Origin of the sequence: Pseudomonas sp. RC4D1 (assembly GCF_018390395.1) — a bacterium.
GTDB lineage: Bacteria > Pseudomonadota > Gammaproteobacteria > Pseudomonadales > Pseudomonadaceae > Aquipseudomonas > Aquipseudomonas danubii.
This window is the reverse complement of the sequence record NZ_JAHBAW010000001.1, coordinates 2,525,001-2,581,016: the sequence shown is the minus strand read 5'-3', so window position 1 is coordinate 2,581,016 and position 56,016 is coordinate 2,525,001. Positions and strand designations below refer to the sequence as shown.

General features: G+C 59.8%; 52 protein-coding genes and 1 pseudogene (2 of these 53 running past the window's edge). 23 read left to right on the top strand and 30 right to left on the bottom strand.

What is annotated here, in order from left to right; genetic code table 11:
- Both KHO49_RS11890 and KHO49_RS11885 read right to left on the bottom strand, forming a co-directional pair.
- A protein-coding gene (locus KHO49_RS11890) for a transporter substrate-binding domain-containing protein (RefSeq protein ID WP_213665050.1) crosses the window boundary here: on the bottom strand, positions 1-1,953 show its 5' portion. It extends 1,695 nt beyond the left edge of the window; 1,953 of the gene's 3,648 nt are visible here — the first part of the coding sequence; the start codon lies at positions 1,951-1,953; the stop codon falls past the left edge of the window.
- Between the two features lie 121 nt (positions 1,954-2,074).
- Positions 2,075-3,250: an EAL domain-containing response regulator gene (locus KHO49_RS11885; RefSeq protein WP_213665049.1), complete on the bottom strand. Its 1,176-nt coding sequence runs from the start codon at positions 3,248-3,250 to the stop codon at positions 2,075-2,077.
- A gap of 329 nt (positions 3,251-3,579) precedes the next feature.
- Here KHO49_RS11885 and KHO49_RS11880 point away from each other — a divergent pair, with 329 nt between their 5' ends.
- Positions 3,580-4,209 carry a response regulator transcription factor gene (locus KHO49_RS11880; RefSeq protein WP_170002366.1) on the top strand — a complete coding sequence of 210 codons (630 nt, stop codon included), beginning with the start codon at positions 3,580-3,582 and terminating at the stop codon, positions 4,207-4,209.
- Between the two features lie 323 nt (positions 4,210-4,532).
- On the opposite strand, the gene KHO49_RS11875 is transcribed toward KHO49_RS11880, so the two are convergent.
- Positions 4,533-5,744 carry a M24 family metallopeptidase gene (locus KHO49_RS11875; protein ID WP_170002368.1) on the bottom strand — a complete coding sequence of 404 codons (1,212 nt, stop codon included), beginning with the start codon at positions 5,742-5,744 and terminating at the stop codon, positions 4,533-4,535.
- Positions 5,745-6,041: 297 nt separating this feature from the next.
- Here KHO49_RS11875 and KHO49_RS11870 point away from each other — a divergent pair, with 297 nt between their 5' ends.
- Positions 6,042-6,800, top strand: coding sequence for a LuxR family transcriptional regulator (locus tag KHO49_RS11870; protein WP_102882242.1), 759 nt, complete (start codon positions 6,042-6,044; stop codon positions 6,798-6,800).
- 89 nt (positions 6,801-6,889) lie between these two features.
- On the top strand, positions 6,890-7,792 hold the full coding sequence (locus tag KHO49_RS11865) for a proline iminopeptidase-family hydrolase (RefSeq protein WP_170002370.1): 903 nt from the start codon (positions 6,890-6,892) through the stop codon (positions 7,790-7,792).
- A gap of 61 nt (positions 7,793-7,853) precedes the next feature.
- Here KHO49_RS11865 and KHO49_RS11860 read toward each other — a convergent pair whose 3' ends face one another.
- The 3 genes from KHO49_RS11860 to KHO49_RS11850 form a co-directional block, all read right to left on the bottom strand.
- Positions 7,854-9,152, bottom strand: coding sequence for an NAD(P)/FAD-dependent oxidoreductase (locus KHO49_RS11860; protein ID WP_102865469.1), 1,299 nt, complete (start codon positions 9,150-9,152; stop codon positions 7,854-7,856).
- Between the two features lie 60 nt (positions 9,153-9,212).
- Complete coding sequence (locus tag KHO49_RS11855; RefSeq protein ID WP_043274580.1) at positions 9,213-9,386, bottom strand: DUF3094 family protein; 174 nt, start codon at positions 9,384-9,386, stop codon at positions 9,213-9,215.
- 188 nt (positions 9,387-9,574) lie between these two features.
- The gene (locus KHO49_RS11850) at positions 9,575-10,204 is read right to left on the bottom strand and encodes a DUF1780 domain-containing protein (RefSeq protein WP_102882240.1); all 630 of its coding nucleotides are present in this window, start codon (positions 10,202-10,204) and stop codon (positions 9,575-9,577) included.
- Positions 10,205-10,349: 145 nt separating this feature from the next.
- On the opposite strand from KHO49_RS11850, the gene KHO49_RS11845 reads away from it, so the two are divergent.
- From KHO49_RS11845 to KHO49_RS11835, 3 genes are all read left to right on the top strand, one after another.
- Positions 10,350-10,817 carry an FAD/FMN-containing dehydrogenase gene (locus KHO49_RS11845; protein WP_102882239.1) on the top strand — a complete coding sequence of 156 codons (468 nt, stop codon included), beginning with the start codon at positions 10,350-10,352 and terminating at the stop codon, positions 10,815-10,817.
- Positions 10,814-11,503 (top strand): energy-coupling factor ABC transporter permease, encoded by a 690-nt coding sequence (locus tag KHO49_RS11840; RefSeq protein WP_102865472.1) that lies wholly within the window; start codon positions 10,814-10,816, stop codon positions 11,501-11,503. The genes KHO49_RS11845 and KHO49_RS11840 overlap by 4 nt, the downstream gene beginning before the upstream one ends.
- Positions 11,504-11,566: 63 nt before the next feature.
- Positions 11,567-11,782, top strand: coding sequence for a hypothetical protein (locus KHO49_RS11835; RefSeq protein ID WP_102865473.1), 216 nt, complete (start codon positions 11,567-11,569; stop codon positions 11,780-11,782).
- Between the two features lie 19 nt (positions 11,783-11,801).
- Here KHO49_RS11835 and yacG read toward each other — a convergent pair whose 3' ends face one another.
- Genes yacG through KHO49_RS11815 form a run of 4 tightly spaced genes read right to left on the bottom strand, consistent with a single transcriptional unit; the run spans position 11,802 to position 14,714 of the window.
- Positions 11,802-12,005, bottom strand: coding sequence for a DNA gyrase inhibitor YacG (gene yacG / locus KHO49_RS11830; protein ID WP_102865474.1), 204 nt, complete (start codon positions 12,003-12,005; stop codon positions 11,802-11,804).
- Complete coding sequence (gene coaE / locus KHO49_RS11825; RefSeq protein ID WP_102865475.1) at positions 12,002-12,625, bottom strand: dephospho-CoA kinase; 624 nt, start codon at positions 12,623-12,625, stop codon at positions 12,002-12,004. Before coaE ends, yacG begins: the two co-directional genes overlap by 4 nt.
- Positions 12,622-13,494: a prepilin peptidase gene (locus tag KHO49_RS11820; RefSeq protein WP_213665048.1), complete on the bottom strand. Its 873-nt coding sequence runs from the start codon at positions 13,492-13,494 to the stop codon at positions 12,622-12,624. Before KHO49_RS11820 ends, coaE begins: the two co-directional genes overlap by 4 nt.
- 2 nt (positions 13,495-13,496) lie before the next feature.
- Entirely contained in the window at positions 13,497-14,714 is a 1,218-nt protein-coding gene (locus KHO49_RS11815; protein ID WP_102882236.1) for a type II secretion system F family protein, read from the bottom strand.
- A 225-nt stretch (positions 14,715-14,939) separates the two neighbouring features.
- Between KHO49_RS11815 and KHO49_RS11810 the strand changes: the two genes are divergently transcribed.
- Together KHO49_RS11810 and KHO49_RS11805 are read left to right on the top strand one after the other, a co-directional pair.
- Positions 14,940-15,356 carry a pilin gene (locus KHO49_RS11810; RefSeq protein ID WP_102882235.1) on the top strand — a complete coding sequence of 139 codons (417 nt, stop codon included), beginning with the start codon at positions 14,940-14,942 and terminating at the stop codon, positions 15,354-15,356.
- A gap of 239 nt (positions 15,357-15,595) precedes the next feature.
- The gene (locus KHO49_RS11805) at positions 15,596-15,952 is read left to right on the top strand and encodes a BON domain-containing protein (protein WP_102865479.1); all 357 of its coding nucleotides are present in this window, start codon (positions 15,596-15,598) and stop codon (positions 15,950-15,952) included.
- A gap of 185 nt (positions 15,953-16,137) precedes the next feature.
- Here the strand turns inward: KHO49_RS11805 and KHO49_RS11800 are convergent, their stop codons facing one another.
- From KHO49_RS11800 to dksA, 15 genes and pseudogenes are all read right to left on the bottom strand, one after another.
- Entirely contained in the window at positions 16,138-19,056 is a 2,919-nt protein-coding gene (locus tag KHO49_RS11800) for a DUF748 domain-containing protein (RefSeq protein WP_110597070.1), read from the bottom strand.
- 104 nt (positions 19,057-19,160) lie between these two features.
- Positions 19,161-20,177: a class I SAM-dependent rRNA methyltransferase gene (locus tag KHO49_RS11795; RefSeq protein ID WP_213665047.1), complete on the bottom strand. Its 1,017-nt coding sequence runs from the start codon at positions 20,175-20,177 to the stop codon at positions 19,161-19,163.
- Positions 20,178-20,310: 133 nt separating this feature from the next.
- Positions 20,311-20,424 (bottom strand): annotated as a pseudogene (locus KHO49_RS31035) (thiolase family protein); the annotation flags it as partial.
- Between the two features lie 41 nt (positions 20,425-20,465).
- Entirely contained in the window at positions 20,466-21,332 is an 867-nt protein-coding gene (locus KHO49_RS11790) for an oxygenase MpaB family protein (protein ID WP_213665046.1), read from the bottom strand.
- A gap of 51 nt (positions 21,333-21,383) precedes the next feature.
- Positions 21,384-23,321 carry an acetate--CoA ligase gene (gene acs / locus KHO49_RS11785; protein WP_110652093.1) on the bottom strand — a complete coding sequence of 646 codons (1,938 nt, stop codon included), beginning with the start codon at positions 23,319-23,321 and terminating at the stop codon, positions 21,384-21,386.
- 127 nt (positions 23,322-23,448) lie between these two features.
- Positions 23,449-25,113, bottom strand: coding sequence for a glucose-6-phosphate isomerase (pgi, locus tag KHO49_RS11780; protein WP_102882229.1), 1,665 nt, complete (start codon positions 25,111-25,113; stop codon positions 23,449-23,451).
- 471 nt (positions 25,114-25,584) lie between these two features.
- A complete protein-coding gene (panC, locus tag KHO49_RS11775; RefSeq protein WP_102865485.1) occupies positions 25,585-26,445 on the bottom strand; it encodes a pantoate--beta-alanine ligase in 861 nt (286 codons plus the stop codon).
- Positions 26,442-27,242 (bottom strand): 3-methyl-2-oxobutanoate hydroxymethyltransferase, encoded by an 801-nt coding sequence (gene panB, locus KHO49_RS11770; protein WP_102882227.1) that lies wholly within the window; start codon positions 27,240-27,242, stop codon positions 26,442-26,444. Before panB ends, panC begins: the two co-directional genes overlap by 4 nt.
- Before the next feature lie 395 nt (positions 27,243-27,637).
- Positions 27,638-28,117: a 2-amino-4-hydroxy-6-hydroxymethyldihydropteridine diphosphokinase gene (gene folK / locus KHO49_RS11765; RefSeq protein ID WP_213665045.1), complete on the bottom strand. Its 480-nt coding sequence runs from the start codon at positions 28,115-28,117 to the stop codon at positions 27,638-27,640.
- Between the two features lie 3 nt (positions 28,118-28,120).
- Complete coding sequence (locus KHO49_RS11760) at positions 28,121-29,518, bottom strand: polynucleotide adenylyltransferase PcnB (RefSeq protein ID WP_110597066.1); 1,398 nt, start codon at positions 29,516-29,518, stop codon at positions 28,121-28,123.
- 746 nt (positions 29,519-30,264) lie between these two features.
- Positions 30,265-31,692 carry a sigma-54-dependent transcriptional regulator gene (locus KHO49_RS11755; protein ID WP_102882225.1) on the bottom strand — a complete coding sequence of 476 codons (1,428 nt, stop codon included), beginning with the start codon at positions 31,690-31,692 and terminating at the stop codon, positions 30,265-30,267.
- A gap of 22 nt (positions 31,693-31,714) precedes the next feature.
- Entirely contained in the window at positions 31,715-34,669 is a 2,955-nt protein-coding gene (locus KHO49_RS11750; RefSeq protein ID WP_213665044.1) for a sensor histidine kinase, read from the bottom strand.
- Positions 34,653-34,829, bottom strand: a complete 177-nt coding sequence (locus KHO49_RS11745) for a hypothetical protein (RefSeq protein WP_003176118.1) — start codon at positions 34,827-34,829, stop codon at positions 34,653-34,655. Before KHO49_RS11745 ends, KHO49_RS11750 begins: the two co-directional genes overlap by 17 nt.
- A gap of 77 nt (positions 34,830-34,906) precedes the next feature.
- Positions 34,907-35,803, bottom strand: a complete 897-nt coding sequence (gluQRS, locus tag KHO49_RS11740; RefSeq protein ID WP_213665043.1) for a tRNA glutamyl-Q(34) synthetase GluQRS — start codon at positions 35,801-35,803, stop codon at positions 34,907-34,909.
- A 140-nt stretch (positions 35,804-35,943) separates the two neighbouring features.
- On the bottom strand, positions 35,944-36,384 hold the full coding sequence (dksA, locus tag KHO49_RS11735; RefSeq protein ID WP_011063504.1) for an RNA polymerase-binding protein DksA: 441 nt from the start codon (positions 36,382-36,384) through the stop codon (positions 35,944-35,946).
- Between the two features lie 339 nt (positions 36,385-36,723).
- Here dksA and KHO49_RS11730 point away from each other — a divergent pair, with 339 nt between their 5' ends.
- Complete coding sequence (locus KHO49_RS11730) at positions 36,724-37,896, top strand: pyridoxal phosphate-dependent aminotransferase (protein WP_102865492.1); 1,173 nt, start codon at positions 36,724-36,726, stop codon at positions 37,894-37,896.
- On the top strand, positions 37,896-38,603 hold the full coding sequence (gene sfsA, locus KHO49_RS11725; RefSeq protein ID WP_110652097.1) for a DNA/RNA nuclease SfsA: 708 nt from the start codon (positions 37,896-37,898) through the stop codon (positions 38,601-38,603). Before KHO49_RS11730 ends, sfsA begins: the two co-directional genes overlap by 1 nt.
- 2 nt (positions 38,604-38,605) lie before the next feature.
- Here sfsA and KHO49_RS11720 read toward each other — a convergent pair whose 3' ends face one another.
- Positions 38,606-38,923, bottom strand: a complete 318-nt coding sequence (locus KHO49_RS11720) for a Rieske (2Fe-2S) protein (RefSeq protein WP_123390457.1) — start codon at positions 38,921-38,923, stop codon at positions 38,606-38,608.
- A gap of 218 nt (positions 38,924-39,141) precedes the next feature.
- Between KHO49_RS11720 and KHO49_RS11715 the strand changes: the two genes are divergently transcribed.
- Genes KHO49_RS11715 through KHO49_RS11700 form a run of 4 tightly spaced genes read left to right on the top strand, consistent with a single transcriptional unit; the run spans position 39,142 to position 42,703 of the window.
- Positions 39,142-40,017 carry a heme/hemin ABC transporter substrate-binding protein gene (locus KHO49_RS11715; protein WP_213665042.1) on the top strand — a complete coding sequence of 292 codons (876 nt, stop codon included), beginning with the start codon at positions 39,142-39,144 and terminating at the stop codon, positions 40,015-40,017.
- A complete protein-coding gene (locus KHO49_RS11710) occupies positions 40,014-41,051 on the top strand; it encodes a FecCD family ABC transporter permease (protein ID WP_213665041.1) in 1,038 nt (345 codons plus the stop codon). The genes KHO49_RS11715 and KHO49_RS11710 overlap by 4 nt, the downstream gene beginning before the upstream one ends.
- The gene (locus KHO49_RS11705; protein ID WP_213665040.1) at positions 41,051-41,818 is read left to right on the top strand and encodes a heme ABC transporter ATP-binding protein; all 768 of its coding nucleotides are present in this window, start codon (positions 41,051-41,053) and stop codon (positions 41,816-41,818) included. The genes KHO49_RS11710 and KHO49_RS11705 overlap by 1 nt, the downstream gene beginning before the upstream one ends.
- Before the next feature lie 21 nt (positions 41,819-41,839).
- A complete protein-coding gene (locus KHO49_RS11700) occupies positions 41,840-42,703 on the top strand; it encodes a ChaN family lipoprotein (protein WP_213665039.1) in 864 nt (287 codons plus the stop codon).
- A gap of 227 nt (positions 42,704-42,930) precedes the next feature.
- Here KHO49_RS11700 and KHO49_RS11695 read toward each other — a convergent pair whose 3' ends face one another.
- The 4 genes from KHO49_RS11695 to KHO49_RS11680 all read right to left on the bottom strand — a co-directional run bounded on the left by KHO49_RS11695 (position 42,931) and on the right by KHO49_RS11680 (position 46,223).
- A complete protein-coding gene (locus tag KHO49_RS11695) occupies positions 42,931-43,737 on the bottom strand; it encodes a Crp/Fnr family transcriptional regulator (protein WP_102882220.1) in 807 nt (268 codons plus the stop codon).
- Between the two features lie 13 nt (positions 43,738-43,750).
- The gene (locus KHO49_RS11690; RefSeq protein ID WP_011063495.1) at positions 43,751-44,023 is read right to left on the bottom strand and encodes a TfoX/Sxy family protein; all 273 of its coding nucleotides are present in this window, start codon (positions 44,021-44,023) and stop codon (positions 43,751-43,753) included.
- 206 nt (positions 44,024-44,229) lie between these two features.
- Complete coding sequence (locus tag KHO49_RS11685) at positions 44,230-44,574, bottom strand: pentapeptide repeat-containing protein (RefSeq protein ID WP_102882219.1); 345 nt, start codon at positions 44,572-44,574, stop codon at positions 44,230-44,232.
- Positions 44,575-44,666: 92 nt separating this feature from the next.
- On the bottom strand, positions 44,667-46,223 hold the full coding sequence (locus KHO49_RS11680) for a bifunctional aminoglycoside phosphotransferase/ATP-binding protein (RefSeq protein ID WP_110597060.1): 1,557 nt from the start codon (positions 46,221-46,223) through the stop codon (positions 44,667-44,669).
- Between the two features lie 116 nt (positions 46,224-46,339).
- Between KHO49_RS11680 and mrcB the strand changes: the two genes are divergently transcribed.
- The 9 genes from mrcB to msrQ form a co-directional block, all read left to right on the top strand.
- The gene (mrcB, locus tag KHO49_RS11675) at positions 46,340-48,661 is read left to right on the top strand and encodes a penicillin-binding protein 1B (RefSeq protein ID WP_110597059.1); all 2,322 of its coding nucleotides are present in this window, start codon (positions 46,340-46,342) and stop codon (positions 48,659-48,661) included.
- 16 nt (positions 48,662-48,677) lie between these two features.
- The gene (locus KHO49_RS11670; protein ID WP_110652102.1) at positions 48,678-49,424 is read left to right on the top strand and encodes a tetratricopeptide repeat protein; all 747 of its coding nucleotides are present in this window, start codon (positions 48,678-48,680) and stop codon (positions 49,422-49,424) included.
- Positions 49,424-49,759 (top strand): YqcC family protein, encoded by a 336-nt coding sequence (locus KHO49_RS11665; RefSeq protein ID WP_102882215.1) that lies wholly within the window; start codon positions 49,424-49,426, stop codon positions 49,757-49,759. Before KHO49_RS11670 ends, KHO49_RS11665 begins: the two co-directional genes overlap by 1 nt.
- A gap of 549 nt (positions 49,760-50,308) precedes the next feature.
- Positions 50,309-52,033, top strand: coding sequence for an acetolactate synthase 3 large subunit (locus tag KHO49_RS11660; RefSeq protein ID WP_213665038.1), 1,725 nt, complete (start codon positions 50,309-50,311; stop codon positions 52,031-52,033).
- Positions 52,034-52,035: 2 nt separating this feature from the next.
- Entirely contained in the window at positions 52,036-52,527 is a 492-nt protein-coding gene (ilvN, locus tag KHO49_RS11655; protein ID WP_016964842.1) for an acetolactate synthase small subunit, read from the top strand.
- Between the two features lie 45 nt (positions 52,528-52,572).
- On the top strand, positions 52,573-53,589 hold the full coding sequence (ilvC, locus tag KHO49_RS11650; protein WP_007959661.1) for a ketol-acid reductoisomerase: 1,017 nt from the start codon (positions 52,573-52,575) through the stop codon (positions 53,587-53,589).
- Positions 53,590-53,737: 148 nt separating this feature from the next.
- Positions 53,738-54,595, top strand: a complete 858-nt coding sequence (gene pssA / locus KHO49_RS11645) for a CDP-diacylglycerol--serine O-phosphatidyltransferase (protein WP_102865505.1) — start codon at positions 53,738-53,740, stop codon at positions 54,593-54,595.
- A gap of 63 nt (positions 54,596-54,658) precedes the next feature.
- Positions 54,659-55,672, top strand: coding sequence for a protein-methionine-sulfoxide reductase catalytic subunit MsrP (gene msrP / locus KHO49_RS11640; RefSeq protein ID WP_213665037.1), 1,014 nt, complete (start codon positions 54,659-54,661; stop codon positions 55,670-55,672).
- Positions 55,672-56,016, top strand: partial view of a protein-methionine-sulfoxide reductase heme-binding subunit MsrQ gene (gene msrQ / locus KHO49_RS11635; RefSeq protein ID WP_213665036.1) — the 5' portion only. The gene runs 276 nt beyond the window's last position; the window shows 345 of its 621 coding nt (coding positions 1-345); it begins with the start codon at positions 55,672-55,674; its stop codon lies off the right edge, out of view. Before msrP ends, msrQ begins: the two co-directional genes overlap by 1 nt.

Below are 56,016 nucleotides of genomic sequence, written 5' to 3'. Positions count from 1 at the left end.
CAATTGCACGGCATATACCGAGGTAATGGTCTTGCCGTCATTGATCGCTTGCAGGTAGTTCTGGTGCAGGTCGGGTCCTGCCGCAAAGTGCTCATCAGGCAGTTCCTGCACGGTCTTGTCCAAGACGTCCTCGGCACTCAGACCGACGCTCTGCAGATAGCTGCGGTTGCAGGACAGCATGTTGCCCTCAATGTCCCGGAGATAGAGGGCCGGAGGCATGTTCTCTGCCAGGGTCTCGATAAAGCGCAATTGTTCATTGAGCGTTTTCTCGGCCTTGACCCGGCGTTGCAGATAGAAGACCCAGAGCAGCGACAGCAGGAGCAGCAACGAAGCGCCAGCTATGATTTCGGCGATCATCAACGCGTAATCGCGCCAGGTTTCGCTGCTCATGCCCGGCGGTGAGCGCCAGTGGTTGGCGATGGCGTTCAAATCGTCCGTCGGGAGGCTGATCAGGGCTTTGTCGAGGATGGATTGCAGTTCCGAATCGCTTCGCCTCAGGGCAAAGCTGGCGGTTGCCTGCCGGGTGTGAATCAGATCGGCAACAGCCAGGCGATTCTGGAACAGGCGGACAATGTAGTAACGCGAGGCCGGCAATGACACCACCGCGGCATCGGCGCCGCCGGTATAGACCATGTTCATGGCGTCCAGCGAGGTGCCGACTTCAATGACTTTGGCTTTCGGGTAGCGCTCGCGCACATGCTGCAGTGTCACGTGTCCGGAAGGGATGGCCAGGCGCTTGTTTGCCAGGTCTCCAGGCCGCTGTGCCATGCCTTTCTTGTCGGTCTGGGTCACGAGGACGAAGGGGCTGGTCAGGAAGGAGCGAGTGAAGCGCAGGTTGTCTTCGCGTTGTTCACTGGCAGTCATGATGGCCAGGTCGGCCTCTGATCGGCGCAAGGCTTCAATCTGTTCCGGGTAGCCGCCGTTGCGAGCGGTGACCTGGAAGTCGAGTCCGGTGCGCTGTGATAGCACGTCCAGCAGTTCAGCGGTGACACCCGAGAAAACGCCATTGGCGTCGAAGAAGGCAATGGGCGCCAGATCGTCATTGATCACCAGGCGTATGACTGGGTTGCGGGCTATCCAGCGCGACTCTTCCGGCGTCAGTGCCATCCTTTGGTCCGACGCAATGAAGCCGCTACCCACCCAGCGCCGACTCAGATTGAGGAGTTTTTCCTTACCGATCGCGTCGATGCTCTGGTTGATAATCCGCAGCAGGCGCTGGTTATCCTCTTGGAGCGCATAACCGTAGCCGCCTTGGGAAAAGTCGGCGAAGCGCTCGAACTTGAGAAAGCCGTAGTAGGAACGATTGATGCGGAAGTAGGCGCTCAGAACATCGTCCACGTACATGTCGGTATGGCCAAAGGCTGCCGCGGCTATGGCCTCGTCATGGGTGGGATAGACCACCAAGTGGGCCAAGGGAAAGCGCGACTGCAGTTGCGCGCTGTGTTCCTGGGCCACAGAAACTCGTAATCCGGCCAGGTTGGAGGGCGATTTGCGCAATTCATCCTTGCGTTTGAACAGTGCCAGCCGGGCTTCGGCGAAGGGGCGAGTAAACCTGACGGCCTCGGCAGGCTGCTCGGAGCTGTAGCTGCCTAGCAAGTCGATATTGGCAGCCTGTAAGGCTTGCATGGCCTCTGCCCGGGTGGCAAAGGACACGATCTTGATGCGAACCCCGAGTATCTGCCCAATCAGAGCGCTGACGTCAGCGGTAATGCCCTCGTAGTGATTGTCGTTGTAGCTGACATTGAAGGGGGACGATTCTGTAGCCACGGCACCGATTTTCAGTTCCGACCTGTGGCGCAGCCAACGCCAGTCTTCATCGTCAAGGGCAAGGTCGTGGTGATCGAGGCGTGCCGTGCTGTACAGCGTATTGGGCAAACTCGGAAGCTGGGCCGCTGCCGGTTGAACAGCCAATATCGCCAAGCAGATAAAAAGCCAGAAAAGTCGTGAATGCATGATCGCTTCAGATAGTGGGGGGCCAGATGGCTCGATCAACGAGTCACAACGCAATGAGCGCCGGGCGGGCGGTACAGAACCTGAGCAACGGGTCGCCTCTTTGATCGGCTCTCCCAAGGGACTAACGAATGCAGTAGGCAATGAAATGGCTTTCCGGCATCGGGCGTGCAAACACGAAGCCCTGGGCTATGTCGCATCCCAGTTCCAGTAGGCGTTCCTGCTGCTCGCGGGTTTCCACTCCTTCGATAATCAGCGACATACCCAATGAACGGGCGAGCGCCACCGTGTAGCTAATGATGGCGCTGCTTCTGGGGTGATGCCCCATCTTGCGCACGAAAGTGCCGTCGAGCTTGATCTGACTGAAGGGCAACTCGCAGAGGCGATCCAGGGAGGAGTAGCCCGCACCGAAGTCATCCATGGCCAAGCCGCAGCCCATTACCCGCAGGCGTACCAGATTTTCCAGGCTACTGGCGGGAGCGCTGATCAGACTGGTTTCGGTGATTTCAAAGGTGATGCTGCTGGATGGAACCTGAAACAGCACGAGCAGGGTGGCAATGGATTCGGTCAGGGTCTGGGACGCCAGCTGTGATGGGTGCAGATTGAACGAGAAACTCAGGGGGATGCCTTTTTGCGCCAGTTTGCGGCGCAAGGCCAGGCCCTGGTCGAACAGTTGCCAGAACAGGCGGTCCAGCAAGCTGTGGTGTTCCATGATGTGCAGGAAGTGCGAAGGCGGCAGTACTCCCAGCTGTGGATGATTCCAGCGGGCTAGCGCTTCCGCCCCTTGGAGCGACGCGTTGTCGAGTGCCACCTTGGGTTGGTAGTAGGGTTCGAATTCGCCGTTGTCCAGGCCGCGAATCACGTCCGCCAGGGTGGGTAGTTCGGACTTTTTCAGAGCAGTGACCAGACCGTGGCGCTGGTTCTGATAACGAGTCAGCAGGGTGGTCAGGCGCTCCAGATTGAAGGGCTTGCCCAGATCACCCAGGAAGTTCAAGCCCAGGCGCCTGATCATCGAGACGGTAGTTTGGCGCAGAATCGGCTCGATCTGGCTGCACAGGATCACGGAGTGCAGTTTGCCGCTTTGGCTGGCGTGGCGTAGGAAGGCCAAACCGTCCATTCCGGGCATTTTCAGGTCACAGATGGCAATGTCCATCCTTTCGCAGTGCTCCAGCAGTGCCAGGGCTTCACTACCGCTGGCCGCTTCATGCACCTGCCCAGGCATCACTTTTTTCAATGCAGTGACGGTAACCAGGCGTTGCAGCGGTTCATCTTCCAGGACCAGAACGTTCAAATTTTGCATTGCCGGCTCATGTCATTATTTGCCGGTCATAGTGCTAAGGCTCTAGAGTTGCAACCATTAGGCAAATCCTTATGTGCGGTAGGAAATTTCTCATTGAAAAATCAGACTGTCTGATTCCTTAAGGAGGCGTCATTAACCCCTTGTATCCTCTGTTATTTGCCAGGAATCTGAAATTTCTGGACGACATCAAGGTGCTGTGCACGAAATTTCTACATGACATCAGCGTCTTTATACGGATACGTAAGTTGCAGCATATAGGGTGCGGTTACGTATATTTTCCGGTCGGTCCGGCTCAACCGAAGGCCGGGTTTTTAAGGTGAAGTGACAATATGCACAGCGTATTGATAGTTGACGATCATCCTGTTGTTCGGCTCGCCGTTAAGGTCTTGCTGGAAAAGAACAACATGCGGGTGGTGGCCGAAACAGACAATGGATTGGATGCGCTGGAGTTGGTGCGCGAGCATGGGCCGGATGTGGTAATCCTCGATATCGGTATTCCCAAGCTGGATGGCCTCAAGGTGCTTTCACGTATCAAGGCTCTGGGCTTGCCCACTGAAGTGCTGGTGCTGACCTCGCAGTCGATTGAAAGCTTCTGCAGACGCTGTATTCAGCTGGGAGCTCGGGGTTTCGTCAACAAGGAGGAGGATCTGGGCAATCTGGTGGTGGCTCTGAATGCAGTGTTGGCCGGCTACACTTTTTATCCGTCGATGGCTTTGGATGTTTCCATGCCCACGGCGGAACAACAGTCCGAGGCCGAGCAGATAGGCCTGCTGACTGATCGGGAAATGATCGTGTTGCAGTATCTAGCACAGGGACATTCCAACAAGGCCATTGGTGAAAAACTGTTCTTGAGCAACAAGACAGTCAGCACCTACAAGACCCGACTGTTGCAGAAACTGGGGTTGGGGTCGCAAGTAAGCCTGGCGGAGTTTGCCAAGCGCAATGCTTTGATTCCATAAAGTGAACATGGTCGGTTACTTGTAATGTCGAGTTTTCACTTAGTTGTGTCTGGATCGCTACCGAACGATGGGGCATGCCGTGTTTGCTCGTTGTGCATGACTTCGAAAGTATCCGGGCAGACGCCTGAGTGAAATGCATGGCATCTGTTTCTATTGGGTTTCAGGGCTCATCCTGGATAAGCCCTGAAAGCTCTTGTTGCTTAAGCTTTTTCTCGTTGGGTTTCAGAGGTAATCGCTGCAATCTTCACGGCTTGTTGGCTTTGTAGATGCCTGTTGATCAAGAGCGCGTTGAGCATCCCGGTCGAGTGGTCCTGATTGTTTCTTCAGCGGTCGATGATGTTGTGCTGTGGTCCGTAGGGCAGCCGGGTGATGTTTTCCGCGCCTTGGGAGTGGACGATCAGAATGTCGTGCTCACGATAACCACCGGCACCTGGACTGCCTTCGGGTAGCCTGATCATCGGCTCCATGGACACCACCATGCCGGGCTCCAGCACAGTGTCTACGTCCTCGCGAAACTCCAGCCCGGTCTCGCGCCCGTAGTAGTGATTGAGGATGCCGAACGAGTGGCCGTAGCCGAAGGTCCGGTATTGCAGCAAGTCGTGTTCCAGGTAGATTTCGTTCAACTGTCGGGCAATGTCGCTGCAGCGGGCTCCGGGCTTGATCAGTTGCAATCCGGCCTCATGCACCTTGAGGTTGATTTCCCACAGCCGCAGATAAGCGTCGGGACAATGCCCAAGGAACAGTGTGCGCTCCAGCGCGGTGTAGTAACCGGCGATCATCGGGAAACAGTTGAGGCTGAGTATCTCTCCCGGGCTGATGCGCCGCGAGGTCAGCGGATTGTGTGCGCCGTCGGTATTGATCCCTGATTGAAACCAGGTCCAGGTGTCCATCAATTCGGCTGCGGGAAAGGTCCGGGCGATTTCCCGCACCATGGCCTGTGTGGCGTGCAGGGCCACATCGTATTCCGATACCTGATCCTGCAGGGCATCGATGGCGGCGGCCCCGCCGATGTCGGCGATGCGTGCACCCTGGCGGATCAGTGCCTGTTCTTCGACTGACTTGAGCATGCGCATGCTCATGCACGGGGCAGCGATATCCAGGAGTTGCGCCCGAGGATAGAGCTCGGCGAAGGCCTGGTGGCTGGGCAGGGTCAGTTGATCGAACTCCAGGCCCAGCCGTGCTGCCTGCGGCAAGGCCTGTTTGACCGCGACGAAGAAGTTGCCCCGGTGCCAGTCGGTGTACACCACCTGATCATCGCAGACCGCCCGACGCCCGGGCTGCCCGCCGTCGATATTGGCGCTGATCAGCACGCTACGTTCCCGGGTCACCACCAGGGCGTACTGACGGCCGAAAGAGCAATACAGGAAGTCGGCGTAGTAGTTGATGTTGTGGTAGGAGGTGAACAGCGCCGCGTCGATATCCTGCTGGGCCATGTAGGCTCGCAGCGTGCTCAGGCGCTGGGCGTATTCTTCAAGGGAGAAGGTTGAAGGGACTTTTTCACCGTTGTGGATCTGAAGGGTCTTGGGCATCTGCATGGCACGGGTCCTTGTCTGCAATGAGCGATGCGCGGCGCCACACTCGGGTGGGCCATGAAGCGGCATTGCAGCAGACTGGGGAGGTGTGGGCATGCGTGATACCGACCTTGATGTGGTTGTCAGCGCGGCGGTTCAAAGGGGCAGGAGAGGTTGAAACATGGGCTTCTTTCATGAAGTGCACCGCTAAACCGGGTAGCACAACCTAGTAGTTCTTATAGGTTTTGCCTGGTCGGCTCCTATCGAGCGTGGCATTCTAGGCCCTGCTGTTAAGGATCAGACAGTAAGGAGACTGAACGGATGCAAAGCAGGCTCGCGGAAGTTAACTCTCGTCTTTTGCTCGGAAACACATTGCATGAGCGGATGGCGGGGACCATGGAAGTGGCCTCGGGGTTGGGGTTCGATGCCCTGGTTTACGACTACAGTCCGGTGCCTTTTGATCAGCAGGGCGAACTGATCATTCCCAGTGCAATGGTCTGCAATACCCCAAAGGACTGGCTGGAGCTCTGGTGCGACGAGGGGTATTACCATATCGACCCGGTCCAGCAGGTGGCGCTGGACAGCATTTCTCCCTTTATCTGGTCCTACAGACCCGAAGCGGAAACCGTCTTGCGCCAGGCTATGGGGCAGCAGCACGCGCCGGTATCGAGTTACCTGCAGCATCATCAAATGTCCCATGGCATGACTGTTCCCATTCACTTGCCTGGTGGTGGTTTCGCCAGCCTGACCGGTTTGCGCTCGGGCAGTACCCAGGTGGCCTTGCATGATCTGCAACAGGTCTTGAGGGATTTCACGCTTCTTTCTCATGCTCTGCAGGAACACCTCTACCCACCGCTCAGTAAAAGCATTCGCAGCTATCCGGTTCAACTGACCAAGCGCGAGCGCGAGTGCCTGAAATGGGCGGCCGAGGGCATGACCTCTGGTGAAATTGCTGAACGCCTGCAGCGTTCCGTGGCCACCATCAACCTGCATCTGACCTCGGCGATGCACAAGTTGGGCGCCAAGAATCGGGTTCAGGCTGTGGTTCGAGCCGTTCACTATCGCTTGCTGGAAAACTAAAGCGAGCACAACCGGCCCGGTCTTATCGCTGATACGGGGGGCGAGGCCGAAAATGACACAGGGTGATCGTCATCAGGGAGTGATGCGCAATGAAAGCAAGTAAACCACCACAGGAAGGTTATGCCTCCTTTGGCTCCTGGCAGACCTGGTATCGGGTGACGGGGGATCTGCAGAATGGTCTGACGCCCCTGGTGATATTGCACGGCGGCCCGGGCTGCACTTATGACACTGTTGATGCCTTCAGGGATGTGGCGGCCAGTGGCCGGGCGATCGTTCAGTTCGATCATCTCGGCAGTGGATTTTCCACTCGCCTGGAGGACAAGCCTTCTTCATTCTGGAGCGTCGAGCTGTATCTGGAAGAGCTGAACAATCTTCTGGATCACCTGCGCATCAGTGAGGACTACGCCTTGCTCGGACATTCCTGGGGTGGGGCGCTGGCCAGCGAGCATGCCGTCTTGACCCCTGCGGGCCTGCGGGCCCTGATCATCGCCAATGCCCCGGCCGACATGCTGACCTGGCAGGCTGAAACCCTGGGTTTGCGTGAGGCCTTGCCAGAGGGGGTCTTGCAGACGCTGATCGGCCACGAGCAGGCTGGAACCCTCCATAGCGCCGAATATGTGCAGGCGTCGCAAGTGTATTTTGAACGGCACGTGTGCCGGCTTCGGCCTTGGCCGGAAGAGGTGGTACGCATTTTTTCCAGGGGATGTTGCGCTACCACGATGGAAAGTGTGCCGCAGCGGGCTAGGAATTTCCCTCTCCTGAGCAACCTGCAGGACTGGAGCGTTGTCGAGCGCCTGCCGCGAATCAAGGTGCCGAGCCTGCTGATCTCAGGGCGTTACGACGAAGCAACCCCTGTAGTGGTCAAACCCTATCTGGACAACGTTCCGAACATTCGCTGGGCACTGTTCGAGAACTCCAGCCACATGCCCCATATCGAGGAGCGGGTTGCCTGTATGGGAACGGTGGTGAGCTTTCTGGATGAGTGTCTGTAGCACACGCTTCGCCCGCCCGTGCACCCCACTACCTTGCGTAGCGGGGCGTACTTTCAGGCGCTTAGTGCAACTTCAAGCGTGGGTCGGTGCCTCGTCCAATCCGGCTGCCGAGCATCAGCATCGCCGTGCGGAACACTCCGTACAGGGCCATTTGGTGCATGCGATACAGCGAGATGTAGAACATCCTGGCCAGCCAGCCTTCGAGCATCACGCTGCCGGTGAGATTGCCCATCAGGTTGCCCACCGCCGAGAAGCGCGAGAGCGAGATCAGCGAACCGTAGTCGGTGTACTTGTAGGTCGGTAGGTCTTTGCCTTCGATACGCAGTTTCAGCGATTTGGCCAGCAGTGAGGCTTGTTGGTGCGCAGCCTGGGCCCGTGGCGGTACGTTGCGGTCGCTGCCCGGTTGAGGGCAGGCGGCGCAGTCGCCGAAGGCAAAGATGTTCTCGTCACGGGTGGTCTGCAGGGTTGGCAGCACCTGGAGCTGATTGATGCGGTTGGTTTCCAGGCCGTCGATGTCCTTGAGGAAACCCGGCGCGCGGATGCCGGCAGCCCACACCTTGAGGCTGGCGGGAATGGTCTGGCCATCAGCGGTGATCAGACTGTCGGCGGTCACCTCACTGACTGAAGCGTTGGTCAGCACTTTGACCCCGAGTTTCTCCAGGGTCTTGTGCACCGGCCCGCTGATGCGCTCAGGCAGGGCCGGCAGCACCCGTGGCCCGGCTTCGATCAGGGTGATGTGCATGTTTTCCGGGAGGATCCGATCCAGGCCGTAGGCGGCCAGTTCATGGGCGGCGTTGTGCAGTTCCGCTGCCAGTTCCACACCGGTGGCACCGGCGCCGACGATGGCCACGCTGATCTGTTCCACGGCATCTGTCTGCCCGGCGTGGGCCCGCAGGTAGTGATTGAGCAGTTGCTGGTGGAAGCGTTCGGCCTGTTTGCGGGTGTCGAGGAACAGGCAATGCTGGGCGGCGCCCTGGGTGCCGAAGTCGTTGGTGGTACTGCCCACGGCGATCACCAGGGTGTCGTAGCCCAGTTCACGGGCCGGCAACAGTTCTGTGCCTTCCTCGTCATAGGTGGCAGCCAACTGGATCTTTTTCTGTTGACGATCGAGCCCGCTCATACGGCCCAGCTGGAACTCGAAGTGGTTCCATTTTGCTTGGGCAACGTAGTTGAGTTCGTCTTCGGAGGAGTTCAGTGAGCCGGCGGCCACTTCGTGCAGCAGGGGTTTCCATATATGGGTCAGGTTGGCGTCCACCAGCATCACACTGGCGGTGCCGCGCTTGCCCAGGGTCTTACCCAGGCGGGTCGCCAACTCCAGGCCGCCGGCGCCGCCGCCAACGATGACAATACGATGAGTCATGGGGATATCTCGCAAGGCTAAAAGAAATCGGTGCAGTCAACCGAGCGAGCGCGATGCAGCTCATAGCGTCAGGTAACTGATAAAACGGCTCAACAGGCCCAGGGCGACCGTCACCACGACCACCACCACAAGGAGCATCCACGGCCGAAAGGGCCGGCGCTCGACTCGGTGCTGGGGCAGTTGCAGGTATTCTTCGACATGGCGTTGGTCGTCGGGGTTCAGGCGGCTGCTCATAAAGGGCCTCGTCAGGTAGACGTCGCAACACAGGGGAATGTTACAGCGCGATGCAATCGAGCATTTACCGAGCATAGCCGCTGCGCGTGGGGGCTCGATGACGAAGTCCCGGCGTTGGCAGGCAAGAGCGCTTTTTTACCATTGCCCGGGATATTGCGCCATGCCCAGGCGAGGCGGATTGACGGACTTTACAAACTGATGCCGACGTCGAAAACGATACTGCGGCCCAGGTTGCTACGCAGGAACTCCGGCGCATCCGGATGGGCGAACAGCACCCGGGCGAAGGTCGGTCCCACCAGGGACAGCGAGCGCCAGCCCTGGCGCAGGTATTCGGTGGGGGGCGGGAAGTGGCTGTTCAGATCCAGCACTTCACGTTTCAGGGCGGCGAAGGCGATGATGTCCAGCTCCCCGAGGTTCATCCCACGCTCCTTGTAGTTGTGGGCCTTCTTGCGCAGGGTCGGCCCGAGGCGCAGCAACAGTTCGTTAGCCGGGATGCGCTTGGGCTTGGCTTCGCGTCGTACCAGTTGGCTCAGGGAAAATGCGCTGCGCCGGCGTTGCAGTTCGTCGCGCCATTCATCATTGAGTCGGCGGCCTTCATCAAGGACGAAGAACACCTCGAAACTGGCCTCGCGAAACAGCACATCCGGCGGTTCCTGCCCGGCGGCGCTGAATTCGTCGTTGCGATAGGGAATATTCAGGCCTTGCAGCAGGCGCTGGCAGACCCAACGCTCACGCTCCCATTTGCGGGCATTGGACAGAAACGCGTTGGCTTGTTCGGCCTGAATGGTGAGCAGGCGCAAAAAATCTGAGTCATCCATATCCCCAAGCTTAGCGCTCAAATATGACCTTAAAAACCACGTTTCTCGAAAAACCTCTGCACCCGGTGCCTGGCGGTGCTTGCTCGAGCCTGCCCAGGGGCGGTGTAGACTGTTTCCCGTCCTACCCCTCGATAAGGAGTGTGCAGTGAAACGCTGGTCAATTCTGTTGCTGGGCCTGTTGCCCCTGTGGGCCCAGGCCCTTGAAATCGGTGAGCGTCTGGCACCCTGGACCTTGCTGGATCAGTTCGATCAAGCCTACAGCCTCGATTCACAGGCGCAGATCCTGCTGGTGGCGCGCGGTATGGACGCGGCCAAGGTGGTGAACGGGGCGCTCAAGGACAAGCCCAAGGATTATCTGCAGGCGCGTCACGGGGTGTTTGTCGCGGATATCCAGCGCATGCCGGCGCTGATCGCCAAGATGTTCGCAGTTCCGGCCATGCGTGATTATCCCTACCGGGTGATGCTCGACCGCGAAGGGCGTGTGGCCTCTCGTTACCCTGCCGCCGAGGACAAGGTCTTGTGGCTGCAGTTGCAGGACGGCCAATTGGTGTCTCGGCAGGAATTCACCACCGTCGAGCAACTGAAGACTGCGCTGGAGAAAGCCCGGCCATGATCAGCGCGGCGCTGCTGTCACCGGCAAGCCTGAGCATCGGCTGGCTGCTGTATGTGCCGGTTCTGATCTGGGCGGTGTGGCGGGCGCCCTGGGTCGAGCTGTTCACCGACAGTCGCCGTCAGCATCTACTGTTCGGAACGGTGTTTGCGTTGTTTCTGCTGTGGTTGGTGCGCCGGGATTTCGATACTGGAGTGTCTTATCACTTCATCGGCATGACGGCGGTGACCTTACTGCTGGATTGGCCACTGGCGATTGTCGGTGGCCTGATTGCGCAGCTGGGCTTGCTGGCACTGGGGCGACAGGAGCTGGCGGCAATGGGGGTCAATGGCGCCTTGCTGATCCTGTTGCCGGTGGCGGTAACCGAGGCCTGTGCCGGTCTGGTGGAGCGGGCTCAACCGCGCAATCCCTTCGTCTATATCTTCTGCTCCGGATTCTTCGCCGCGGCCCTGTCGGCGCTGTTGTGCCTGCTTTGTGGCCTGGGGCTCTTGTGGCTTGATGGGCGTTTCGCCATGCCCGAATGGCTGGAGGATTTTGTCGGCTACCTGTGGCTGATCATCTTTCCCGAGGCATTTATCAACGGCATGGTGATCAGCGCCCTGGTGGTGTTCTGCCCGGAATGGCTGGAAACCTTCAATCGCACCCGCTACCTCAGTGCGCCCTGGAAGGATGAGGACCCGCGCCCTTGATCCATATCAACTCCGAGCCTGGGGCCGCGCTGCATGCTCGGCAAAAATCTCAGGAGTGCGGTCATGAGCGTCTATCAGTGGGCCCGGCAAGAAGTGCGCGACAGTCTGCACAGTGCCCAGCAGGAAGGGTTTGAACCGGGTTTGAGCCTGCGGGCGCTGCTCAGCGCGGTGGTGCAGCAGAGCAAGGGCGTACGTAGCATCGAGGATCTGGCTGACGAGTTGCAGTTCCTCGCGGAGAACCTCGACGACGATCAGGACTACAGCTTCATGCGGCCCTGATCGGCGTCGGTTCGAGCACTCAGTGAGCGCGGGGCGGCAGTTCTTCCGAGAACAGTTCGTCCTCGGCATCCGGGCTCACTGGAATCTTGTGTTCCTCGGCGGCCCAGGCCCCCAGGTCGATCAATTTGCAACGGTCGGAACAGAACGGCCGGTTGGTGTTGGTCGCGGTCCATTCCACGGGGGCGCCACAGGTTGGGCATTCGACGGTCAGGGGTTGGCTCATGACTGGCCTCCACGCAAAGTTAGGTAAAAGTGATGCAGGCGTTCGACCTCGCTGCGCAACCAGGCGTGATCGCGGTCGTTGACCAGCACATCGTCGGCGTGACGCAGGCGCTCCTCGCGGCTGGCCTGGGCCTGGAGAATCGCCTGGACCTGCTGTTCGCTGATCTGGTCGCGCTGCAAGGTGCGTTCGATCTGCAATTGTTGCGGCACATCGATCACCAGAATCCGTTGGGTCATCCGGAACTGGCCTGACTCGATCAGCAGTGGCGACACCAGGATCGCGTAAGGCGATTCTGCACGGGCCAGATGGCTGACGATCTCCTCGGCAATCAGCGGGTGCAATAGCGCCTCCAGCCAGCGACGCTGTTCGGGGACTTCGAAGATCAGCTTGCGCAGTGCCGCGCGATCCAGTTGGCCGTCGGCCTGCAGCACGCTGTCACCAAAGTGCTGGGCAATCTGTTCCAAGGCCGGGCGGCCCGGTTCCACCACCCAGCGAGCGGCGTGATCGGCATCGATCACATGCACTCCCAGGTCGATGAAGTGCTGGGCGGCAGCGCTTTTGCCGCTGCCGATGCCGCCGGTGAGGCCGAGGGTCCAGGGTGTGTTTACGGAGCGAGTCATTGGAAACCGACAAACTGCAAATAGAAGTCGGTTATTTGACCACCCCAGAGCAAGGCAATCCAGCCGGCAATGGCCAGAAAGGGGCCGAAGGGGATGGGCGTCGAAGTCTTGGCCCGGTTCAGGCGCAACAGGACAGTGCCGAGAATCGCTCCCACCAGGGAAGACAGGAGCAATGTCAGCGGCAGGATCTGCCAGCCGCCCCAGGCGCCAAGCATCGCCAACAGCTTGAAGTCGCCGTGGCCCATGCCGTCCTTGCCGGTCAGCAATTTGAACAGCCAGAACACCGACCACAGGCACAGATAGCCGAGTACCGCGCCCCACAGGGCATCCTCCAGGCTCGCCAGCAGCCCGAAGCTGTTGGCAATCAGTCCCAGCCACAGCAGTGGCAACACCAGAACGTCCGGCAGCAGTTGGTGATCGGCGTCGATCAGGCTCATGGCCAGCAGCCCCCAACTGAGGATCAGCAGCAGGCCCGCGGGCCAGCCGAAACCGAAGTGCCAGGCGACGTACGCCGAGATCAGCCCGCAAGCCAGTTCGGTTAGTGGGTAGCGCGGGCTGATGGCGGTCCTGCAGTGGGCGCAACGGCCCCGCAGCCACAGATAGCTGAGCAGGGGAATGTTTTGCCAGGGGCGGATCGGTTGTGCGCAATGGGGGCATTGGGAGTGGGGCAGCAGCAGGTTGTAGGGCGCCGCTACAGGCTCCGGGGGCAGTCCCAGCACTTCGTGGGCTTGAGCCCGCCAATCGCGTTCAAGCATTTTCGGCAGGCGCCACACCAGCACGTTCAGAAAGCTGCCTACGAGCAGCCCCAGTACCAGGGCCGCAGTCACGAAGGCCAGGGGGTAAAGGGTCATGGCTTCAGTCAAGGACATGTTCAGATCGCTGTGCCGAGTTGAAAGATGGGCAGGTACATGGCAACCACCAGGGCGCCGACGATACTGCCCAGGATGACCATGATCAACGGCTCCATGAGGCTGGTCAGGCTGTCGACCAGGTGGTCCACCTCGACCTCATAATGCGCTGCGACTTTTTCCAGCAGATGATCCAGCATTCCGGATTCTTCACCGATGGCGGTCATCTGGATCGCCATAGTAGGGAAGACGCCGCTGGCGCGCATGGCAAAGTTCAGTTGCATGCCACTGGCCACCTGTTGGCGGATGCGTTCCACCGCTTGCCTGAAGACCTTGTTGCCGCTGGCTCCGGCCACTGAATCCAGGGCCTGGACCAGAGGCACGCCAGCCGCGAAGGTGGTGGCCAGCGTACGGGCGTAGCGGGCCACTGCGGCCTTGTACAGCAGCGGGCCGGCCAAGGGCAGGCGTAGCAGTCCCTGATCCACACTGTCCCGCAGGCGCTCCGAGCGCCGATAAGCCTGCCTGATCCCTACCCCCATCAGCAGGCCGGCGCTGAGCAACCATCCGCCGTGGTTCTGGATGACATGGGAAAGGGTGATGACCCATTGGGTCAGTAGCGGCAATTGGGCGTTGAACCCGGCGAACAGGCTCTGGAATTGGGGAACCACCTTGATCAGCAGGATGCTGCTGACCAGGACGGCCACGCCGATCACCGCCACTGGATAGACCATGGCCTTTTTTACCCGGGCCTTGAGGTTCTCGCTTTTTTCCCTATGGGTGGCGACCCGTTCCAGCAGGGTATCCAGGGCGCCGGACTGTTCGCCGGCCTCCACCAGATTGCAGTACAGCTCGTCAAAGTGGCGCGGATGTCGGCGCAGCGCCGTGGCCAGGCTGGAGCCAGCCTCGATGTCGCGTTTGAGGCTGGCCAGCAGTTGGCGCATCAATGGCTGGACGAAGCTCTCGGCAATGATTTCGAAGGCTTGCAGCAGTGGCACTCCGGCCTGCATCAGGGTTGCCAGTTGCCGGGTGAACAGGGCGATCTCCCGTGCCTTGATTCGTTGGCCCGATCGGAGCCAGGCCCTGGGCTTGCGGCGTACCCGGGTTGGAGTGATGCCTTGCCTGCGCAGCTGAGCTCGGATCAGCGCCGGGTTTGCAGCGCTCAGCTCGCCGGCCAACTTGTGGCCCTGGCCGTCGGTGCCTTGCCAGAGATAGACGCTGGCCACAGGTGCTTTTACCGCCATGGTTCAATCCTTGATGCAGGGGTGAGCTTCTTGAAGCCTAGCCGCCGGGCACCTGACGCATAGGGGCGCTAGATGACGAAATTTGTCAGTTTGTGCAACTCCTCGTACTCAAGGCCATGGGCTATCATCGCTGCAGGCCTTGAATTCCGTGGGGTTAACCTTGGCACAGGGCGTGCTTCAAGCCTTGCTGATTACCCACGGAGCATTCTTGCCAGGAGGCAACTCATGAAACATCAATCCGCTTTTACCCTGATCGAATTGCTGGTGGTGGTGGCCATCATCGGCATTCTCGCCACAGTGGCGATGCCGCTGTATTCCAAGTACCAGGTGCGGGCCAAGATGATGGCCGCGTTGGCCGAGGCGTCGGCGCTGAAGGTCAATATTGAGGACCTGCTTAATCAGGGAATCGACCCGACTCTGGCCCTCGCCGGTGGCACGCCCTTGACGTTGAACTGCCGAATGAGCGCCGAGGGCACTGCCGCCACCGGTGAAGGCAGTATCGGCTGTACCCTCCTCAATGCTCCGGGGGCGGTGTTGAACAAGACTCTGGTACTGAGCCGTTCGCCAGCTTCGGGATGGACGTGCAACACCACAGTGGAGGCCGACTATGCGCCCAAGGGCTGTGCCGCGCACGACACCTGAGTCCTGGCAGGCTGTTGGGGGTGGGCTTGATGAGCTGCGTCGAAAAAAGCCGCAACTTGCATGCAGATTGTTGGGTGGTCATGCATTTTGCATGATGCTGATTCTTCGCGTTATCTATAACTTATTGTTTTTTATGGGTTTTTTATGTGGTCTGGACTTGGCACAGCACCTGCAATATCCCTCATAACCCTGTTGCCAGGACACGGCGCAGGCTTTCTAAAAGAACAGGAGTTACTCGTATGAAGAAGTTCGCTATCGCTGCTGCAACTGCTACCGCTCTGACCCTGACCATGTCCAACGCAGCATTTGCGCAGACCACTCAAAGCACCCAGTCGCCTATGGTCGTGGCTGCCGGTGAAGTGACCAAGGCCAAAGAGGCCACCTCCGATACCTGGATCACCACCAAAGTGAAAAGCGATCTGGTAACCGAGAAAGGCATTCCTGGCACCGACATCAAGGTTGAAACCAACAAGGGCGTCGTCTCGCTGTCGTCCACTGTTGCCATTACCGAGGCGCAGAAAGCTACAGCCGTGGCAATCACCAAGAAAATCAAAGGCGTTCAAGCGGTCTCTGCCGACGGCCTGAAAGCCGAGTAAGACCCCAAGCTTCTCGCCTGGACAGGGAGAGGGGGCGGTAGACGAGCCAAGCGATACGTCTGCCGCTTCTTTCAAAGGTTCATGCGGAAGATCACAAGGATGTGATCATTACAGGCCCCGGCACTTTGTGTCGGGGCCTGTTCTATTGGGCGGGGAAGTGGCGCTGCTTGAGGCCGGCGCGGGCCTTACTCGCTGTCCAGGTGCAGCGGAGTGATCACCTTGCCGTCGCTTTCGGCCTGGCCGAGGTTGGCATCGATGAAGTAGACCCGGTCATCGGCCAATTGGCCCTTGTCCACCAGGAAGTCCTTGATGCTGCTGGCCCGTTCCTGGCCCAGTTGGCGCAGCAACACGTCGCTGCCGCTCCAGAACTTGATCAGCCCCTCACGCAGTTTGGCACTGCGCTCGTCGCGGCTGAGCTGGGTCCATTCGGCCGGAGGTTGCTGTTTCAGGCGGGTGCGGTAGATGCCTTCCAGCAATGGCGCTTTCTCGCCCTCGGGAACCTGCAGCAAGGACGCCTGGGCCGGCACCTTGTCGCCGCGCCGTTGCAGGATTTTGTAGTAGTTGTACTGGTACTCGCGCTCCAGACGCTGTTCGGCGATCAGCGGACCATCGCTGCTCTGGGCGCTGGTGCCTTCGATCTCCAGGCGCAAGGTCGGACGCTCCTTGAGGGCCTTGGCCAGGGTGGTGAGGGCTGACTCGGACTCTTTGCTCAGTTCGCTGGAGCCAGGAGCGAAAGACACACTGCTCAGGTCTTCAGAGTCGCCGCCGGTGACCAGGCCGCCAATGAACTTGAAGGGGGCCTGGGCTGCTCGCAGCACCAGGTTGCGCAGGGTCTGCCAGACGATTGGCATCACGCTGAACTGTGGGTTGTTGAGGTCGCCGGAAATTGGCAACTCGATGGAAATCTTGCCGTCGGTGTCTTTCAGCAGGGCTACGGCCAGGCGAATCGGCAGGTCCACGGCGTCTGGGCTGTCGACCTTTTCACCCAGTTGCAGTTGTTCGACCACCAGTTTGTTCTCGGCCTTGAGCTGGCCCTTGGTGATCATGTAGTGCAAGTCGAGGTTGAGTCGGCCCTTGCGAATACGAAAACCGGCGAACTTTCCGGAATAGGGCGTCAGGGTGGTCAACTCCACTCGCTTGAAGCTGGTGGCGATGTCCAGTGCGGCCATTGGATCGAAGGGGTTGACGCTGCCCTTGATGGTCACTGGAGCGTAACGGTCGACCTTGCCCTTGACGTCCACCTCCGCCGGCTTGGCCTGGCGGCTGTCGATGGTGCCGATATGCCCGTTGAGTTGCTGGACTGCCGTGGCGAAGTTTGGTGTCAGGCTCAGGTCGGCGAAGTTGGCCGAACCATCGTTGATGGCGATTTTACCAATGTGAATACCCAGTGGCTTGCTGGAACTTGGGGCGGGCTTGCCCGAGGATTTGCTGCTGCCGCCTGCGGGTTGTGGAATCAGCAGGTCGTCGATATTGGTGGTGCGGTCATCGTTGATGATGAAGCGCGCATAAGGCTGCATCAGGTTGACCTGGCTGATGGTCAGGCTGTCACCGTGCTGATAGTTCAGGCCCTCCACCACCACTTGTTTCCACTTCACGAAGTCGCGGGTCTTGAGGGTGTCCAGGGTGTGCAACTGATCCACTTCGGCCCGGCCGGTGATGCTGAAGGTCAACGGTTCGACTTTCTTCAGGTCCACTGCCAGGTCGCTGCCGAGCATGCCGCTGCGCAGTTCCAGGCGAATGAACGGGCTGATGTAGGACTGGGCGACCCGCAGGTCGATGTCCTTGGTCTGCACCTTGAGCTTGGCGGTGATGGGGTTGAGATTGACTTCGCCGGTGGCGCTGACCTTGCCTTGTTTACCCAGGCCGGTATCGAGCTTTAGGGTGAAAGGCGACTGGTTGAGGCTGTCGAAGTTTTTCAGATCCAGGTTCAGCGGGCCAACGTCCAGCGCCACGGCCGGTTTGGCTTGGCGGTCGGCCAGGTGCACCTGATAGTTGCGCAGTTCCACATCCTTGAGCAGTACCTGCCAGGGCTTGCTGGGGACTGCGGGTTCCTTGGTGGTATCGGCTGTGGCTGGCTGAGGCTTGGCTGCCGGCTTGGCGGGTTGGCTGGCGAAGAGCTTTTGCCAGTCCAGTTGGCCATCGGCTTCAAGGGCGGCCCAGGTCTCCAGTTTCTGGCTGCGGATCTTGCCGACTATGACGTGCTGCTTGGCCAGGTCCACCGTCGCTTCGCTGATGTCCAGGCGCTCCAGGCGCGCCAGCGGGCGACCGTCCGGGGCTTTGATGGCGAATGGCGCAACGCTGATGGAGGTGTTGTCCAGCAGCAGTTCGGTTTCCTTGGTCAGGCTGAATTTATAGTGGGTGCTGAGGTTGACCACGCCGTCTTCCAGCACCAGCGGCACGGCGTCACGTACATAGGGCCACCAGGCTTTCATCTTGCCGTCGGTGACTTTCAAGGTGCCTTCGGAAGCCAGCGGGGTCACGCTGAAGTTGCCGCTCCAGTCGATCTGTCCGCCTTCCGGGCCGGTGGCCACCAGGGTCATGTCGGCGCTGTCATCCGGCAGGGTGCTGAGGTTCTTCAGTTCAAAGTCGAGCTTGTTGTAGAGAAACTCGATGGGCTCGCTGGGGCGCAGGTCCTTGAAGTGCAGATAGCCGCCCGCCAGCTTGATGCGCTCAATGCGAACGGGAAACGGCTTGGCGTCGGGATCGCTCGGGGTCGGTTCGCTGGCAGGCAGCTTGAACAGGGCCAGGAGGTTGAGCTTGCCTTCCTTGTCGAAGAGGATCTCGGTCTTGGGCTGGTCCAGTTCGACGTCCGCCAGATGCAGAGCGCGTTTCCACAGACTGTCCAATTGCAGATTGGCGTAGAGGCGCTGGAAGGCAATCTGTTCCTTGCCCGGTTCGCCGACGCTCAGGCCCCAGAGGGTCAGTTCCAGGCTGAAGGGGTTGAGTTCGATACGCTGGATATGGGCCGGGGTCGTGGCGTAGTTGGCCAGTTGCTGGTTGGCCACCCGCAAGGCGATGCCCGGCAAAATCAGAAAGCCCAGCAGACTGTAAAGGGCGAGAGCGGTCAACAAGGCGCAGAGAGCGCGAATCAATCCTTTGGTCATGCGAGGCTTCATCTATCTGGATCGGAAGTGCCTTGGAGTATGGCACGCGTTTACGGTTCCGAAACCATCACAGTCTTCAGGATTGTTCAGATTTTTGCCCCTGATCAAAGTTGCAGGATCAGTGTTTTCAGCGGCGGTTGTCCGTCCTGGGAAGGGAAGTCCGCAGCAGGGGCAAGGACCTGGCAATCGCGTACTGGCCGCCCGGCTTTCTCGGCGCAGCGCAGCACTTGTTCTCGCCATTCCTGCAACGACACCTTGGCCAGGTTGTTACAGCAGATCAGCACACCCTCTTCGGCAGTGGCCAGCAGCGCCGGCTTCAGCAGGCTCTGATAATCGCGCAGCAGGTCGACGGTGCCGAAGGCACTCTTGGCCCAGGCCGGAGGGTCCAGCAAGACCAGATCGTATTGGCGTTGTTCAAGACGTGGGTAGCTGGGGAGCTTCTGTCCGCGTCGCTGACTGATGGGCAGGCCCGCCAGTTGGCGGATTGCTGGGAAGTAGTCCGACTGCACGAACTGCATGCCGGGTAGCTGCGGGTTGAGCTGGCCGTTTTCCCGGCCTACCGCCAGGTTGCCTTCGGCGAAGTCCAGGTTGAGGACCTCCCGGGCGCCTCCGGCCGCAGCGCAGAGGCCGACACCGCAGGTATAGGCGAAGAGATTGAGCACGCTTTTCCCGGCGCTGTGCTGCTTGACCCAGCCGCGAGCGTTGCGCAGGTCGAGAAACAGCAACGGGTCCTGCCCGGCATGACGGCCACGGACACGATAATTCAACCCCCATTCATGGCCGACCAGATCCTCCAGGGCACTGTCGTCGGCGCGGTATACCGAGTCTTCACGGTCGATACGCGAGTTGCCGCGTGAGCGATCGTTGTAGACCAGCAGGGTCGACAGGTTCAGCTGTTGATTGATGGTTTCGTGCAATTGCAGCAGGGCATCGCGTTCCAGCGTTTGGTGAAAGCTCTGTACCAGCAACTGCGGCCCATAACGGTCGACGGTCAGGCCACCGGCGCCTTCCTGGCTGCCGTGGAACAGGCGATAGCAGTCGGTGCCTTGCTGGTGCAGTTCGGCGAGCAGGTCTTGACGGTGATCGAGGGCGGCGCGCAGCGCCTGATTCAAGGAAGACATGCAGGGCGCCTTGGAGAAGAGGAATAAGGCGCCGCAGTTTACCAGCCTCCTGCCCGTTGTAGGAGCCAAGTGCTGGCGAAGGCGATCTCTCGGACTCTATGGCCAAGGCCACGCCCTGACTGCCGCCGATGATCACTTTGGCATCGCCGCAGCCAATGGCCTGGGCGCTCAGGTGCAAGACCTTGAGGCCGGAGCCGCAGACTTTGCTCAGGGTCGTGGTGGGTACGGCGTGGTGCTGGCCGGCCAATTGCGAACTGTCTGGGCGTGTTGTGCATGAGCGGTCGTCTTCTACAGACCCATGCGTCGTTTCGCTCGATGCACCGAACTGTCACGCACCGCCCAGCGCAGCATCGGCGTACTGCGTTTGACGCTGGCTCGAATCAGCTGGCGTTGCAGCGGGTTCTGATTGACGTCAAGCATGGCGCTGGCCCAGTCCGGCAGCAGGTCGATACCGGCCTGCATCATCAATGAGCCAAAAGGTTTGGCCAGGCGACTGGGAGCTGGAGCCGCCTGTAGCAGGCGCAGAACCTCGCGACTGCGATCGTCGCACAGCAGTTGCGGACGCATGGCCTGCAGGTAGTCGGCCACCGCCCGCCGCGAGCGGGGCACATCCCGGGCGCCGAGACGTTCGGCGATCAGCGCGATCTCGTTGTAGTAGCGGTCCTGGTCTGCCCCTGACAGGCGAGGGTTGAGGTAACGCAGGTGGGCGGCGAGAAAGTTGCTGACTTCCGCCACATGCACCCAGGTCAGCAGGTCCGGATCGCTGGCGGTGTAAGGACGGCCATCAGGAGCGGTGCCCACGATATGCAGGTGAATAGTGCGTACTTTTTCGATCAGCCATTCGGCGTCCTGACGGGAGCCGAAGGTGGTGCCGGAAATGAACTGGCCGGTGCGGCGCAGGCGGCCGATCATGTCCTGGCGAAAGTTCGAGTGGTCCCAGACCCCGGCCAGGGCCAGGGGGTGCAGGGCTTGCATCAGCAAGGCACTGATGCCGCCGATCAGCATGCTGCTGAAGTCGGCGTGTACCTGCCAACTGACCGAGCCCGGCCCGAACAGGCCGGGGTCGCCCTTGGGATGCTCCAGGTCGAGTTGCCCCAGGGAGAGGCCAGACAAGCTCATGACCTGGCTTTCGATACGGCTGCGAATGAATTCCATGACAGCTCGGTGCGGGTAGTGAAAAAAGGCGCGGCCGTGGCCGCGCCGGTTTCAAGCGTTCAGGCGCTTGTCGATCAGGCCTTCCACCACACTGGGGTCCGCCAGGGTCGAGGTATCCCCCAAGGTCTCCAGTTCGTTGCAGGCGATCTTGCGCAGGATACGCCGCATGATCTTGCCCGAGCGAGTTTTCGGCAGGGCCGGGGCCCACTGGATCAGCTCCGGTTTGGCAAAGCTGCCGATTTCACGGCTGACCAGGGCCAGCAGTTGCTTTTTCAGTTCCTCGTCGGGTTCGATGCCTTGCATGGGCGTGACAAAGGCATAGATCCCCTGGCCCTTGAGGTCGTGGGGGTAACCGACCACGGCGGCCTCGGCGATGTCGTCGTGAAGCACCAGGGCGCTTTCCACTTCGGCGGTGCCGATGCGGTGCCCGGAGACGTTGATCACGTCGTCGATGCGTCCGGTGATCCAGTAGCTGCCGTCCTCGTCCCGGCGCGCGCCGTCACCGGTGAAGTAGTAGCCGGGGTAAGGCGCGAAGTAGGTTTCGATCATGCGCTTGGGGTCGCCGTAGACGCTGCGTATCTGTGCCGGCCAACTGGCCTTGATCGCCAGGATACCGCTGCCGGCACCTTGGATTTCCTTGCCCTGGTCGTCCAGCAACACCGGTTGTACACCGAACATCGGCGTCGAGGCGCAGCCGGGTTTGACCTGCCGGGCGCTGACCAGGGGGCTGAGCATGATGCCGCCGGTCTCGGTCTGCCACCAGGTATCGACAATCGGGCAGCGCTGCTCGCCCACGACATTGAAATACCACTCCCAGGCTTCCGGGTTGATCGGTTCGCCAACACTGCCCAGGAGCCGCAGGCTGCTGCGGGAGGTGCGCTGCACGGGGTCGTTGCCTTCGCGCATCAGGGCCCGCAGGGCGGTCGGGGCGGTGTAGAAGATGTTCACCTGGTGCTTGTCCACCACCTCCCAGAAACGCGAGGTGCTGGGGTAGTTTGGCACGCCTTCGAAGATCAGCGTGGTGGCACCGTTGGCCAGCGGACCGTAGAGAATGTAGCTGTGGCCGGTGACCCAGCCGACGTCGGCGGTGCACCAGAAGACCTCGCCGTCGCGGTAGTCCAGTACGTACTTGAAGGTCATGGCGGCCTGTAGCAGGTAGCCGCCGGTGGTATGCAGAACGCCTTTGGGTTTGCCGGTGCTGCCGGAGGTATAGAGGATGAACAGCGGGTCTTCGGCGTCCATCGGCTCGGGGGCGCACTGGTCGCTGGCCGCGGCTACGGCCTGCTGGTAGTGAATGTCGCGGCCCTCTACCCAGTTCACCGGGTTACGGGTGCGCTCGACCACCACCACGCTGCTGACGTCCGGGCAACTGAGCAGGGCCTTGTCGACGTTGCTCTTGAGGGGAATCTGTTTGCCGCCGCGCACGCCTTCGTCGGCGGTGATCAGGGTGCGGCAGTCAGCGTTGAGAATCCGGTCGCGCAGGGCCTCCGGGGAGAAGCCGCCGAACACCACCGAATGCACGGCACCGATTCGGGTGCAGGCGAGCATGGCGTAGGCCACTTCGGGAATCATCGGCATGTAGATGCACACCCGGTCGCCTTTTTTCACGCCACGGCTTTTCAGCACGTTGGCCAGGCGGCAGACATGCCCGTGAAGTTCTTTGTAGGTGATGCGCTGTGAGTCGGCGGGGTTATCGCCTTCCCAGATGATGGCTGCCTGATCGCCGCGTTTTTCCAGATGACGATCAATGCAGTTGTAGCTGACGTTGAGTTGGCCGCCACGGAACCAGCTGGCCTCGCCGGTGCGCATGTCATGGCTGTGCACGCTGTCCCAGGGGCTGCTCCAGTGCAGGAAACGCTTGGCCTGCTCGGCCCAGAACACATCTGGCTGCTCAATGGATTGGCGGTAGAGGTGGTGGTAGTCGTCCTGACTCATTTGCGCCGCCCGGCGGACGGCATCGGCTTTCGGAAAAGTGCTGATATCGAACATGACGGTTCCTTATTCTTGTTTTGCGACAAGCCATAAGGGTGCGCACAAGTGTCAGGAAGGTTCAAGGGGGGAGGGCCGGGGCCCGGACGGGAGCCGACGTGGCGGCTCCCGGGACAGAGAAGGTTGATCAGCCGCGGTGACGGCCGCGGAAGTAGTTGATCAGGCCTTGGGTCGAAGCATCGTCGGCCAGGGTTTCGTCGCTACCGACCAGACGGTTGTAGACGCCTTTGCCCAGTTCCTTGCCCAGCTCCACGCCCCACTGGTCGAAGGCGTTGATGCCCCAGACCACGCTTTGCACGAAGACCTTGTGTTCGTACAGCGCTACCAGGGCGCCCAGGCGCCGCGGGCTGATGCGTTCCACCACCAGGGTGTTGCTCGGACGGTTGCCGGGAATCACCTTGTGCGGCGCGAGTTTTGCCACATCGGCTTCGCTCATGCCTTTCTCGCGCAGTTCGCTCTCGGCTTCGGCGCGGGTCTTGCCCAGCATCAGCGCCTGGCTCTGGGACAGGCAGTTGGCGTACAGCCACTGGTGGTGGTCAGCCACCGGGTTGAAGCTGACGATCGGCACGATGAAGTCGGCCGGAATCAGCTGGGTGCCCTGGTGCAGCAACTGGTGATAGGCGTGCTGACCGTTGCAGCCTACGCCGCCCCAGATCACCGGGCCGGTATCGGTGGCCACCGGGGTACCGTCCTGGCGCACGCTCTTGCCGTTGGATTCCATGTCCAACTGCTGCAAGTGCTTGGTGATGTTGCGCAGGTAGTGGTCGTACGGCAGGATCGCGTGACTTTGCGCTCCCCAGAAGTTGCCGTACCACACTCCCAGCAGGGCCAGCAGTACCGGCATGTTCTGCTCGAACGGTGCGCTCTGGAAGTGCTGGTCCATGGTGTAGGCACCGGACAGCAGTTCCTTGAAGTTGGACATGCCGATGGCCAGTGCGATCGGCAAGCCGATGGCGGACCACAGCGAGTAGCGTCCACCGACCCAGTCCCACATTGGGAAGATGTTCTCTTCACGAATGCCGAAGGCCACGGCGGCCGCGTTGTTGCTCGATACGGCGATGAAGTGGCGGTGCAATTCGGCTTCGGAGCCGCCCTGGGCCAGGTACCAGGCCCGCGCCGCCTGAGCGTTCTTCAGGGTTTCGAGGGTGTTGAATGACTTGGAAGAAACGATGAATAGCGTGGTTTCTGCACGGATTTTCGCCGAAAGCTCATGGAACTCGCTACCGTCGATATTGGCCAGGTAGTGACAGCGCACGCCTTTCTGGGCATAGGACAACAGCGCCTCGGACACCAGCTCCGGGCCGAGGAACGAGCCACCGATACCGATGTTGACCACGTCGGTGATGGGTTTCTCGGTGTAGCCGCGCCACAGGCCGTCGTGGATGCGCCCGACCAGTTCGGTGATCTGGTTCAGTACCTTGTGTACTTCCGGCATCACGTTGACGCCATTGACCGACAGCTTGTCGCCCACTGGACGGCGTAGTGCAGTGTGCAGCGCCGGACGGCCTTCGGAGGCGTTGACCAGCTCACCAGTCACCATGGACTTGATGGCATCGGCCAGACCGACTTCCTTGGCCAGATTCACCAGCAGATCGCGGGTCTGGCTGGTGATCAGGTTTTTCGAGTAGTCGAGAAACAGTCCGCAGCTGCTCAGGGTAAATTGGTTGAAGCGCTGTGGATCGGTATTGAACGCCTCGCGCATGCTGAAATCCTGCATGGCTTGGCGGTGGTCTTTCAACGCTTGCCAGGCGGGCAGAGCGGTAACGTCGTGAGGAGTGCGGTAGTACGCCATCGCTGCGGTTTTCCTTTTGCTTGAACTGCCTTTTTGGACACTGAGAAGCCCGGAACGTCCTGCGCGGTCTCAAGGACCTCGTTCCTTCAGTCCTGTGCTGATTCGATTAATCACCCAGGGCGATAACAGTAACTCCAGCGTGCTGTTCTGTCTTGGCTTTGTGCGCCTTGTGGCCGGTACTATTTTGTACTGGCGGGGCCAATCAGGGCTGCATGGGGGGCTTTCAGCGGGAATAAACGGGGTTGGAATCGGCTGGCTTCAACGGGGACCCCAAGGTTTCGTGGTTCCGCTCGTTGCCGGGGGCATCTACCGCCTGCGTGGTCTGGCACTGAGCAGATCGCTTTCACCCTGGGCAAGATGGCACGCATGGGAAATTCCTGGGTCGGATCCTCGAACAGGACCTGCAGTATCAGCTGCAGGCCCCAGCCGGCGGCAGTTTGCCCGAAGGTTGGCGTTCGGGCAATCAGGCGTTCATGCCGGCGTGTCGAGGTCCAGATGCAGGTTGTCGATCAAGCGTGTTGCGCCCAGATAAGCCGCCACCAGAATCACCAGGTCACGGTCTTCGGCAGTGGCGGGACGCAGGTTTTTCGCGTGACGGATTTCCAGGTAGTCCCGTCGCAGGCCGGCCGCCTCGAGCTGCTGCTGTTGCTCGGCCAGTAGCCTCGGATAGTCACGCTCGCCATCCCGAATGGCCTGAGCGATTTGGCTCAGACTGCGGTACAGCACTGGGGCGATGGCGCGCTGCTCTGCGCTCAAGTAGCCATTGCGCGAGGACAGGGCCAGGCCGTCGGTGGCCCTCACCGTTGGCTCGCCGATGATCTGGATCGGCATGTTCAGGTCATGCACCAGGGCACGAATGACCGCCAACTGCTGGTAGTCCTTCTGGCCGAACACGGCAAGGTCCGGCTGGACCATGTTGAACAGCTTGCTGACCACCGTGGCCACGCCTTCGAAATGACCGGGGCGGCTGGCGCCGCACAGGCCTTCGGAGAGCTGTGGCACGCTGACCCGGGTCTGTCCAGCCATGCCGTCGGGGTACATCTCTTCGACACTGGGAGCGAACAGCAGATGGCAGCCGGCTTCGAGCAGTTTCTCCTGGTCGGCGGCCAGGGTGCGCGGATATTTGTCGAGGTCTTCGCCGGCGCCGAACTGCAGCGGGTTGACGAAGATACTGGCCACCACGAAATCCACTCGCTGGGCGGCCTTGGCCACCAGGGCGGCGTGACCGCTGTGCAGGTTGCCCATGGTGGGGACGAAGCCGATCCGCTTGCCTTCGCTGCGGGCGCGGGCGACCGCAGCGCGCAACTCGCGCACGGTTTTGACTGTATTCATGCAGAGAACCCGTGTTCGACGCCTGGGAAGGTAACGGCCTTGACCGCTTCGACATAGGCACTCAACGCCGCCTGGATGCTGTCTTTGCCGGCCATGAAGTTCTTCACGAACTTGGGCGAGCGACCGCTCAGGGACAGGCCCAGCATGTCGTGGAGCACCAGCACCTGGCCGTCGGTGGCGCTGCCGGCACCGATGCCGATCACTGGGATCTTCACTGCCTGGGTGATTTCCGCCGCGAGTTCGCTGGGGACGCACTCCAGCAGCAACATGGCGGCACCGGCCTGCTCCAGGGCAATGGCATCGGCCCGCATCTGCCGCGCCTGGTTCTCGTTGCGCCCCTGGACCTTGTAGCCGCCCAGCACATTCACTGTTTGTGGGGTCAGCCCCATGTGTACGCAGACCGGAACGCCGCGTTCGTTCAGCAGGCGAACCGATTCGGCCAGCCAGGCGGCACCTTCGATCTTGACCATGTGCGCCCCGGCCTGCATCAACTGGGCCGAGCTGCTCAGGGCCTGTTCGGGGGTGGCATAGGACATGAAGGGCAGGTCGGCGAGGATCAGCGCGCCGTTGTTGCCGCGTTTGACCGCCGCGACGTGATAGGCCATATCGGCGTTGCTCACGGGCAGTGTGCTGTCGTGCCCTTGCAACACCATGCCCAGGGAGTCGCCTACCAGCAGGACTTCGACGCCGGCTTCACAGCAGGTGTGGGCGAAGGTGGCGTCATAGCAGGTCAGCATGGTGATCTTTTCACCTTTCTGCTTGAGGCTTTGCAGGGTGGTCAGAGTGATGTCTGGCATGAAAAGGGGTCCTCATTTCAGGCGCTTTGGAAACTACTGCGAGTAACGCGCGTGATTCTTCGTTATTCAGGCGCACGGTCTTTTGTCGTGCTTATACAGCCTGGTTCCAAGCGATTTGAAAGCGGTACCGGGATTCGCGCTGGTGGCGTTGGACGCCTTATTCTGTGCCCAGAAGGGGCTGTGTACCAGCGGGTGCCACCGCCGTTGCACAAGCGCCTTGGCCTAGCGTTTCCTGGGGTCGCCGCGAACAAGCCTCGCTTGAATTGCGCCCTTTAACGCCGGGATGGCGGCAACGGGACGCCTATAGTCGTGATGAGGACTCTGGAAGTCAATTAGATGTGTTACCGCCTTGTTACGCCGTGAGTGTTACCGCCGTTACTGATGCGTTTCAGCGGTTATTTCAGCCGTTCCAGGCCGACAAATGGACAGGCGTCGAGCAGCTCCTGCAGGGTACGTCCGTCGGCCAGTCGCAATTCAGCGGGGGCCAGTTCCGCCAGGGGATAGAGGACAAAGGGGCGGGCGTGCATATGGTAATGAGGGACTTTGAGGCGCGGTTCGTCAATCAGACGGTCGCCGAACAGGAGGATGTCCAGGTCCAGGGTGCGGGGGCCCCAGCGCTCATTACGTTCTCGGCCTTGCTGGTTTTCGATGGCCTGCAGTGCATCAAGCAGTGCCAAGGGCTCCAGGTCACTGTCCAGCGCCGCCACGGCATTGGTGTAGCGCGGTTGGCCGGGCAGCAGGGAATCGCTTTGATAGAAGGCCGACACGCCGTGGAAGTGGCTTGCGGGCAACTGCGCCAAGGCCTCGAGTGCGCTGCGCAGTTGCTCTTCAGGGGCAGCCAGATTGCTGCCCATGCCAATGTAGATGCGTTCCATCGATTACTCGCCTGAAGCGCTGGAGCTGCCTGCACGCTTGCGTTTGGCACCGCTGCTGCGCCGACGTTTGCGTGGCGCGCCGCTGGTGTCTTCCTTACCGCTCAGGTCGCGGATCATGTCGCGGCGTTCGGAGTCGTTGGCGTCCTGGTAGTCGGTCCACCATTCACCCAGGCCGTCGGTCTGCTCGCCTGCGCTTTCACGCAGCAGCAGGAAGTCGTAGCCGGCACGGAAGCGCGGGTTGTCCAGCAACTGGTCGGCGCGCTTGCCGCTGCGCCGTGGCAGTCGTTCCTGCATATCCCAAATTTCGCGGATCGGCATGGTGAAGCGCTTGGGAATGGCAATGCGTTGGCACTGTTCGGCGATCAGTTCGTGGGCAGCTTCCTGCATGGCCGGGATTGGCGGCATGCCGCGCTCCTGCAGGCGCAGGACCCGGGCGGGCAGGGCCGGCCAGAGCAGGGCGGCGAACAGGAAGGCCGGAGTCACGGGCTTGTTCTGCTTGATTCGCAAATCAGTGTTGATCAAGGCTTCACTGATCAATGTATGGGTGTAAGTCGGGTTGTATTCCAGGGCTTCGGCGCTGGCCGGGAACAATGGATCGAAGAGTTGCAGGTCCACCAGCATTTCGAAGGTGTCGGCCGCGTAGCCGGAGAGGAACAGCTTGAGCACTTCTTCGAACAGACGTGCGGAAGGGATTTCCCGCAGCATGGGAGCCAGTTCGCGGATCGGCGTTGCGGTGTGTTTTTCGATACCGAAGTTGAGTTTTGCCGCGAATCGCACGGCACGCAGCATCCGCACCGGGTCTTCCTGATAGCGCTGCCGAGGGTCGCCGATGAGGCGGATCAGATTGTTGCGAATGTCGTGTACGCCATTGGCGTAATCGAGGATGCGTTCGCTGACCGGGTCGTAATACAGGGCGTTGATGGTGAAGTCGCGGCGTTGCGCGTCTTCTTCAAGGGTGCCGTAGACGTTATCCCGCAAAATTCGCCCGCTTTCGTTACGGGAGGATTGATTGCTGTCTTCCTCGTCGTCGTTCTGCGGGTGGTTGGCGCGGAAAGTCGCGACCTCGATGATTTCGCGACCGAAGTGGATATGCACCAGTTTGAAACGACGGCCAATGATCCGTGCGTTACGAAACTCGGCCTTGACCTGCTCCGGTGTAGCGCTGGTGGCGACGTCGAAATCCTTGGGGGTGATATTGAGCAGCATGTCGCGCACGCAGCCACCCACCAGATACGCCTGGTAGCCGGCGTTCTGCAGGCGTTCGACGATATTTACCGCATACCGGCTGAACTGGGCACGTTGCAGCGAATGTTGGCTGCTATTGAGCACTTCAGGGGTGCTGCGTTTATGTTGCGTACGACGCAAGGGAGAACGGAATGACTGGAACAGCTTCTTCAGCATGGGATGCACTGTTTGAAGGAATGTTCGGCCAAAACGAAGAATGACCGCATGATGGGCGGGGATTCTAGCATTTAGTCGAAGGATGGTGTAGGAAGCTGCCGCGACTTGTGCAGGCCTGCGCAAAGGTACGATCTAGCAGGGCTGGCGTAGGTTTTGGGGGGGGAAATGCGAATTCTGGAAACCACAAGGGGAGCCGAAGCTCCCCCAGAATAGTTGTGCGTGCTCTATTTTTATTATTGGTTTCGGGCTTCTTGTTTTTGTTAAACGCCCTTGTCACTAAGGTTATCCAGAGTGACCCTCCCAATCGGGAGCCAAGAGCAAACGGATTGCTTTGATCGCTGAGTTGCAATGACCTTTCGATCCAACCAGTTCAGGCTCTGCCTTAGGGCAGTTTTTGTTGTTCTCGGCCTGGTTGTGGGGCATGCCCCAAATACAACGCCTCTCCAAAAGAATCAGTTAGCTGCGCCTCCGCCGTGTTGTTTTTATTATGCGTGAGTCGATTCGTCTTATTTTTATTGTCTTGTGCATTGCTTGTTATTGTTCTTGTACTAAACATATAGCAGGTGCCGTGCCAACTTTTGCGATCCCCAGTAAAACAAGGGGTTAGGCGTGCCTGGTGGTGTTTTTCAGGCCAAAAAAAACCGGGGCTTCGTTACCTTTAGCCCCGGCTTTTGTTACGTCCAATTACACAGGTAACAGTTTTTTTCACAAAGTCGAGCGTTACCCACACTCGGGTCAGCCTGGGTTCAGCTTTCGCTGGCTACCCCGCTTTTGCGCCGCGGGATGCCCAGGCGCTGGCGACGTTCCCAAAGGCATTTGCGGCTGACGCCCAGTTTGCGTGCCAATTCGGTCTCGGTCATGTGGTCCTGGTGTTCGAGGACAAAGTGCTGGAAGTAGTCTTCCAGGGACAGGTCCTCGGTGGGCTCGTGACTGGTGTTGCCCTGTTGCGCTGGCAGGCCGACGAAGTCATCGTCTTCGAGGTCGCTCAGCTCGATATCAATCCCCAGCAGGTCAGCGGAGATTTCCGGGCTTTCGCACAGGATTACCGCGCGCTCTACAGCGTTTTCCAGTTCACGCACGTTTCCTGGCCAGGAATAATGGCGAATAGCCTGTTCGGCGTCGGCGGCGAACTTCAGGTCCGAGCGGCCGATGCGTGCGCTCTGGCGGGCGAGGAAGGCATTGGCGATTTCAATGACGTCGGCGCCGCGCTCGCGCAAGGCGGGCAGTTTCAGAGCAATCACGTGCAGGCGGTAATACAGGTCTTCACGGAACTGGCCGATTTTCGAGAGGCTTTTCAAGTCGCGGTGAGTCGCTGCAATCAGGCGGACATCGACTTTTTGCGACTGCACGGACCCCACGCGACGGATCTCGCCTTCCTGCAGAACCCGCAGCAGGCGCGCCTGGGCCTCCAGTGGCAGCTCCCCGATTTCGTCGAGGAACAGTGTTCCGCCGTCCGCTGCTTCCACCAAGCCTGCACGCCCGGCGCTGGCGCCGGTGAACGCGCCTTTCTCATGGCCGAACAATTCGGACTCGATCAGGGTTTCCGGAATGGCCGCGCAGTTCACCGAGATCATGGGGGCCTTGGCCCGCTTGGAGAGGTTGTGCAGTGCCCGGGCCACCAGCTCCTTGCCGGTACCGGACTCGCCCTGGATCAGGACATTCGAATCTGTTGGCGCCACCTTGCGGATCTTGCTGTACATATCCTGCATGGGCGGGCAGGAACCGATGATGCCGATTTCGCCGTTGTTGTTGCTGGCGCCGGCCTTGTCCGCAACGCTCCCCGTCTTGGTGGCTGGACGATCTGCCGGTGCGTTCTCGGCGCTTTGTCGGTCGCGGAGAATCCGGGCCACGGCCTGGAGCATTTCATCGTGGTCGAACGGTTTGGCGATGTAGTCCACCGCACCCATTTTCATTGAGTCCACAGCCGAGCGCAGGCTGGCGTAACTGGTCATGATCAGTACAGGAGTGCCCTGGCCGAGCTTGATCAGTTCGGTGCCGGGGGCGCCAGGCAAGCGCAGGTCGCTGACAATCAGGTCGAATGTGGGAATGCTGAAGCGTTCCTGGGCTTCCTGCACCGAGCCGGCTTCGCTGACCTGGTACTGGTTGCGTTCCAGCAGGCGGCGAAGGGCGGAGCGGATAATGGTTTCGTCTTCGACGATCAGAATATGCGGCATTGATTCAATTCTCTCGACGGTCTCAGTTCACAGCGGACGTCGCTTCGACATGACGCGGTAAGGTCACCCGAATACGGGTGCCGCGTTGGCTTTGTGGATCGGCCGGGCTGTCGATGGTGATTTGTCCATAATGCTCTTCAACGATGGAATAGACCAGTGCAAGGCCCAGTCCGGTACCTTCCCCAGGGTCCTTGGTGGTGAAAAACGGTTCGAACAATCGGTCCATGATGTTCTTGGGAATGCCGCTGCCTTCGTCTTCCACGATCAGATCGACCGTGTGTTCGAAAGCCTCGCTCTTGACGCGTACCGCGCTGCCGGGAGGAGAGGCGTCGCGGGCGTTGGACAGGAGGTTGATCAGTACCTGCGCCAGCCGCTGCGGATCACCATCGACCCAGTGGTCGGGATCGCACAGATTGAAGAACTGCACTTCGAAATTGCGCCGGTTCAAGGCCAGGAGACCAATGGCGTCCTGGGCAACTTCGGCCAGGCAGACGGCTTCGTCGTTGTGCTGATGGCTACCGGCGTGGGCAAAGCTCATCAGTGACTGGACGATGCGCGAAATGCGCTTGGTCTGTTCGAGGATCTGCTCACTGATTTCCGTCAGCTCACCGTCTTCCTCGCGCTCCTCCCGCAGATTCTGCGCCAGACAGGCGATGCCGGTGATCGGATTGCCGATCTCGTGAGCCACCCCGGCAGCGAGGCGTCCGATACTGGCCAGGCGTTCGGAGTGCACCAGCTTGTCTTCCAGGGTCTGGGTTTCGGTCAGGTCTTCCACCAGTAACACCAGGCCGCTATTACCCGGAGCCAACGGCTCGTCGATGGCCGCCTTGTGCAGGTTCAGCCAGCGAGTCTGGCCGTCGAGGGCCAGATGCCGCTTGTGCAAGTGCTCGTCCGGCAAGTTGATAAAGCCCTGCAGCAGGTCTTTCCATGGATTGGTGATGGTGCTCAGGCGCGATCCCACCACATGCTGAGCGGGAATGCCGGTCAACTCCTCCATGGCCTTGTTCCACATGAGGATTTCCTGATCCTTGGCCAGGGAGCAGACGCCCATGGGCAGTTCCTGCAGGGTTTGTCGGTGGTAACGGCGCAGGGCATCGAGCTCGGCGGCCAGGCCGGTCAGGCGTGAGTGGTAGTCCTCAAGGCGGCTCTCGATGAAATGGATGTCTTCGGTGACATAGTTTTCTCCGCCGGCCTTGTAGGGCAAGAAGGTTTCCACCATGTCCTGGGCGACACTCGGTCCCATCAGGCCGGACAGGTTGGCCTCGATACGGTCACGCAGACGTCGCAAGGCATAGGGGCGGCGTTCGTCAAAAGGCAGATACAGGTCGCGCAAGGCTTGCTCCACTTCCTTTTGCGCGGCCTTGGCTCCCAGCGGCTTGGCCAGTTGGGTGGCGAACTCCTGAGGTGAGGCCGCATGCAGTTCCCGGCGCTGCGGTCGGCGCACGTTGTCCACTGCGCAGGCTTCGGCGGCGCTGGTTTCCTCGGTACTGGCGTTGGTGAACAGCGAAATCAGGGTGAACATCAGTACGTTGGCTGCCAGCGAGGCGATGGCTGCCATGTGCCAGCTCGTGTCGTCGAGGACGTAAATCATGTTCAGCAGCGGGATATAGAAACCCTGCAGGTTGCCGATCAGAGGCAGCAGCATGGTCACCAGCCAGACCAGGATCCCCGCCAGCAGCCCGGCAATGAAGCCCCGACGGTTGGCGGTCGGCCAGTACAACACCGAAAGCACGCCGGGAAGAAATTGCAGGGTAGCGACGAAGGCGACAATTCCCAGGTTGGCCAGGTCCTGTTCGGCTCCCAGCAGCAGGTAGAAGGCGTAGCCGGCCATGATGATGGCGACGATCAGGGCGCGACGGGTCCACTTCAGCCAGCGATAGATGTTGCCTTCTGCGGGGGGCTGGTAAAGCGGCAGCACCAGATGGTTCAGGGCCATCCCCGACAGGGCCAGCGTGGTGACGATGATCAGACCGCTGGCGGCCGAGAGTCCGCCGACATAGGCCAGTAGCGCCAGGGCTGGGCTGTTGGCGGCGATACCTATGCCCAGGGTGAAGTATTCCGGGTTGGTGGTGGCGCCGAGCTTGAGTCCGGCCCAGAGAATCAGCGGCACCGCCAGGCTCATCAGCAGCAGGAACAGCGGCAGCCCCCAGCTGGCGCTGACCAGGGCTCGGGGGTTGAGGTTTTCGGTAAAGGTCATGTGGTACATGTGCGGCATGACGATCGCCGAGGCGAAGAACACCAGCAGCAAGGTGCGCCACGGGCCCTCTTGCAGTGGGGTGTGCAGCGCGGCGAGGGCGGTCTGGTTCTGCAGTAGCCAGAGTTCCAGCTGTTGCGGACCATCGAAGACCCCGTACAGCGCATACAGGCCGACACCGCCGATGGCGATCAGCTTGATCACCGATTCGAAGGCAATGGCGAACACCAGGCCTTCATGTTTCTCCCGGGTAGCGATGTGCCGTGAACCGAAGAAAATCGTGAACAGGGTGATCAGCGCGCAGAAGCTCAGCGCTACTCGATGTTGCACCGGTTCATGGGTGAGGATGCCAATGGAATCGGCTACTGCCTGGATTTGCAGGGCCAGCAAGGGCAGGACTCCCACCAGCATGAAGATGGTGGTCAGGGCGCCGGCCCAGGTGCTGCGGAAACGGAAGGCGAAGAGGTCCGCCAGGGATGACAGTTGATAGGTGCGGGTGATCTTCAGGATCGGATAGAGCAGCACCGGCGCCAGCAGGAAGGCCCCGGACACCCCCAGGTAGCTGGAGAGGAACCCGTAGCCGTACTGATAGGCCAGGCCCACCGTGCCGTAGAAGGCCCAGGCGCTGGCATAGACCCCCAGCGACAGGGTGTAGGTCAGTGGGTGGCGAATGATCGAGCGCGGAATCATGCCGCGCTCACTGATCCAGGCCACCCCGAACAGCACCAGCAAGTAGGCGGCGCTGATCAGGATCATCTGGGTCAGGCTAAAGCTCATCGGCATCTTTTTGGCTCTGCAGGATGAAGGTCACGACGATCAGAATCAGCCAGAGCAGATACGGGCGATACCAGGCGCCAGTAGCATCGATCCACCAATCCATGATGGCGGGGGAGAACAGATAGATCCCCACTACCAGGAGCAGGACCAAGCGATAGATGTACATCTCGGCCTCTCTTTATTGTGTGCGTGCCCGAAAACGTGCGGCGATGGTAACGGATGGGCGCCAAGCTGCAAGGGGCGTCAGCTCAATTGGGCTTCCGGCACGCTCAGTGTGCGTGGAATCAAGCGTGCATCCCAGTGCGCAGTACCCCAGCGCATGATCTCTGCCACGCTGGCATCGGCCAGTTCGCTTGGCGCTGTCTGCCCCAGGGCCCGCAGCGCTCGCAATAGCAAGGGCGGCGCCTGATCTTCGCTCAGTGGTGGCGAGCGGTAGGACTTGCCCAGTTTGTGGCCGTCCGGCTGAGTGATCAGCGGCACATGCAGGTAGCGCGGCTGAGGCAGCCCCAGCAATTCCTGCAAGTACAACTGACGCGGTGTGGAGTCCAACAGGTCAGAACCACGGACGATGTCGGTGATGCCTTGCCACGCGTCATCCAGCACCACTGCCAGTTGATAAGCATAGAGGCCATCCCGGCGCTGGATCACGAAGTCCCCCACGTCCCGGCCCAAGTGCTGGCGGTACTCGCCCTGGACCCGGTCGGTGAAGCGGTACTCCAGCTCCGGCACGCGCAGGCGGATCGCTGCATGCTCTCGGGCATGGCCGAGGTTGCGGCACAGGCCCGGGTAGATGCCGTGGTAGGGCTCCAGCTGTTTGCGTGAACAGGTACAGGCATAGGCCAGGCCCTGGTTGAACAAGCGGTTGAGCACCTCGGCATAGGCAGTGTGGCGTTCGCTCTGACGGACCATGTCACCGTCCCATTCGAAACCGTAGCATTCCAGGGCCTTGAGGATCGCTGCCTGGGCGCCGGGCTCTTCCCGGGGCGGATCGAGGTCTTCCATGCGCACCAGCCAGCGGCCGCCGACAGCTCGGGCATCCAGATAGGAGGCAAGGGCTGCAACCAGCGAGCCGAAATGCAGGTAGCCGCTGGGGGTGGGGGCGAAGCGTCCGATGTATGAAGCAGATGTGGAGGCAGTCATGGGCAGGATGCTATCGGGGCTGGCCCCGCAGTGATGACAGGAACGGGGGGATTGCTTTCGCGAGTGAGCTCGCTTCTACAGCGCAAGGCGGAAACGAAAACGGAGCGTGTATACGCTCCGTTTCAGGTTCAGGCCGGCGATTACTTGCCGACTTGTTTTTCCTTGATTTCCGCCAGGGTCTTGCAATCAACGCACATGTCGGCGGTTGGGCGGGCTTCCAGTCGGCGGATGCCGATCTCGACACCACAGGATTCACACCAGCCGTATTCTTCGTCTTCGATCAGTTGCAGGGTCTTGTCGATCTTCTTGATCAACTTGCGCTCACGATCACGGGCGCGCAGTTCAAGGCTGAACTCTTCTTCCTGGCTGGCACGGTCGGCCGGGTCAGGGAAGTTGGCCGCTTCATCTTTCATGTGATCAACAGTGCGGTCGACTTCCTGCATCAAATCCTGTTTCCACTTGTTCAGGATCTTGGTGAAGTGCTCACGCATGGGCTTGCCCATGTACTCTTCGCCCGCAGTTTCAACATAAGGTTCAAAACCGCTGATCGATTGAATCTGTTGCTTTGCTTGGGTGGGCATGAATGGACCGCCTCTACTCTTGTAATCCATTGCGCAGGATTGCTCCATCTCCGACACTTGCCGGCCCTGCGGCTGCAAGCGGGCGAACTTACCAGATCAAACCAGAGCGCGCTACTCCCGGTTGTCGAGCCTGCGTCCAGTCGCAGTCCGTAGACACGGGAAAACTCTGGCATGGCTTGCAGATCGGTCCGCTCAATCGTTGATTTTAGTCAAATCTGCGGTTTCTGTTTGCACCAGTTGGCGCAAGGCAACAGACCGCATGGATGGGGTTGGGTTCTCCCGAGCTTCACTGGATGGGTAGAATCGGACTTTTGCTCCCCCTCGAATAAAGGAAGGCTAATGGCTCTGCCCTACAGTGCGCGCAGTCGCGCTATCGAACCTTTCCATGTCATGGCCCTGCTGGCCCGCGCCAATGAGTTGCAGGCCGCCGGACATGATGTGATTCACCTGGAGATCGGCGAGCCGGACTTCACCACCGCCGAGCCGATCATCAAGGCCGGGCAGGCGGCCTTGAGCGCCGGCAAGACTCGTTACACCGCGGCGCGAGGTATCCCGGAGCTGCGTGGGGCAATCTCCGGTTTCTACCAGCAGCGTTATGGCCTGGATATCGACCCCGAGCGGATCATGATCACTCCCGGAGGTTCTGGTGCGTTGCTGCTGACCAGCAGCCTGCTGGTGGACCCGGGCAAGCACTGGCTGCTGGCTGACCCGGGCTATCCGTGCAACCGGCATTTTCTGCGTCTGGTGGAAGGTGCTGCGCAGTTGGTGCCGGTAGGGCCGGATGTGCGTTATCAACTGACTCCTGACTTGGTGGAGCGTTACTGGGATCAGGACAGCGTCGGCGCCCTGGTTGCTTCCCCGGCGAACCCTACCGGGACTGTGCTCAGTCGTGATGAACTGGCGGGCCTGTCCGCTGCGATCAAGGCTCGCAACGGACATCTGGTGGTGGACGAGATCTACCACGGCCTGACCTATGGCACTGATGCCGCCAGCGTGCTGGAAGTGGATGACAGCGCTTTCGTCCTGAATAGTTTTTCCAAGTATTTCGGCATGACCGGTTGGCGCCTGGGGTGGCTGGTGGCACCGCCTGCGGCTGTGGGTGAGCTGGAGAAACTGGCGCAGAACCTCTACATCAGTGCGCCGAGCATGGCCCAGTACGCTGCTCTGGCCTGTTTCGAGCCGCAAACCATCAGCATGCTGGAGGAGCGTCGTGCCGAATTCGGGCGCCGCCGGGATTTCCTGCTCCCGGCCTTGCGCGAGTTGGGCTTTGGTATCGCCGTGGAGCCTGAAGGAGCCTTCTATCTGTACGCCGATATCAGCGCTTTTGGTGGTGATGCCTTTGCTTTCTGCCGGCACTTCCTGGAGACCGAGCACTTGGCCTTCACTCCCGGCCTGGATTTCGGTCGTCACCAGGCGGGACACCATGTGCGTTTCGCCTACACCCAGAGCCTGGAGCGCCTCCAGGAAGCGGTACAGCGTATCTCCCGTGGCCTGCAGAGCTGGCAAGGCTGATGCGCTTCGATCCTCCCTTGGAAGAAGGGCGTCTGCTGCGTCGCTACAAGCGTTTCCTGGCAGACATCGAAACCGCTGCGGGCGAACAGATGACGATTCACTGTCCCAATACCGGCTCAATGTTCAATTGCATGGTTGAAGGCGGGCAGGTGTGGTTCAGCCGTTCCAACGACCCCAAGCGCAAGCTGCCGGGCACCTGGGAAATCAGTGAAACGCCTCAAGGTCGTCTGGCCTGCGTCAATACCGGGCGGGCCAACAGCCTGGTTGAAGAGGCGTTGAGGGCGGGGCTGATCAATGAATTGAACGGCTTCACCGGGTTGAAGCGCGAGGTGCCTTATGGGCAGGAGAACAGTCGCATCGATTTTCGCCTGGATTACCCGGGCGGTCCGGCCTATGTCGAGGTCAAGAGTGTCACTCTGGGGTTCGATGGTTGCGCAGTAGCGGCGTTCCCCGATGCGGTGACCCAGCGCGGCGCCAAGCACTTGCGTGAACTGGCAAGCCTGGCTCGGGAGGGGGTACGTGCGGTTCAGCTGTATTGCGTCAATCTCTCGGGTATAGAAGCAGTGCGTCCGGCAGAGGAGATTGATCCGGGGTATGCCGTAGCCCTGAGGGAGGCGGTAGCGGCCGGTGTCGAGGTGCTGGCTTATGGCGTTCGCCTGACTGCGCAGGAAGTCTCTATCGATCGGCGCCTAGAGGTGCTGTTTTAGGGTTAAAGATCGACCCAGATACCCTGACTGTCTTCCCTGCAGTCGATAGCCCTCAGGAATTGCCCGGCGCATGGCCCTGCCACACATTCGCCACTCTCGATCAGAAACAGTGCGCCATGGGTGGCGCACTGGATCAGGCTGGCGCTGGGATCGAGGAACTGATCAGGTTGCCATTCCAGAGGCACTCCTCGGTGCGGGCACTGATTGGCATACACGTAGGCCTGCCCCTCACGGCGCACGGCAAAGAGCTTCAAGCCCGCAAGCTGGAAACCCCGGCTACCGGTCTCGGGAAGGTCACTCCCGGCGCAAAGAAATTTCATGTCTATCCTCTTGGTCCGAAGGCTCTGCGCTAAGGCTGTCACAGTTTTTCCGTGGCGGCAGGATGAAACATGTCGACGCTTGACTGCTAAATGAAAACAATTATCAAATGGCCGCCTCGCCCGACACGGGGTGCTTGCTCATTTCGATGCCTGCTCTGCCTGGCATGTCACATGGACAGTTGCTTCGCGGGCCCCACGTCTATAAAGGAAATGTACTTATGCGCCTGAGTGCCAGCGCCATTGCGTTCTGTGCCGGAATGCTGGTGAGCCAGTGGGCCACCGCCGATGAATTGCCGCAGCGTTGGGTCAGTGCGGGTGGGGCCTTGTCTGAGTGGGTAACAGCTCTGGGCGCGGAGTCGAAGCTGGTGGGGGTCGACACCACCAGCCAGCATCCGGCATCACTCAAGGCGCTGCCCAGCATTGGCTATCAACGACAGCTATCGGCGGAAGGGATCCTGAGCCTGCGGCCGCAGATTCTGGTGGGTACAGAAGAAATGGGCCCGCCGCCGGTGCTGTCACAGATTCGTAGCGCCGGGGTCAAGGTCGAGCTGTTTTCTGCCCAGGCCGATCTTCCTACCTTGCAGCACACTTTGCGGCATCTGGGGCAACTACTGGGCCGCGATGCGCAAGCCGCAGAGCTGTTTCAGTACTATCAAAAGCAGCTTGAACAGCAACACGCCTGGGTCAGTGAGGCACAGAAGGCCCAGGCGGCGCCGGGAGTATTGCTGCTGCTGGGGCATGCTGGCGGTAAACCGCTGATTGCCGGCAAGGACACTGCGGCGGACTGGCTCCTGCAGCAGGCCGGTGGGCACAACTTGGCGACCCATACCGGCTACAAGCCGTTTTCGGTGGAGTCCTTGGCCGGCTTGAGTCCGCAAGTCCTGGTGTTTTCCGATCGCAGTCTGAGCGGCGACGCGGCCCGTGCTGCGCTGTTCAAGGAAAACCCGGTGCTGGCGTCTACTGCGGCGGTCAAGGCTGGGCGGGTGGTCGAACTGGATCCGACCTTGCTGGTGGGGGGCTTGGGGCCTCGGTTGCCGGATAGCCTGAAGCGCCTGGCGGCAGTGTTCTACCCCCAGGCCAAGTCGGCCCAATGAGTCGTCTGGTCAAACCTAGAACGCTGTTTCTCGGGTTGGGAGCCCTGTGCCTCCTGGCTATTTGGCTGTCACTGGCCTTGGGGCCGGTCAGCCTGCCCCTGTTCGATACCTTGCGCGCCGCCCTGCGCTTGCTTGGAATACCGATCAATGGGCAGGGGCTGGAGCAGGCGGAGCTGATCCTCGGGCAGATCCGCCTGCCGCGGACCTTGCTTGGCCTTGCGGTGGGGGGCGTGTTGGCGCTGTCTGGCGTGGCCATGCAGGGACTGTTTCGCAATCCCCTGGCGGACCCGGGGTTGGTGGGGGTGTCCAGTGGGGCGGCGTTGGGCGCGGCGATCGCCATTGTCGGCGGCTCGATGTTCGGCGGTGTACCGGAAGCTATTGGTCCTTATCTGCTTTCACTCTGTGCCTTTCTGGGGGGCCTGGGAGTGACAGCACTGGTCTATCGACTTGGCCGGCGCAACGGCCAGACTCATGTGGCGACCATGTTGCTGGCGGGAATAGCCTTGACGGCCCTGGCCGGCTCGGCCGTGGGCTTGTTCACCTACCTGGCGGATGACGCCACCTTGCGAACCTTGACCTTCTGGAACCTGGGCAGCCTGAACGGTGCCAGCTACCAGCGGCTGTGGCCGCTGTTGCTGGTAACGGCGGCGGTGGCTCTGTGGCTGCCTCGTCGGGCCAAGGCATTGAATGCGCTGCTGCTAGGCGAGTCCGAGGCCAAGCACCTGGGGATCGATGTCGAAGTGCTCAAGCGCGAACTGGTGTTCTGTACTGCCCTGGGTGTGGGAGCTGCCGTGGCTGCAGCGGGGATGATAGGTTTTGTCGGGTTGGTGGTGCCTCATCTGGTGCGCCTGCTGTCGGGGCCGGATCATCGCACCTTGCTTCCGGCATCGATCCTGGCGGGGGCCAGCTTGTTGTTGTTGGCTGACCTGGTGGCGCGCCTGGCGCTGGCACCAGCCGAATTACCCATCGGTATCGTCACCGCTTTTATCGGCGCGCCGTTCTTTTTGTACCTGTTGTTGCGAGGGCGCGCCTGATGCTGCGGGTCGAGAATCTGCATGTCCGCCGTGGTGGTAAAGATGTTCTGTTCGGCGTGGACCTGCAATTGTTGCCGGGCCAGGTATTGGGGGTGCTTGGACCCAATGGCGCCGGTAAAAGCAGCCTGCTCGGAGCCATGAGTGGAGAGTTGGCGGCCCACCAGGGCCGAGTGTCGCTGGATGGGCAAGAGTTGGCGCAGTGGCAGGGTACATTGCGGGCGCAACGTCTGGCGGTGTTGCCTCAGGCGTCGAGTCTGGACTTCGCTTTTCGGGTCGAGGAAGTGGTGGGGCTTGGGCGCTTGCCCCATCAGAGTGGTCGCGTGCGTGACGCACAGATAGTCAGTGCTGCGCTGGAGGCGGCCGATGTGATGCATCTGTCGGGGCGCAGCTACCTGGCGTTGTCGGGTGGAGAGCGGCAGCGGGTGCATCTGGCGCGGGTCCTGGCGCAATTGTGGCCAGGACAGAGTGGACACAACCTGTTGCTGGATGAGCCCACGTCTGCCCTCGATCCGTTGCATCAACACATCACCTTGCAGGCCGTCCGGGAGTTTGCCGATCGCGGCGCGGCGGTGCTGATTATCCTCCATGACCTGAATCTGGCGGCGCGCTACTGTGATCGGGTATTGCTGCTTGAAGGCGGACGCCCGCATTCGTTGGGTACGCCAGCCGAGGTGCTGCGTTCCGAGCCGTTGCAAGCGGTGTTCGGCCTGGAGGTTCTGGTGCAGCAGCACCCTGAACGCGGGCATCCGTTGATCATTGCCCGTTGATCTGACACACGGAGAGACCTGATGCGTGCACTCTCGCTACTGCTGGCCCTGTTGCTGGCGGCCTGTCACAGCATGCCGGAAACGCTGCCGCCGCCGGTTGCGCAGGAGCCAGGCAACATTATTGATCTGCACAATGGTGAGGCGCTGAGCCCTGGCGAGCTGGTTGAACGCCTGGCACAGGCGCCCAGGCTGATAGTCGGTGAGCAGCATGACAACGCCGATCATCACGCGTTGCAGCTCTGGCTCTTGCGCTCTATGTCCGCGGAGCGGCAACAGGGCAGTCTTTTGTTGGAAATGCTCAATCCGGATCAGCAATCAAAAGTCGATGAGGTCAAGCGGTCCCTTGATGGGCGGCGTTTGCCTGATGGACTACCCGCTACGCTGGCCTGGCAACCGGGTTGGGACTGGAGTCTCTACGGTCCGCTGGTGGGTTATGCGTTGAAGCAGCCCTATCCATTGCTGGCAGCCAATCTGGATACTCAGGACGTGCGCAGGATTTATGCACAAGCGCCTGTTCTGTCCGGGGCGCGGAGCAATGCCCGCCCAGTGACTCAGCTATTGTCCGCGCAAATTCGCGAGTCCCACTGCGGCCTACTGCCCGAAAGCCAGGTGCCGTCCATGCTGGCGGTGCAGCAACAGCGGGATCGGCGCATGGCCGAGCGACTGCTGGCGGCCCCGACTCCAGCCTTGCTGTTTGCCGGATCTTTTCATGGGCGCCGGGATCTTGGGGTGCCCTTGCACATGGCTGATCTGGATCAGGGGCAGGAAGTTGTGGTGCTGATTCTGGCGGAGCAGGGAAGTGAGGTTTCCCCGGCATCGGCCGATTACGTCTGGTACACGCCACCCCAGCCACCCAAGGATTACTGTGCGCAATTGAAACCTTGAATGGCTCACTTTTTCACAGGCAAAAAAAGACCCGGCAAGAGCCGGGTCAAATAACCGTGATTAGCCTGATGAGGAGATAATCTGAGAGTCCGAACCACTGGTCTTCCAGGTTATCGACTGATCTCGCGACCAGTTGTGATAATCATAACGATTCTCATTTCGAAGTCAACAAAGCTTTTTCAGTTTTCGCATATTTCGCTAAACGCTTGTTTGGATCCTCTGCTCGTTCAATCTTGGCTCGGGCTGTTCAAGGCCATGAGACGGGTCACTTCCTTGTTCAGCAGGTCGATGCGCCTTGCCATGCTCTCGATCAGGCTGTGGGCGATGCGTGGATTGCTCTGGGTCAGGCTGAGGAACTGCTCCTTGGGAATCAGCATGATCGTGCTCGGCTCGCTGGCGATCACACTGGCGCTGCGTTTCTCTCCGGTGAAGACCGCCATGGCGCCAAAAATCTCATCCTTGGGTACATCGCCAACTTTGTGGCCATCGACAAAGGCTTGGGCGTGCCCTTCGAGAATCACGAACACATGATCCGCCTCATCCCCCTGAGCAATCAGTACTTCGCCGGAAGCTACCCGTTTGAAGCCGTTGCTGCTGCGTAATTCCGGAGGTTTCAAGCGTGCTACTGCATCAGAGAGTAGGGCGGTCTGGCCAATCAGGTATTGCAGCAACAGTTCCGAGCGCTGTTCGTCGGCGTAGATATGCCGGAACACGTCGGTCCGCAAATAGGGGGTCAATATCAGTGGTGTGTCGCTGCTCAAGTGCCACTGTGGTTGCTCGATACCCCGACGCAACCCCACCAGATCGCCTTCATGCAGGTAAAAAAGTGGTCGTTCGTCAACGCTGGCCTGGATCACGCCGCTGTCGAGGAGGAACAGTTGGTGACCGGGCAGTGCGCTGGACAGGTCTGCTACAGCTTCAAATTCCAGGGCTGAACCGCTGGGTGAAAGTCCCGCCAGTAGCTGCGTCGGGATACTTTGCAGACGATTGATCAAGGCATCGGCGTAGGCCGGTTGCTCCCCCATCAGGTACATAAGGTTCTGCCAGTCAGTTTTTGTGGCGAGAGGAAATGGCGTCCAGCTGTTTGTTCAACGCCTCTTTGCGTTCAGCAGGAAGGTCGTTCCAGTGCATGTCCATCAAGGCTCCTTCAATGGCGTATAGCAGGACTTTAGAGGCGCGAAAGCCGCGGGTGCGCACCGCCCGATAGGCGTCTACCGCGCCCAGGCGGCGCAAGTCCGAAGCACTATGGATGCCCACTGCATGCAGCCATTGTGCGGAGGTCTTGCCAAGGTTCTTCAAATGTTGCAGTTCATCATTCATTAAGCCTCCTGGCGATGGCCGAATGGTGAGTGGGCAGCCTCAAAGGAGTGTAGCGCTCAGTAGAAAACGCGCTGTTCTTTGGTCGGGTTTGGCGCAAATGCTTCTAAGGAGGGGGTGTCAGGGCGAGGCAGCGAGGGTAAGGGAGCAATGGGGATGTCACGGGTCCGGCGCGCAGTTGGGCGCCGGACAGAGCAGTGCAGGGGCTTTCAGCGGGTGTTGTAACGCAGGCGGGTACCGAAGTTGACTGACATGAGGATTTCGTCGGCAGTCAGTTCTACCGGGAAGTAGGCGCCAGAGATTTGCGCATGGGCCAGGCTGGCGCCTTCCATGGTGGCATTGCGCAGGTCCAGGCCACGCAGATCGGCGGAACGGAAGTAGGCGTCAGTAAAGTCGATGCCCTGAGCGTTCAACTGTCGCAGGTCGAGGCCGCGGAAGTCACCGCCACGCATGTCGATGGGTTGATCCTTTGGACGTTCGCGGTTGAAACCGACGATGTCGTCTTTATGCAGCAGGGCGTAAAGCGGAGTATCCAGAAGTTTCGGTTGGCTCATGGCGACGTCACCAGTGTTGGATTTATGACGCCAGTATAGTGCCACTATTTTTCAGCCGTGAAGTCTTTGCACTTCACGGCTGAAATTACTGCTTACAGGCCTGGGAGGCGCTGACGAATGTTGGCAACCAGAGCATCCAGGCTACCGCTTTCATTGGTTTCGATACGCTTGCTGCGTAGCAGCTCTTCGTCGGTCAGGGCCTCACGCGTGGCTTGCTGGGTGGCGATCACTTCCAGAGTGGCATCGGAAGGATCGTTCTGATCGGCTTGACGTTGAGCCAACCAGCTGGCGACCACGGCCTCGGGTGCGTTGCAGTCGATGATCAGGCAAGGGGTGCCGGTGGCTTCGGCCACCTTGGCTGCGGCATCCCGCTGCGCGCGCTTGAGGTAGGTAGCGTCGATCACGACTGGGAAACCAGCGCGCAGAATAGTTTCGGCAATTTCATGCAGGCGGGTGTAGGTGGCGCTGCTGGCTTCGCTGCTGTAGATACCGGCGTGAGGGTCGTTCGGCACTTGTTGCTCGCCGAACAGACGCTTGCGTTCCACATCAGAGCGCAGGCGAACGGCGCCCAGTGCCTCCACCAGACGCATGGCTACGCGGCTTTTGCCAACGGCCGAGACGCCCGAGGTGATCGCCAGGAAGCGTGATGGAATGGTGCTGTAGCTTTCCGCCAGGTTGGCGTAGTTGCGGTATTGGCGCAGGGTGGTGGCGCGCTGCACCGGAGTGGCATCGGCCGGCATGCTGAACAGGCTGACTTTGGCGCGTACCAGAGCACGGTAGGCTTTGTAGAAGTTCAGCAGTTCCAGGCCCTGATAGTCACCAGTCAGTTCCAGGTACTGGCTGATGAAACGCCGCGCCAGGCTTTTCAGGCCGCGATCTTCCAGGTCCATGGCGAGGAAACCGGTGTCGGCATAGACGTCAGTGAAACGGAAGGGTTCGTTGAATTCGATGCAGTCGAAAATCACCACCTTGCCGTCGATAAGGGTGGCGTTGCCCAGGTGGATATCACCGTGGCACTCACGGATAAAGCCTTCGCTCTTGCGTTGGGCCAGCAGTGGCTTGAGGCGTTCGAAACTAGCCTCGGCCCAGGCCTCCAGGGCTTCGAGCTGCTGCAGGTCGGCCTTATCGCTGAGGAAGGGGCGTATCTGCTCGAAGTTCTGGCGTACTGGCGCCATTACGCTTTCCGGTGTACCGGCTTCGTGGGCGGCCGGGACCTTGGGGGCGCTGAGGTGGAACTCGGCGATCTGCTTGGCCAGCTCGTCGATGTGCGCGGTGGTCAGTTCGCTATTGGCTTGCAAGGTGCTGAGCAATTGGCTCTGGGGGAACTGGCGCATTTTCAGCGCGTATTCGATGACCGGGCCGTTGCCGCCCAGCTCTGGTGCTTCGGCGCTACCGGTGATCGGCAGGACTTCCAGGTACAGGTCCTGGGTCAGGCGCTGGTTCAGGCGCAGCTCTTCACCGCAGAAATGCTCCCGGGCATCCAGGCTGGTGAAATCGAGGAACCCGAAATTCACTGGCTTCTTCACTTTATAGGCAAAGGGACCGGTGAGCAGTACCCAGGAGATGTGGGTTTCGATGACCTGAAACCCTTCTACGGGATGAGGATACAAAGCGGGGTTTTGCAGGGCGGCGATCAGTGACTGGCTCACAGGCGATCCTTCAGAGTCGGGGAAAATCGAGGGCGTCATTATGGCCGCTGGGAGGGGTAACGCAAACCTCGGGTGGCGCATGTTGAGGATGAATAAAGTGCGTATAATCCGCCGCCATGACTCGTACCCGATCCCCTCGTTCCGCTAAAAAAACTCCCTCTGGTGGCCTGCGCCCCTGGCTGGGCTGGGCGCTCAAGCTCAGTTTGGTCGGCTTGGTAGTGCTCGCTGGCTTTGCGGTTTACCTCGATGCTGTGGTCCAGGAAAAATTCTCCGGCAAGCGCTGGACTATCCCGGCCAAGGTCTACGCCCGTCCGCTGGAGCTGTTCGTCGGACAAAAGCTTAGCAAGGAGGACTTTCTGACGGAGCTCGATGCCCTGGGCTATCGCCGCGAAAGTGTCGCCAACGGTCCCGGTGCTGCTGCGGTCAGCGGCAACACTGTCGATCTGAATACCCGTGGCTTCCAGTTCTATGAAGGATTGGAGCAGGCGCAGCCGGTTCGCGTGCGTTTCTCCGGTGACTATGTGGCGGAGCTGTCCGGCAGTAAGGGCGCCAAGCTTGCGGTCGTGCGGCTGGAGCCGCTGCTGATCGGTGGCCTGTACCCGAAAAACCTGGAGGACCGGATCCTGATCAAGATCGATCAGGTTCCCCCCTACCTGCTGGAAACCCTGGTGGCGGTGGAAGACCGTGACTTCTATTCGCACTTCGGGGTGTCACCGAAGTCGATTGCCCGGGCGATCTGGGTCAACACTTCGTCGGGCCAGATGCGCCAGGGTGGCAGCACCCTGACCCAGCAGTTGGTGAAGAACTTCTTCCTGACCAGTGAACGCAGCCTGTCGCGAAAGCTCAATGAAGCCATGATGGCGCTGCTGCTGGAACTGCATTACGACAAGCGCGAGATTCTCGAGGCCTATCTCAACGAGGTTTTTGTCGGCCAGGATGGTCAGCGAGCGGTGCACGGTTTCGGTTTGGCCAGCCAGTTCTTCTTCAGCCAGCCGCTGTCCGAACTCAAATTGCATCAGGTAGCGCTGCTGGTGGGGATGGTCAAAGGTCCTTCCTATTACAATCCGCGGCGTTATCCGGAGCGTGCTCTGGAACGGCGCAATCTGGTGCTCGACCTGCTTGAGCAACAGGGTGTGGCCACTGCCGAGCAGGTTGAAGCTGCGAAAAAAATGCCATTGGGCGTGACCAAGCGCGGCAGCCTGGCTGACAGCTCGTTCCCAGGCTTCCTCGACCTGGTTAAGCGCCAGTTGCGAGAAGATTATCGCGACGAAGACTTGACTGAAGAAGGGCTGCGAATCTTCACCAGTTTCGATCCCATCCTGCAGATGAAGGCTGAGGCTTCGGTCAACGATACCTTCAAACGCCTGGCTGGACGCAAGGGGTCGGAAGACGTTGAAGCGGCCATGGTGGTGACCAATCCGGAAACCGGCGAAGTCCAGGCCATGATCGGCAGTCGTCAAGCCAGCTTCGCCGGGTTCAATCGGGCATTGGACGCAGTGCGTCCAATTGGCTCGCTGATCAAGCCTGCGGTCTACCTGACGGCTCTGGAAAAGCCCAGCCAGTACACCCTGACCAGTTGGCTTTCCGATGAGGCTTTCTCGGTGAAGGGGGCTGACGGCCAGGTGTGGAAGCCGCAGAACTACGACCGTCGTTCCCATGGCACCGTTTTCCTGTACCAGGGCCTGGCCCATTCCTACAACTTGTCCACCGCGCGACTTGGCTTGGAAGTAGGCGTACCCAACGTCCTGAAAACCCTGGGGCGCCTGGGCGTTACCCGGGAGTTCCCGGCGTTCCCCTCGATGCTGCTGGGAGCCGGTGGCATGAGCCCGATCGAAGTGGCGACCATGTACCAGACCCTGGCCAATGGCGGTTTCAATACGCCAATGCGCGGCATTCGCAGCGTATTGACGGCCGAAGGCGAACCGCTCAAGCGCTATCCGTTCCAGATTCAGCAGCGATTCGATGCTGGGTCTATCTACCTGATCCAGAGTGCGATGCAGCGTGTGATGCGCGAAGGCACGGGTAGCTCGGTTTACAACGTATTGCCCAAGACCCTGGCGCTTGCGGGCAAGACCGGCACCAGTAACGACTCCCGTGACAGCTGGTTCGCGGGCTTTAGCCAGGACCTGCTGGCGGTGGTCTGGCTGGGTCGTGACGATAATGGCAAGACGCCGTTTACCGGCGCCACGGGTGCCTTGCAGGTGTGGACCAGTTTCATGCGCAAGGCCGATCCGCTGCCGCTGGATATGCCGCAGCCGGACAACGTGGTTCAAGCCTGGGTCGATTCGCGTACCGGACAGGGCTCCGATGCCAACTGTCCGGGGGCTGTACAGATGCCGTATATTCGCGGCAGCGAACCGCCTCCCGGCGCCTCCTGCGGTGGTGAAACCCCGGCAGGTAGCGATGTGATGGATTGGGTCAAGGGCTGGATGAACTAAGCGATGAGGGTTTGACGTGAACAAGTGGTGGGTTCCAGCTATTACAGCTCTGGCGTTGCTCAACGGTTGCGCCAGTGTGCAGCGCGGCTCCATTCCCGTCGTGGACTCCGGCACGGCCGTGTCCAACAGTGAGCGGATTTCTGCCTCCGGAGGCTTTCGACAGACGACGATCAAGCGTCCGGCGCAAGCTCAAGCACAGGCGATTCCGGAGGACTCCGGGGTGGTGGTGATGGTTCCGGGTGGTGGCGCAACGGCTTCGGCGCCGATCAGCAGCTCGCCGATTACTCCGGGGCCTATTACCTCCGGGCCTATTACCCCGGGTCCGGTGGACGGCTCCGGCTATCAGCCGGCGCCGATCAACCAGGGTACCTACAACATGCCTTCCACGCCCAGTGGCATCCCTTCGGCACGTGCCGGTGGCCTGTCTGCTGATGAGCAACTGGACGGTCCGGTGCTAGCGTTGCTAACCACTGCGCAACAGCAGCAGTCCAGTGGTGACCTGAACGGTGCTTCTTCCAGCCTCGAGCGGGCGCAGCGTGTTGCTCCACGTGAGCCGCAGGTGTTGTACCGCCTGGCTCAGGTGCGCATGGCCCAGGGCGATGCGCCGCAAGCCGAACAGTTTGCTCGTCGCGGTCTGAGTTTTGCCAATGGTCGTCCCGATCTTCAGGCGAGTTTGTGGGAGTTGATCGCCCAGGCACGGGAGAAACAGGGTGATGCAGCTGGTGCCGCCCAGGCACGGCAGAAAGCCCGAGTCTCGCTGTGATGGATGTGCGTTTTCCCAAGATCGCCGAGCAGTTGCTGCTGATCGAGCGTGAGTTGCGCGTGCAGGGGCTGTGGGACGAGATAGCACCCAGTGCCGAGGCTCTGGCCAGTACTCAGCCTTTTGCCGTGGATACGCTGGATTTCGAGCAGTGGCTGCAGTGGATCTTTCTGCCGCGCATGAAGGTGATCCTGGAGCAGGACCTGCCGCTGCCCAATGCCTCCGGTATCCAGGAAATGGCCGAAATGGTGTTCTCCACCCGGCCGATGCAGGGGCGCGATCTGCAGTTGCGAATGTTGCTCAAAGAGTTCGATCAGCTCATCGCGGCCACCCGCTGAATCCGAGACTGCCGGGTGTGCCTGGCAGTCGCCTTCGGATGCCAGGCACCGTCCTCCTCACCTCTTCCTAGCGCTCTTCTTGCCGTTCTGCCGGCAGCCTTGACCAGTCCCTGTCTATAGGCCGATGACCAAAGTCAAGGTGCGCATTTCTGAGTTGCTTGTCGAATATTGCGCAATCGAAGTGCAGGCAGTGGTTGTTTTTGGGTTTTTTCTTGCGTTCTCATGCGCTTAGTTCGAATTAACTACATAGACGACTTGACTTGAAGAGAACGAAACAGAAGAATCCAAAGTCCGCTGTAGAGGGACTGCCAGAAGCAGACCCACTCAGCAGATCATGAGGCGCACATCCGCGCCGAAGTGCTACACCCGCAACGCGTTACCTCGCGCTGGGTGGGAAAACCCCGCAACACTTTGGGGCGCTCCCAATACTTGCTCAGTCAGTGCTGACGTAGTCGGCGACCACCGTCGCTCATGCTCTGCTGAGAAGTAAACCTATTAAGACCCGCTCCCTTTTGAGGGCGGTATTCTGGCGTTTTAGAGGTGAACAACGTGGAGCTTTTATCTGGCGGTGAGATGCTCGTCCGCTTTTTGCGTGACGAAGGCGTCAAATATATCTACGGGTACCCAGGTGGTGCTCTCCTTCATGTTTACGATGCCCTGTTCAAAGAGCCGGAAGTGACTCACATCCTGGTTCGTCACGAACAAGCGGCAACCCATATGGCTGACGGCTACGCTCGTGCCACCGGTAAAGCCGGTGTGGTACTGGTGACTTCCGGCCCGGGCGCGACCAATGCCATTACCGGTATTGCCACCGCCTATATGGACTCGATTCCAATGGTGATCATTTCCGGTCAGGTGCCTAGCACCATGGTCGGTACCGATGCGTTCCAGGAAACCGACATGATCGGTATCTCCCGGCCGATCGTGAAGCACAGCTTCATGATCAAGCACGCTTCGGAAATCCCGGAAGTCATGAAGAAAGCCTTCTACCTGGCGCAGTCCGGTCGTCCCGGTCCGGTAGTGGTCGATATCCCGAAGGACATGACCAACCCGGCTGAAAAGTTCGAATACGTTTTCCCCAAGAAAGCCAAGCTGCGCTCCTACAGCCCAGCTGTCCGTGGTCATTCCGGGCAAATCCGCAAGGCGGCAGAGATGCTCCTGGCGGCCAAGCGACCTGTGCTTTATGCAGGCGGCGGCGTGATCCTTGGTGGCGGCTCTGCACCGCTCACCGAACTGGCCAAGATGCTCAATCTGCCAGTGACCAATACCTTGATGGGCTTGGGCGCCTATCCAGGTACTGACCGACAGTTCGTCGGCATGCTCGGCATGCACGGCAGCTACACGGCCAACCTGACCATGCACCACGCTGACGTGATTCTTGCAGTAGGCGCGCGCTTCGATGACCGGGTTATCAACGGTGCACCGAAGTTCTGCCCGAACGCCAAGATCATTCATGTGGACATCGACCCTGCTTCCATCTCCAAGACCATCAAGGCTGACGTGCCTATCGTGGGGCCTGTGGAAAGTGTCCTGACCGAAATGGTCGCGGCGCTCAAGGAAATCGGCGAGACCCCGAACAAGGACACGGTCGCCAGCTGGTGGAAGCAGATCGACGAGTGGCATGGTGATCGCGGCCTGTTCCCTTACGACAAGGGCGACGGCAGCATCATCAAGCCGCAAACGGTGATCGAGACCCTGTGCGAAGTGACCAAGGGCGATGCCTTTGTCACCTCCGACGTGGGCCAGCACCAGATGTTCGCGGCGCAGTATTACAAGTTCAACAAGCCCAATCGCTGGATCAACTCCGGCGGCCTGGGCACCATGGGCTTCGGTTTCCCGGCAGCCATGGGCGTCAAGTTGAGCTTTCCGGATAATGATGTCGCCTGCGTCACCGGCGAGGGCAGTATCCAGATGAATATCCAGGAGCTGTCCACCTGCCTGCAGTACGGTCTGCCGGTCAAGATCGTTAACCTGAACAACGGTGTGCTGGGCATGGTGCGCCAATGGCAGGACATGAGCTACGGCAGCCGTCACTCGCACTCCTACATGGAGTCGCTGCCTGACTTCGTCAAGCTGGTTGAGGCCTATGGGCACGTGGGCATGCGTATCACGGATCTGAAGGATCTGAAGCCGAAGATGGAAGAAGCGTTCGCCATGAAGGATCGCCTGGTATTCCTCGATATCCAGGTCGATACCAGCGAGCACGTCTATCCGATGCAGATCAAAGACGGCTCTATGCGCGATATGTGGCTGAGCAAGACGGAGCGTACTTAATCATGCGGCACATCATTTCCTTGCTTTTGGAAAACGAACCGGGCGCTTTGTCTCGCGTAGTTGGTCTGTTCTCTCAGCGTAACTACAACATTGAAAGCTTGACCGTGGCACCGACTGAAGACCCGACCCTGTCGCGTCTGACCCTCACCACGGTTGGTCATGATGAGATCATCGAGCAGATCACCAAGAACCTGAACAAGTTGATCGAGGTGGTGAAGCTGGTGGACCTTTCGGAAAGTGCTCACATCGAGCGCGAACTGATGTTGGTCAAGATCAAGGCCACTGGTGCACAGCGCGCCGAGGTCAAGCGCACTACCGATATTTACCGTGGGCAGATCGTTGATGTCAGCGCCAGCGTGTATACCGTTCAATTGACCGGTACCAGCGACAAGCTCGACAGTTTCATTCAATCGATCGGCACCGCGTCGATTCTGGAAACCGTACGCAGTGGTGTCACCGGGATTGCCCGTGGCGACAAAGTACTGAGCATCTAACTCAAATTAGCGAATGGCCGGAACGGCCTGATATAGGGGAAATTCATGAAAGTTTTCTACGATAAAGACTGCGACCTGTCGATCATCCAGGGCAAGAAAGTTGCCATTATCGGTTACGGTTCCCAGGGCCACGCTCAAGCTTGCAACCTGAAAGACTCCGGTGTTGACGTGACTGTAGGCCTGCGCAAAGGCTCGGCCACTGTTGCCAAGGCTGAGGCTCATGGCCTGAAAGTGACCGACGTTGCTGCAGCCGTTGCCGGCGCCGACCTGGTCATGATCCTGACCCCGGACGAGTTCCAGTCCCAGCTGTACAAGAATGAAATCGAGCCGAACATCAAGAAGGGCGCCACCCTGGCCTTCTCCCACGGCTTCGCGATCCACTACAACCAGGTTGTTCCACGTGCTGACCTCGACGTGATCATGATCGCGCCGAAGGCTCCAGGCCACACCGTGCGTTCCGAGTTCGTCAAGGGCGGCGGTATTCCTGATCTGATCGCTATCTATCAGGACGCTTCCGGCAATGCCAAGAACGTAGCCTTGTCTTATGCTGCTGGCGTGGGCGGTGGTCGTACCGGCATCATTGAAACCACCTTCAAGGACGAGACTGAAACCGACTTGTTCGGCGAGCAGGCTGTTCTGTGTGGCGGTACCGTTGAGCTGGTCAAAGCCGGTTTCGAAACCCTGGTTGAAGCTGGCTACGCGCCGGAAATGGCCTACTTCGAATGCTTGCATGAACTGAAGTTGATCGTTGACCTCATGTACGAAGGCGGTATCGCCAACATGAACTACTCGATCTCCAACAACGCCGAATACGGCGAGTACGTGACTGGGCCAGAAGTTATCAACGCCGAATCCCGTCAGGCCATGCGCAACGCTCTGAAGCGCATCCAGGACGGTGAGTACGCGAAGATGTTCATCAGCGAGGGTGCTACCGGTTACCCATCGATGACCGCCAAGCGTCGTAACAACGCTGCTCACGGTATCGAAATCATCGGTGAGCAACTTCGTTCGATGATGCCGTGGATCGGTGCCAACAAAATCGTCGACAAAGCCAAGAACTAAGTTCGAGCCTTGTCAGAGAAAACGCGGCCTAGGCCGCGTTTTTTCGTTTGGACGGGTAGGTTCTGGTATAAAGCTGGATCCTTTGTGGCCGAATCACGGCCCTGGGGTATCTGTCGAAACTTTTCACACCGTTGCAAGGTATTTGTCCATGAGCGAACGTCCCGAAGAGCCAAACCAGGCCTCTGACGCCGAAAGCCTGCTACCGATCGATGAGCATGTCGAAGAAGGGCATGACGCTGAAGGCCGTAAAGTCCGGCATCGTGGTATCTATCTTCTGCCGAATCTGTTCACCACTGCGAACCTGTTCGCGGGGTTCTATTCCATTATCAGTTCCATGAGTGCCCAGAGTGCGCTGAGTGCCGGGGACACGGCGGGGGCGAGCAAGTACTTTGCCTTTGCCGCTATTGCGATCTTTGTCGCTATGGTCCTTGACGGTTTGGATGGGCGTGTAGCTCGTATGACCAATACCCAAAGTGCTTTCGGCGCCGAGTACGATTCACTGTCGGATATGGTTGCATTTGGCGTAGCGCCGGCATTGCTTGCCTTCGGTTGGGCTCTTGGCGATATGGGTAAGGTCGGCTGGATGGTCGCCTTTATCTATGTGGCGGGTGCTGCACTGCGCCTGGCACGTTTCAACACTCAGGTGGGAACTGCTGATAAGCGTTACTTCATTGGCCTGGCCAGCCCTGCGGCGGCGGGTGTGGTGGCCGGTATTGTCTGGGCTTTCAGTGACTACGGTATCCAGGGTTCGAAGATGTCGTTTCTGGTGGCGCTGATGGTGGCGGCGGCAGGCATGTTGATGGTCAGCAATATCAAGTACAACAGCTTCAAGGACCTGGATCTGAAAGGGCGGGTACCCTTTGTAGCGATTCTGGCAGTAGTGCTGGTGTTTGCCGTGGTGTTCAGCGATCCGCCACGTATTCTGCTGCTGGTGTTCCTGGCTTATGCGGCTTCGGGCCCTATCCAGTACCTGTTGCACCTGCGTCGCCGCAAAAGCGCCGAGTGATGTAATTTCCTCCATACTCCGCAGTCTATTGGTACATCTGTCCTCCAATACTGCGGAGTTGCCATGTTGTTCAAATTCCCCAAAGCGTCCGACTGCAATGAGTCGGATGTCACGCCTGAATCTCTTTATCTCTCTCGACGCAGCTTGCTGGGTGGTGCGGTTGCAGGCATCGCTTTTGCCGGTTTGCCGCGTTGGGCAGTTGCGCAGGATGTGGCGCGTTACGCCGACGTGGAGCCCGGCCGTGCGCCTGCATGGTTCTCTGACAAGCTGACCAACACCCGGTGGCAAGCCGTAACAGTCAAGGGAGAGGCGATCACGCCTTTCAAGGATGCGACCCACTACAACAACTTCTATGAGTTCGGTACGGACAAGGGGGATCCGGCGGCCAACGCGGGTGCGCTCAAGACCGAACCATGGAGTGTGGTGGTTGATGGTGAGGTCGCCAAACCTGGACGCTATACCCTCGAAGATTTCATGAAGCCCTACTCGCTGGAGGAGCGTATTTATCGACTTCGCTGTGTAGAAGCCTGGTCGATGGTGATTCCCTGGATAGGCTTTCCAATCTCTGCGTTGCTCAAGCAGGTGGAGCCAACCAGTAAAGCCAAGTTCATTCGTTTTGAAACACTGCAGGACCCTAAGAGCATGCCGGGTCAGCGTTCCGGTTTTGCCTTGATCGACTGGCCCTATGTCGAAGGCTTGCGTCTTGATGAGGCGATGCATCCATTGGCAATTCTTGCGGTAGGGATGTATGGGCGTGAGCTGCCTAACCAGAATGGTGCGCCTCTGCGACTGGTGGTGCCTTGGAAGTATGGCTTCAAGAGTGTGAAGTCGATTGTGCGTATCAGCCTGGTCAGTGAGCAGCCGAAGACTACATGGCAGAGCATTGCGGCCAACGAGTATGGTTTTTACGCAAATGTGAACCCGGCTGTTGATCATCCTCGGTGGACTCAGGCGCGGGAGCGTCGTCTGCCGAGTGGGCTGTTCAGTCCTAACGTAAGAGAAACGCAGATGTTCAACGGCTACTCGGATGAGGTTGCTTCTCTATATAGCGGCATGGACCTTCGGAAGAATTACTGATGCGTTATTCGTTCTGGCGTGTCGTCGTCTTTATTGCTGCGGCTGTCTGGCCCCTGTATTGGCTGTATGAGGCCTGGGCTTCGGTGTTGGGGCCAGACCCCGGTAAGGTTTTGGTTGATCGTCTGGGCTTGGGTACGCTGGTGTTGCTGTTGATCACCTTAAGTATGACGCCGTTGCAGCGTCTTACTGGGTGGGCGGGTTGGATAGCGGTGCGCAGGCAGTTAGGGTTGTGGTGTTTCGCCTATGTCGTGTTGCACTTGTGTGCCTACGGCGTATTCATTCTCGGTTTGGATTGGTCGCAGTTGGGCGTAGAGCTGCGCAAGCGGCCATATATCTTTGTCGGT

What these genes read in the sequence shown, in the direction of transcription:
- KHO49_RS11885 (WP_213665049.1), bottom strand. Translation starts at nt 3,250, where the DNA reads ATGCAAAATTTGAACGTTCTGGTCCTGGAAGATGAACCGCTGCAACGC.
- KHO49_RS11880 (WP_170002366.1), top strand. Translation starts at nt 3,580, where the DNA reads ATGCACAGCGTATTGATAGTTGACGATCATCCTGTTGTTCGGCTCGCC.
- KHO49_RS11875 (WP_170002368.1), bottom strand. Translation starts at nt 5,744, where the DNA reads ATGCAGATGCCCAAGACCCTTCAGATCCACAACGGTGAAAAAGTCCCT.
- KHO49_RS11870 (WP_102882242.1), top strand. Translation starts at nt 6,042, where the DNA reads ATGCAAAGCAGGCTCGCGGAAGTTAACTCTCGTCTTTTGCTCGGAAAC.
- KHO49_RS11865 (WP_170002370.1), top strand. Translation starts at nt 6,890, where the DNA reads ATGAAAGCAAGTAAACCACCACAGGAAGGTTATGCCTCCTTTGGCTCC.
- KHO49_RS11860 (WP_102865469.1), bottom strand. Translation starts at nt 9,152, where the DNA reads ATGACTCATCGTATTGTCATCGTTGGCGGCGGCGCCGGCGGCCTGGAG.
- KHO49_RS11855 (WP_043274580.1), bottom strand. Translation starts at nt 9,386, where the DNA reads ATGAGCAGCCGCCTGAACCCCGACGACCAACGCCATGTCGAAGAATAC.
- KHO49_RS11850 (WP_102882240.1), bottom strand. Translation starts at nt 10,204, where the DNA reads ATGGATGACTCAGATTTTTTGCGCCTGCTCACCATTCAGGCCGAACAA.
- KHO49_RS11840 (WP_102865472.1), top strand. Translation starts at nt 10,814, where the DNA reads ATGATCAGCGCGGCGCTGCTGTCACCGGCAAGCCTGAGCATCGGCTGG.
- KHO49_RS11835 (WP_102865473.1), top strand. Translation starts at nt 11,567, where the DNA reads ATGAGCGTCTATCAGTGGGCCCGGCAAGAAGTGCGCGACAGTCTGCAC.
- yacG (WP_102865474.1), bottom strand. Translation starts at nt 12,005, where the DNA reads ATGAGCCAACCCCTGACCGTCGAATGCCCAACCTGTGGCGCCCCCGTG.
- coaE (WP_102865475.1), bottom strand. Translation starts at nt 12,625, where the DNA reads ATGACTCGCTCCGTAAACACACCCTGGACCCTCGGCCTCACCGGCGGC.
- KHO49_RS11820 (WP_213665048.1), bottom strand. Translation starts at nt 13,494, where the DNA reads ATGTCCTTGACTGAAGCCATGACCCTTTACCCCCTGGCCTTCGTGACT.
- KHO49_RS11815 (WP_102882236.1), bottom strand. Translation starts at nt 14,714, where the DNA reads ATGGCGGTAAAAGCACCTGTGGCCAGCGTCTATCTCTGGCAAGGCACC.
- KHO49_RS11810 (WP_102882235.1), top strand. Translation starts at nt 14,940, where the DNA reads ATGAAACATCAATCCGCTTTTACCCTGATCGAATTGCTGGTGGTGGTG.
- KHO49_RS11805 (WP_102865479.1), top strand. Translation starts at nt 15,596, where the DNA reads ATGAAGAAGTTCGCTATCGCTGCTGCAACTGCTACCGCTCTGACCCTG.
- KHO49_RS11800 (WP_110597070.1), bottom strand. Translation starts at nt 19,056, where the DNA reads ATGACCAAAGGATTGATTCGCGCTCTCTGCGCCTTGTTGACCGCTCTC.
- KHO49_RS11795 (WP_213665047.1), bottom strand. Translation starts at nt 20,177, where the DNA reads ATGTCTTCCTTGAATCAGGCGCTGCGCGCCGCCCTCGATCACCGTCAA.
- KHO49_RS11790 (WP_213665046.1), bottom strand. Translation starts at nt 21,332, where the DNA reads ATGGAATTCATTCGCAGCCGTATCGAAAGCCAGGTCATGAGCTTGTCT.
- acs (WP_110652093.1), bottom strand. Translation starts at nt 23,321, where the DNA reads ATGTTCGATATCAGCACTTTTCCGAAAGCCGATGCCGTCCGCCGGGCG.
- pgi (WP_102882229.1), bottom strand. Translation starts at nt 25,113, where the DNA reads ATGGCGTACTACCGCACTCCTCACGACGTTACCGCTCTGCCCGCCTGG.
- panC (WP_102865485.1), bottom strand. Translation starts at nt 26,445, where the DNA reads ATGAATACAGTCAAAACCGTGCGCGAGTTGCGCGCTGCGGTCGCCCGC.
- panB (WP_102882227.1), bottom strand. Translation starts at nt 27,242, where the DNA reads ATGCCAGACATCACTCTGACCACCCTGCAAAGCCTCAAGCAGAAAGGT.
- folK (WP_213665045.1), bottom strand. Translation starts at nt 28,117, where the DNA reads ATGGAACGCATCTACATTGGCATGGGCAGCAATCTGGCTGCCCCTGAA.
- KHO49_RS11760 (WP_110597066.1), bottom strand. Translation starts at nt 29,518, where the DNA reads ATGCTGAAGAAGCTGTTCCAGTCATTCCGTTCTCCCTTGCGTCGTACG.
- KHO49_RS11755 (WP_102882225.1), bottom strand. Translation starts at nt 31,692, where the DNA reads ATGCCGCATATTCTGATCGTCGAAGACGAAACCATTATCCGCTCCGCC.
- KHO49_RS11750 (WP_213665044.1), bottom strand. Translation starts at nt 34,669, where the DNA reads ATGCCGATGAGCTTTAGCCTGACCCAGATGATCCTGATCAGCGCCGCC.
- KHO49_RS11745 (WP_003176118.1), bottom strand. Translation starts at nt 34,829, where the DNA reads ATGTACATCTATCGCTTGGTCCTGCTCCTGGTAGTGGGGATCTATCTG.
- gluQRS (WP_213665043.1), bottom strand. Translation starts at nt 35,803, where the DNA reads ATGACTGCCTCCACATCTGCTTCATACATCGGACGCTTCGCCCCCACC.
- dksA (WP_011063504.1), bottom strand. Translation starts at nt 36,384, where the DNA reads ATGCCCACCCAAGCAAAGCAACAGATTCAATCGATCAGCGGTTTTGAA.
- KHO49_RS11730 (WP_102865492.1), top strand. Translation starts at nt 36,724, where the DNA reads ATGGCTCTGCCCTACAGTGCGCGCAGTCGCGCTATCGAACCTTTCCAT.
- sfsA (WP_110652097.1), top strand. Translation starts at nt 37,896, where the DNA reads ATGCGCTTCGATCCTCCCTTGGAAGAAGGGCGTCTGCTGCGTCGCTAC.
- KHO49_RS11720 (WP_123390457.1), bottom strand. Translation starts at nt 38,923, where the DNA reads ATGAAATTTCTTTGCGCCGGGAGTGACCTTCCCGAGACCGGTAGCCGG.
- KHO49_RS11715 (WP_213665042.1), top strand. Translation starts at nt 39,142, where the DNA reads ATGCGCCTGAGTGCCAGCGCCATTGCGTTCTGTGCCGGAATGCTGGTG.
- KHO49_RS11710 (WP_213665041.1), top strand. Translation starts at nt 40,014, where the DNA reads ATGAGTCGTCTGGTCAAACCTAGAACGCTGTTTCTCGGGTTGGGAGCC.
- KHO49_RS11705 (WP_213665040.1), top strand. Translation starts at nt 41,051, where the DNA reads ATGCTGCGGGTCGAGAATCTGCATGTCCGCCGTGGTGGTAAAGATGTT.
- KHO49_RS11700 (WP_213665039.1), top strand. Translation starts at nt 41,840, where the DNA reads ATGCGTGCACTCTCGCTACTGCTGGCCCTGTTGCTGGCGGCCTGTCAC.
- KHO49_RS11695 (WP_102882220.1), bottom strand. Translation starts at nt 43,737, where the DNA reads ATGTACCTGATGGGGGAGCAACCGGCCTACGCCGATGCCTTGATCAAT.
- KHO49_RS11690 (WP_011063495.1), bottom strand. Translation starts at nt 44,023, where the DNA reads ATGAATGATGAACTGCAACATTTGAAGAACCTTGGCAAGACCTCCGCA.
- KHO49_RS11685 (WP_102882219.1), bottom strand. Translation starts at nt 44,574, where the DNA reads ATGAGCCAACCGAAACTTCTGGATACTCCGCTTTACGCCCTGCTGCAT.
- mrcB (WP_110597059.1), top strand. Translation starts at nt 46,340, where the DNA reads ATGACTCGTACCCGATCCCCTCGTTCCGCTAAAAAAACTCCCTCTGGT.
- KHO49_RS11665 (WP_102882215.1), top strand. Translation starts at nt 49,424, where the DNA reads ATGGATGTGCGTTTTCCCAAGATCGCCGAGCAGTTGCTGCTGATCGAG.
- ilvN (WP_016964842.1), top strand. Translation starts at nt 52,036, where the DNA reads ATGCGGCACATCATTTCCTTGCTTTTGGAAAACGAACCGGGCGCTTTG.
- ilvC (WP_007959661.1), top strand. Translation starts at nt 52,573, where the DNA reads ATGAAAGTTTTCTACGATAAAGACTGCGACCTGTCGATCATCCAGGGC.
- pssA (WP_102865505.1), top strand. Translation starts at nt 53,738, where the DNA reads ATGAGCGAACGTCCCGAAGAGCCAAACCAGGCCTCTGACGCCGAAAGC.
- msrP (WP_213665037.1), top strand. Translation starts at nt 54,659, where the DNA reads ATGTTGTTCAAATTCCCCAAAGCGTCCGACTGCAATGAGTCGGATGTC.